The 55,775-nt window shown below is 68.6% G+C and carries 57 protein-coding genes and 1 other RNA gene (1 of these 58 running past the window's edge); 30 read left to right on the top strand and 28 right to left on the bottom strand.

Annotated features, from left to right (window positions below):
• A protein-coding gene (locus tag AB0E94_RS39650; RefSeq protein WP_360337191.1) for a zinc-binding dehydrogenase crosses the window boundary here: on the top strand, positions 1-108 show its end. 816 nt of this gene lie to the left of the window's left edge; only the last 108 of its 924 coding nucleotides appear in the window; its start codon lies off the left edge, out of view; it ends in the stop codon at positions 106-108.
• Here the strand turns inward: AB0E94_RS39650 and AB0E94_RS39645 are convergent.
• Positions 105-542, bottom strand: coding sequence for a GNAT family N-acetyltransferase (locus AB0E94_RS39645; RefSeq protein ID WP_360337189.1), 438 nt, complete (start codon positions 540-542; stop codon positions 105-107). The genes AB0E94_RS39650 and AB0E94_RS39645 overlap by 4 nt on opposite strands.
• Positions 543-634: 92 nt before the next feature.
• Between AB0E94_RS39645 and AB0E94_RS39640 the strand changes: the two genes are divergently transcribed.
• Positions 635-994: a VOC family protein gene (locus tag AB0E94_RS39640; protein WP_360337187.1), complete on the top strand. Its 360-nt coding sequence runs from the start codon at positions 635-637 to the stop codon at positions 992-994.
• 4 nt (positions 995-998) lie between these two features.
• Here the strand turns inward: AB0E94_RS39640 and AB0E94_RS39635 are convergent, their stop codons facing one another.
• Positions 999-1,691, bottom strand: a complete 693-nt coding sequence (locus tag AB0E94_RS39635; RefSeq protein ID WP_360337185.1) for a WYL domain-containing protein — start codon at positions 1,689-1,691, stop codon at positions 999-1,001.
• A 56-nt stretch (positions 1,692-1,747) separates the two neighbouring features.
• On the opposite strand from AB0E94_RS39635, the gene AB0E94_RS39630 reads away from it, so the two are divergent.
• Positions 1,748-2,896: a low temperature requirement protein A gene (locus tag AB0E94_RS39630; protein WP_360337183.1), complete on the top strand. Its 1,149-nt coding sequence runs from the start codon at positions 1,748-1,750 to the stop codon at positions 2,894-2,896.
• Positions 2,897-2,905: 9 nt separating this feature from the next.
• Here the strand turns inward: AB0E94_RS39630 and AB0E94_RS39625 are convergent, their stop codons facing one another.
• Positions 2,906-3,331, bottom strand: a complete 426-nt coding sequence (locus AB0E94_RS39625) for a DUF350 domain-containing protein (protein ID WP_360337181.1) — start codon at positions 3,329-3,331, stop codon at positions 2,906-2,908.
• Positions 3,332-3,496: 165 nt separating this feature from the next.
• Between AB0E94_RS39625 and AB0E94_RS39620 the strand changes: the two genes are divergently transcribed.
• Both AB0E94_RS39620 and AB0E94_RS39615 read left to right on the top strand, forming a co-directional pair.
• Positions 3,497-4,132, top strand: a complete 636-nt coding sequence (locus AB0E94_RS39620) for an RNA polymerase sigma factor (RefSeq protein WP_360337179.1) — start codon at positions 3,497-3,499, stop codon at positions 4,130-4,132.
• Entirely contained in the window at positions 4,129-4,923 is a 795-nt protein-coding gene (locus AB0E94_RS39615; RefSeq protein ID WP_360337177.1) for a hypothetical protein, read from the top strand. The genes AB0E94_RS39620 and AB0E94_RS39615 overlap by 4 nt, the downstream gene beginning before the upstream one ends.
• A gap of 202 nt (positions 4,924-5,125) precedes the next feature.
• On the opposite strand, the gene glnA is transcribed toward AB0E94_RS39615, so the two are convergent.
• On the bottom strand, positions 5,126-6,478 hold the full coding sequence (glnA, locus tag AB0E94_RS39610) for a type I glutamate--ammonia ligase (protein ID WP_360337175.1): 1,353 nt from the start codon (positions 6,476-6,478) through the stop codon (positions 5,126-5,128).
• Between the two features lie 113 nt (positions 6,479-6,591).
• On the opposite strand from glnA, the gene AB0E94_RS39605 reads away from it, so the two are divergent.
• Together AB0E94_RS39605 and panB are read left to right on the top strand one after the other, a co-directional pair.
• Entirely contained in the window at positions 6,592-8,322 is a 1,731-nt protein-coding gene (locus tag AB0E94_RS39605) for an NAD+ synthase (protein WP_360337173.1), read from the top strand.
• Between the two features lie 74 nt (positions 8,323-8,396).
• Positions 8,397-9,227 (top strand): 3-methyl-2-oxobutanoate hydroxymethyltransferase, encoded by an 831-nt coding sequence (gene panB / locus AB0E94_RS39600; RefSeq protein WP_360337171.1) that lies wholly within the window; start codon positions 8,397-8,399, stop codon positions 9,225-9,227.
• A 125-nt stretch (positions 9,228-9,352) separates the two neighbouring features.
• On the opposite strand, the gene AB0E94_RS39595 is transcribed toward panB, so the two are convergent.
• A complete protein-coding gene (locus AB0E94_RS39595; protein WP_360337169.1) occupies positions 9,353-10,864 on the bottom strand; it encodes an RNB domain-containing ribonuclease in 1,512 nt (503 codons plus the stop codon).
• A 343-nt stretch (positions 10,865-11,207) separates the two neighbouring features.
• On the bottom strand, positions 11,208-15,209 hold the full coding sequence (locus tag AB0E94_RS39590) for a hypothetical protein (RefSeq protein ID WP_360337167.1): 4,002 nt from the start codon (positions 15,207-15,209) through the stop codon (positions 11,208-11,210).
• On the opposite strand from AB0E94_RS39590, the gene AB0E94_RS39585 reads away from it, so the two are divergent.
• Both AB0E94_RS39585 and AB0E94_RS39580 read left to right on the top strand, forming a co-directional pair.
• The gene (locus AB0E94_RS39585) at positions 15,202-15,393 is read left to right on the top strand and encodes a hypothetical protein (protein ID WP_360337165.1); all 192 of its coding nucleotides are present in this window, start codon (positions 15,202-15,204) and stop codon (positions 15,391-15,393) included. The genes AB0E94_RS39590 and AB0E94_RS39585 overlap by 8 nt on opposite strands.
• Before the next feature lie 453 nt (positions 15,394-15,846).
• Complete coding sequence (locus tag AB0E94_RS39580; RefSeq protein WP_360337163.1) at positions 15,847-17,190, top strand: hypothetical protein; 1,344 nt, start codon at positions 15,847-15,849, stop codon at positions 17,188-17,190.
• A gap of 152 nt (positions 17,191-17,342) precedes the next feature.
• On the opposite strand, the gene AB0E94_RS39575 is transcribed toward AB0E94_RS39580, so the two are convergent.
• Positions 17,343-17,549: a hypothetical protein gene (locus AB0E94_RS39575; protein WP_317787870.1), complete on the bottom strand. Its 207-nt coding sequence runs from the start codon at positions 17,547-17,549 to the stop codon at positions 17,343-17,345.
• Between the two features lie 297 nt (positions 17,550-17,846).
• Positions 17,847-18,872, bottom strand: coding sequence for an aspartate-semialdehyde dehydrogenase (locus AB0E94_RS39570; RefSeq protein WP_360337161.1), 1,026 nt, complete (start codon positions 18,870-18,872; stop codon positions 17,847-17,849).
• Positions 18,873-18,974: 102 nt separating this feature from the next.
• Here AB0E94_RS39570 and AB0E94_RS39565 point away from each other — a divergent pair, with 102 nt between their 5' ends.
• Positions 18,975-19,772 carry a class I SAM-dependent methyltransferase gene (locus AB0E94_RS39565; RefSeq protein ID WP_360337159.1) on the top strand — a complete coding sequence of 266 codons (798 nt, stop codon included), beginning with the start codon at positions 18,975-18,977 and terminating at the stop codon, positions 19,770-19,772.
• A gap of 3 nt (positions 19,773-19,775) precedes the next feature.
• Here AB0E94_RS39565 and AB0E94_RS39560 read toward each other — a convergent pair whose 3' ends face one another.
• From AB0E94_RS39560 to AB0E94_RS39545, 4 genes are all read right to left on the bottom strand, one after another.
• A complete protein-coding gene (locus tag AB0E94_RS39560; RefSeq protein WP_360337157.1) occupies positions 19,776-20,360 on the bottom strand; it encodes a M15 family metallopeptidase in 585 nt (194 codons plus the stop codon).
• Between the two features lie 52 nt (positions 20,361-20,412).
• Entirely contained in the window at positions 20,413-21,021 is a 609-nt protein-coding gene (gene ribA, locus AB0E94_RS39555) for a GTP cyclohydrolase II (protein WP_360337155.1), read from the bottom strand.
• A gap of 119 nt (positions 21,022-21,140) precedes the next feature.
• A complete protein-coding gene (locus AB0E94_RS39550) occupies positions 21,141-22,049 on the bottom strand; it encodes a threonine/serine dehydratase (RefSeq protein ID WP_360337153.1) in 909 nt (302 codons plus the stop codon).
• Between the two features lie 9 nt (positions 22,050-22,058).
• Positions 22,059-23,117: a type I glyceraldehyde-3-phosphate dehydrogenase gene (locus AB0E94_RS39545; protein WP_360337151.1), complete on the bottom strand. Its 1,059-nt coding sequence runs from the start codon at positions 23,115-23,117 to the stop codon at positions 22,059-22,061.
• A 207-nt stretch (positions 23,118-23,324) separates the two neighbouring features.
• Between AB0E94_RS39545 and AB0E94_RS39540 the strand changes: the two genes are divergently transcribed.
• Positions 23,325-23,741 (top strand): toll/interleukin-1 receptor domain-containing protein, encoded by a 417-nt coding sequence (locus tag AB0E94_RS39540; protein ID WP_360337149.1) that lies wholly within the window; start codon positions 23,325-23,327, stop codon positions 23,739-23,741.
• A gap of 146 nt (positions 23,742-23,887) precedes the next feature.
• Here the strand turns inward: AB0E94_RS39540 and AB0E94_RS39535 are convergent, their stop codons facing one another.
• A complete protein-coding gene (locus AB0E94_RS39535; protein ID WP_360337147.1) occupies positions 23,888-24,655 on the bottom strand; it encodes a sulfite exporter TauE/SafE family protein in 768 nt (255 codons plus the stop codon).
• 352 nt (positions 24,656-25,007) lie between these two features.
• Here AB0E94_RS39535 and rnpB point away from each other — a divergent pair.
• An RNA gene (rnpB, locus tag AB0E94_RS39530) (RNase P RNA component class A) lies at positions 25,008-25,418 on the top strand.
• A 450-nt stretch (positions 25,419-25,868) separates the two neighbouring features.
• On the top strand, positions 25,869-26,687 hold the full coding sequence (locus AB0E94_RS39525) for a hypothetical protein (protein ID WP_360337145.1): 819 nt from the start codon (positions 25,869-25,871) through the stop codon (positions 26,685-26,687).
• Between the two features lie 258 nt (positions 26,688-26,945).
• Here the strand turns inward: AB0E94_RS39525 and AB0E94_RS39520 are convergent, their stop codons facing one another.
• The 3 genes from AB0E94_RS39520 to AB0E94_RS39510 form a co-directional block, all read right to left on the bottom strand.
• Positions 26,946-28,163, bottom strand: a complete 1,218-nt coding sequence (locus tag AB0E94_RS39520; protein WP_360337144.1) for a hypothetical protein — start codon at positions 28,161-28,163, stop codon at positions 26,946-26,948.
• Between the two features lie 223 nt (positions 28,164-28,386).
• A complete protein-coding gene (locus tag AB0E94_RS39515) occupies positions 28,387-28,950 on the bottom strand; it encodes a GNAT family protein (RefSeq protein WP_360337142.1) in 564 nt (187 codons plus the stop codon).
• Positions 28,951-28,965: 15 nt separating this feature from the next.
• Complete coding sequence (locus tag AB0E94_RS39510) at positions 28,966-30,246, bottom strand: hypothetical protein (RefSeq protein ID WP_360337140.1); 1,281 nt, start codon at positions 30,244-30,246, stop codon at positions 28,966-28,968.
• Between the two features lie 241 nt (positions 30,247-30,487).
• On the opposite strand from AB0E94_RS39510, the gene AB0E94_RS39505 reads away from it, so the two are divergent.
• From AB0E94_RS39505 to AB0E94_RS39435, 15 genes are all read left to right on the top strand, one after another.
• Positions 30,488-30,646, top strand: coding sequence for a hypothetical protein (locus AB0E94_RS39505; RefSeq protein ID WP_360337138.1), 159 nt, complete (start codon positions 30,488-30,490; stop codon positions 30,644-30,646).
• A gap of 396 nt (positions 30,647-31,042) precedes the next feature.
• Positions 31,043-31,429, top strand: coding sequence for a hypothetical protein (locus AB0E94_RS39500; RefSeq protein WP_360337136.1), 387 nt, complete (start codon positions 31,043-31,045; stop codon positions 31,427-31,429).
• A 129-nt stretch (positions 31,430-31,558) separates the two neighbouring features.
• Positions 31,559-32,485: a hypothetical protein gene (locus tag AB0E94_RS39495; protein WP_360337134.1), complete on the top strand. Its 927-nt coding sequence runs from the start codon at positions 31,559-31,561 to the stop codon at positions 32,483-32,485.
• Positions 32,486-32,646: 161 nt separating this feature from the next.
• Positions 32,647-33,450, top strand: coding sequence for an FtsK/SpoIIIE domain-containing protein (locus tag AB0E94_RS39490; protein WP_360337132.1), 804 nt, complete (start codon positions 32,647-32,649; stop codon positions 33,448-33,450).
• Complete coding sequence (locus AB0E94_RS39485) at positions 33,447-33,638, top strand: hypothetical protein (RefSeq protein ID WP_360337130.1); 192 nt, start codon at positions 33,447-33,449, stop codon at positions 33,636-33,638. The genes AB0E94_RS39490 and AB0E94_RS39485 overlap by 4 nt, the downstream gene beginning before the upstream one ends.
• A 114-nt stretch (positions 33,639-33,752) precedes the next feature.
• Complete coding sequence (locus AB0E94_RS39480; RefSeq protein ID WP_360337128.1) at positions 33,753-34,271, top strand: hypothetical protein; 519 nt, start codon at positions 33,753-33,755, stop codon at positions 34,269-34,271.
• Between the two features lie 955 nt (positions 34,272-35,226).
• On the top strand, positions 35,227-35,577 hold the full coding sequence (locus AB0E94_RS39475; RefSeq protein ID WP_360337219.1) for an RRQRL motif-containing zinc-binding protein: 351 nt from the start codon (positions 35,227-35,229) through the stop codon (positions 35,575-35,577).
• A 175-nt stretch (positions 35,578-35,752) separates the two neighbouring features.
• The gene (locus tag AB0E94_RS39470) at positions 35,753-36,187 is read left to right on the top strand and encodes a hypothetical protein (protein WP_360337126.1); all 435 of its coding nucleotides are present in this window, start codon (positions 35,753-35,755) and stop codon (positions 36,185-36,187) included.
• Entirely contained in the window at positions 36,184-36,759 is a 576-nt protein-coding gene (locus AB0E94_RS39465; RefSeq protein ID WP_360337124.1) for a hypothetical protein, read from the top strand. Before AB0E94_RS39470 ends, AB0E94_RS39465 begins: the two co-directional genes overlap by 4 nt.
• The gene (locus tag AB0E94_RS39460; protein ID WP_360337122.1) at positions 36,756-37,073 is read left to right on the top strand and encodes a hypothetical protein; all 318 of its coding nucleotides are present in this window, start codon (positions 36,756-36,758) and stop codon (positions 37,071-37,073) included. The genes AB0E94_RS39465 and AB0E94_RS39460 overlap by 4 nt, the downstream gene beginning before the upstream one ends.
• A 119-nt stretch (positions 37,074-37,192) precedes the next feature.
• Positions 37,193-38,038 (top strand): hypothetical protein, encoded by an 846-nt coding sequence (locus AB0E94_RS39455; RefSeq protein WP_360337120.1) that lies wholly within the window; start codon positions 37,193-37,195, stop codon positions 38,036-38,038.
• Positions 38,035-39,612, top strand: a complete 1,578-nt coding sequence (locus AB0E94_RS39450) for a replication initiator (RefSeq protein WP_360337118.1) — start codon at positions 38,035-38,037, stop codon at positions 39,610-39,612. Before AB0E94_RS39455 ends, AB0E94_RS39450 begins: the two co-directional genes overlap by 4 nt.
• Before the next feature lie 67 nt (positions 39,613-39,679).
• Positions 39,680-39,928: a hypothetical protein gene (locus AB0E94_RS39445; protein ID WP_360337116.1), complete on the top strand. Its 249-nt coding sequence runs from the start codon at positions 39,680-39,682 to the stop codon at positions 39,926-39,928.
• Positions 39,876-40,070 (top strand): helix-turn-helix domain-containing protein, encoded by a 195-nt coding sequence (locus tag AB0E94_RS39440; protein WP_360337114.1) that lies wholly within the window; start codon positions 39,876-39,878, stop codon positions 40,068-40,070. The genes AB0E94_RS39445 and AB0E94_RS39440 overlap by 53 nt, the downstream gene beginning before the upstream one ends.
• Positions 40,070-41,347 carry a site-specific integrase gene (locus AB0E94_RS39435; protein ID WP_360337112.1) on the top strand — a complete coding sequence of 426 codons (1,278 nt, stop codon included), beginning with the start codon at positions 40,070-40,072 and terminating at the stop codon, positions 41,345-41,347. Before AB0E94_RS39440 ends, AB0E94_RS39435 begins: the two co-directional genes overlap by 1 nt.
• A gap of 43 nt (positions 41,348-41,390) precedes the next feature.
• On the opposite strand, the gene AB0E94_RS39430 is transcribed toward AB0E94_RS39435, so the two are convergent.
• Positions 41,391-42,053, bottom strand: coding sequence for a hypothetical protein (locus tag AB0E94_RS39430; protein ID WP_360337217.1), 663 nt, complete (start codon positions 42,051-42,053; stop codon positions 41,391-41,393).
• A gap of 410 nt (positions 42,054-42,463) precedes the next feature.
• Between AB0E94_RS39430 and AB0E94_RS39425 the strand changes: the two genes are divergently transcribed.
• On the top strand, positions 42,464-43,297 hold the full coding sequence (locus tag AB0E94_RS39425; protein WP_360337110.1) for a DUF6301 family protein: 834 nt from the start codon (positions 42,464-42,466) through the stop codon (positions 43,295-43,297).
• A 15-nt stretch (positions 43,298-43,312) separates the two neighbouring features.
• Here the strand turns inward: AB0E94_RS39425 and mctP are convergent, their stop codons facing one another.
• From mctP to AB0E94_RS39385, 8 genes are all read right to left on the bottom strand, one after another.
• A complete protein-coding gene (gene mctP, locus AB0E94_RS39420) occupies positions 43,313-44,959 on the bottom strand; it encodes a monocarboxylate uptake permease MctP (RefSeq protein WP_360337108.1) in 1,647 nt (548 codons plus the stop codon).
• Complete coding sequence (locus AB0E94_RS39415) at positions 44,956-45,171, bottom strand: DUF3311 domain-containing protein (RefSeq protein ID WP_360337106.1); 216 nt, start codon at positions 45,169-45,171, stop codon at positions 44,956-44,958. The genes mctP and AB0E94_RS39415 overlap by 4 nt, the downstream gene beginning before the upstream one ends.
• 136 nt (positions 45,172-45,307) lie before the next feature.
• Positions 45,308-46,594 (bottom strand): glycoside hydrolase family 18 protein, encoded by a 1,287-nt coding sequence (locus tag AB0E94_RS39410; protein ID WP_360337104.1) that lies wholly within the window; start codon positions 46,592-46,594, stop codon positions 45,308-45,310.
• Between the two features lie 79 nt (positions 46,595-46,673).
• A complete protein-coding gene (locus AB0E94_RS39405) occupies positions 46,674-47,762 on the bottom strand; it encodes a bifunctional RNase H/acid phosphatase (protein ID WP_360337102.1) in 1,089 nt (362 codons plus the stop codon).
• The gene (locus AB0E94_RS39400) at positions 47,759-48,493 is read right to left on the bottom strand and encodes a C4-type zinc ribbon domain-containing protein (protein WP_360337100.1); all 735 of its coding nucleotides are present in this window, start codon (positions 48,491-48,493) and stop codon (positions 47,759-47,761) included. Before AB0E94_RS39400 ends, AB0E94_RS39405 begins: the two co-directional genes overlap by 4 nt.
• Positions 48,490-49,338, bottom strand: a complete 849-nt coding sequence (locus AB0E94_RS39395; protein ID WP_360337098.1) for a Nif3-like dinuclear metal center hexameric protein — start codon at positions 49,336-49,338, stop codon at positions 48,490-48,492. Before AB0E94_RS39395 ends, AB0E94_RS39400 begins: the two co-directional genes overlap by 4 nt.
• 10 nt (positions 49,339-49,348) lie before the next feature.
• Positions 49,349-49,933 (bottom strand): flavoprotein, encoded by a 585-nt coding sequence (locus tag AB0E94_RS39390; RefSeq protein WP_317787889.1) that lies wholly within the window; start codon positions 49,931-49,933, stop codon positions 49,349-49,351.
• A 16-nt stretch (positions 49,934-49,949) separates the two neighbouring features.
• Complete coding sequence (locus tag AB0E94_RS39385; protein ID WP_360337095.1) at positions 49,950-51,176, bottom strand: helix-turn-helix domain-containing protein; 1,227 nt, start codon at positions 51,174-51,176, stop codon at positions 49,950-49,952.
• 225 nt (positions 51,177-51,401) lie between these two features.
• Between AB0E94_RS39385 and AB0E94_RS39380 the strand changes: the two genes are divergently transcribed.
• Positions 51,402-52,034 carry a bifunctional DNA primase/polymerase gene (locus AB0E94_RS39380; protein WP_360337093.1) on the top strand — a complete coding sequence of 211 codons (633 nt, stop codon included), beginning with the start codon at positions 51,402-51,404 and terminating at the stop codon, positions 52,032-52,034.
• Positions 52,035-52,290: 256 nt separating this feature from the next.
• On the opposite strand, the gene AB0E94_RS39375 is transcribed toward AB0E94_RS39380, so the two are convergent.
• The 3 genes from AB0E94_RS39375 to AB0E94_RS39365 form a co-directional block, all read right to left on the bottom strand.
• Positions 52,291-53,136 (bottom strand): hypothetical protein, encoded by an 846-nt coding sequence (locus AB0E94_RS39375; protein ID WP_360337091.1) that lies wholly within the window; start codon positions 53,134-53,136, stop codon positions 52,291-52,293.
• 545 nt (positions 53,137-53,681) lie between these two features.
• The gene (locus tag AB0E94_RS39370) at positions 53,682-54,926 is read right to left on the bottom strand and encodes a type II toxin-antitoxin system HipA family toxin (RefSeq protein WP_360337089.1); all 1,245 of its coding nucleotides are present in this window, start codon (positions 54,924-54,926) and stop codon (positions 53,682-53,684) included.
• A complete protein-coding gene (locus AB0E94_RS39365; RefSeq protein ID WP_360337215.1) occupies positions 54,923-55,222 on the bottom strand; it encodes a helix-turn-helix transcriptional regulator in 300 nt (99 codons plus the stop codon). Before AB0E94_RS39365 ends, AB0E94_RS39370 begins: the two co-directional genes overlap by 4 nt.
• Between the last annotated feature and the right edge of the window lie 553 nt (positions 55,223-55,775).

The raw sequence follows: 55,775 nt of genomic DNA, 5'->3' as shown, positions 1-55,775 counted from the left end.
CGGATCGGTGGACGGTACCCACTGTCGGCGGTCGGGCGGGCGCACGCCGATCTGGAGAGCCGGACCACCTCGGGCAAGCTCGTGATCGACGTACACCGCCTGGTCTAGGGTCTCCACCTCGCGACGACCTCGTCGTCCTCGGTCTCGCCGGTCTCGGCGAAGCCCATCGAGAGGTAGAGGTCGCGGGCCGCGGTGTTGGCCGGCTGGTAGCTGAGCGCCACGTTCGGGGTGCCCGGCTCGGCGATCAGCCGCTCACGGAGCTGCCGGACCGTCTCGCGGCCGATGCCCCGCCGCTGCTGTCTCGCGTCCACCACGAGGCCGCCGATCCACCGGCTGCCGTCGTCGTCGACGCCCCAGATCACGAACCCGACCACGATGCCGCCGCGGACCACGGCGAGCGGGTTCCAGGTGTCGCCGTAATGGCACATGCAGAGGTAGTAGGTGACCTCCGCGACGAATCGCTCCTGGTCCGGGTGGACGGTGAGCGCGGCGCAGTCCCGCCAGTTGTCCGGGGTGACCGGTTCGAGGCTGATGTCTTCCATTCGGGTGATCTTGCCAAAGCCGGGAAACACCGACAGGACGGTGTCGGGCCGGGGCTCCAGAGTGAGGGAGTTCCGAACGAAGGAGAGAGATCATGTCCGCAGTGAACGGAATCGCCTGGTTCCAGATCGGCACCGACCAGCCGGAGGAGGCCGAGCAGTTCTACGGCGGCCTGTTCGGGTGGACGTTCGACCGGGCCGTGCCCGGGTACCGGATCATCACCACACCGGCCGAGGACGGCATCCAGGGCGGTCTCGCCGACACCGGTGGCCAGGGGCCGAACCACGCCGTCTTCTCGGTGCAGGTCACCGACACCGACGCCACCTGCCGGGCAGCCGAGGCGGCCGGCGGCAAGGTGCTGGTCCGGCGCCGGTCGGCGGCCGGGATCGAGATCGCCCACCTGCTCGACCCGTCGGGCAACCAGTTCCAGGTGTTCCAGCCGCCGGCTGAATAGCGGGTCAGGTCAGGCTCAGCGGGCGCAGCCGGTGGGGGATGTCCACGCCGGCCTCGCTGAGCGACCGTGGTGGCGCCGACTCGCGGGTCGGCGTCACCGAACTGATCCGGTCGGCCCGGAAGACCCGCACCCCGTCGCGCAGCCGGCAGAAGGCGATCAGATACCACCGCTCGTTGACGCCGACATAACCGAGCGGCTCGATGTCGCGCAGGGTCACCGCGCCGAACCGGTCGGCATAACCGATCCGGAGCACGCAGCCCACCGGCAGCGGGCCGCCGGCCAGGCGCGGCAGGCTGATCGGGGTCGTGTCACCGGCCAGCTGGATCCGCCCGGCCAGGTCGTGGGCGGCGGCCACATCCTCCGGGCGCATCGCGGCGAGCACCTTGCGCAGCGCGGTGGCGGCCGGTTGCCGGAACGGGGTGCCGGCCATGCTGCGCAGGGCCAGCGCCATGGCGACCGCCTCCTCCGGCGTCAGGTTGACCGGTGGCAGGGTGTGCGCGCGATCCAGGCAGTAGCCGCCGGTGCGGCCCGGCTCGGCCCAGATCGGGGTGCCCGACTGCTGTAGCGCCGAGATGTCCCGCTCGACCGTGCGCACGCTCACCTCGAACCGCTCGGACAGCCAGCGGGCGCTGCGTGGCCGCGGGGCGACCGCCCGCAACTCCTCGACGAGCGCATACAGCCGATCGGTTCGATTCACCCCACGACCCTAAATCGGGGGTACGACAGAACGCGCGCTGTCCTAAGCTGCGCGCCATGACGCAGCAGCAGTCCGCGGCGATCCGGGTCTCCACACTGGAGCTCTTCTTCGACCTGGTATTCGTCTTCACCGTCACCCAGCTGGCCGACGCGCTCACCCATGACCTGTCCCTGGCCGGCCTGCTCGACGTGACGCTGATCCTGTTCGTGATCTGGTGGATGTACTCGGGATACGCGTGGCTGACGAACGCGGTGGCCCCGACCACGACGACCCGGCGGACGCTGCTGCTCGGTGGGATGGCCGGCTTCCTGGTGATGGCGCTGGCCGTGCCGGAGGCGTTCGGCGCGTACGGCTGGATCTTCGGCGCCAGCTACGTGGTGGTGAACGTCGTGCACCTGGTGCTGTTCCTCCAGGCCGGCCCGGCCGCCCGCCGGATGATGCGCACTCTCGGCCCGCTCAACCTGCTGGCCGCGGCGCTGGTGGTGGCCGGTGGCCTCCTGCCCGAGCCGTGGCGTCACCTGTGCTGGGCGGCGGCGCCGCTGGTGCAGATCGTCGCCGGTTATCTGAACCCGGCCGAGATGCACTCGATCACCGCGGGTCACTTCGTCGAACGGCACGGCCTCGTCATGATCATCGCGATCGGTGAGTCGATCATCGCGATCGGCCTGGGCTTCCGCGACGTGCACCTGGACGGCGGGGCGATCCTGGTCGCCGTCCTCGCCCTGGCCATCGCCTACTACCTGTGGTGGTACTACTTCGCCGGCGACGACAAGCGGGCCGAGCACGTGCTGGCCGGGACGTCCGATCCGGCCCGGCGCGCCCGGCTCGCGCTGAACGCCTGGTACTACGCGCACCTGCCGATGCTGCTCGGCATCGTGGTCGCGGCGGTCGGTATCAAGAAGACGGTCGGGCATGCCTTCGAGCCGCTGCACTGGGGGCCGGCGATCGCCCTCTCCGGCGGCGTGGCGATCTACCTGATCGGGCACGCCGCCTTCGTCCGGCTGCTCGGCATCCCCGGAGCCGGGTACCGGCTGGCAGCGGCCGCGCTGGTGCTCGCGACCGTGCCGCTGGGGCACCTGGTCGCGGTGGCCCAGCTCGCAGCGGTCCCGCTGATTCTGGCGGGCGGGGCGATCGCCGAGGATCTGCCCCGCATCCGCCGTCTCGGGCCGGCCGCCGCGATCGGTGACTTCGGCCGCGGCGAGTGAACAGGTGGGTCAGGCGATGCAGGCGCAGACGATCAGCGCAGCCCCGAAGTGGGAGGCGGCACTGACCAGGGCGCCCGGGTGCCGGTCCGGGGTGCAGATGACCTCGCCCAGCTTGCCCGGGGTCAGCCAGTCCAGCACCAGGAAGGCCAGGCCCATGATGCCGATGCCGATCACGCCGAACAGCGCGGTCGAGGCCAGCCCCTGGCCGAACGAATCGTATGTGGTGAAGATCGAGGTGAAGACGATGGCGGCGATGCCCAGCTGGTTCGACGCCAGCAGCAGCGCCGCGTTCGGGTTGCGCTCCACCCAGATCAGATCGCGCAGCTTGCCCGGGGTGAGCACGTCGATCAGAACGAAGCCGACAGCCATCAACATGATGCCGACGCCGCCGAACACTATGCTGCGCCCGGCACCCTCAAGCAGATCTTCGAGCACGACTTCTCCCTAGTCAGATGTGGTCCGCACAAGACCGTATCGGAGCGGATCTACCGAGTCGATCGGACGCCGGACGCCACGGTGACGTTTTTTCATCAGTCGGCGCTGTACCAGGGGAGCCCGCATGCGGTGTGCGGGGCCGAAGTGAGGCGCGGAGGTCGTTGGATGGTGGCACCGGAGGGCCTCGACGCGGTCGTGCAGGCGGCACAGCGGGGTGACGAGGAGGCGTTCCGCCTGCTCTACCGCACCCAGCAGCCGGCCCTGCTGCGCTACCTGCGGGTCCTGGTCGCCGAGGACGCCGAGGACGCCGCCTCCGAGGCCTGGCTCCAGATCGCCCGCGACCTGCGAAATTTCTCCGGCGACTGGGACGGCTTCCGGGGCTGGACCGCCACCATCGCCAGGCACCGCGCCATGGACCTGCTCCGCGCCCAGCGCCGCCGGCCACAGGCGAGCGCCCCGGTCGAGTTTCTGACCGAGCTGAGCGCCTCCGACGACACCGCCGACCGGGCCATGGAACTGGTCACCACCGACGCCGCGCTGGCGCTGATCGCGACGCTGCCGCCGGAACAGGCGGAGGCGGTGATGCTTCGGGTGGTGGTCGGGCTGGACGCCACCACCACCGGCAAGATCCTCGGGCGGCGGGCCGGCGCGGTCCGTACCGCCGCCTACCGGGGGCTCAAACAGCTCGCCGCCCGGCTCCCTCCGCCGGCGCCCCAGCGCCCACCGGAACAACGCCGGACATCCGCCTGGACCAACCCGGTGACAACTTCGGCGGCCGCGGCGCTGAAGGAGATGAGATGACCAGCCCCGAGGAGTGGAGCGAGATGGACCGGAGGACCGCGGACCGCCTGTTGCGCGGCGACCGTTCCGGGCACCCGCTCGACCAGGTGCTGGCCGCCGCCACGGCGCCCGCGACCGCACACGAGCTGGCCGGTGAGGCCGACGCGATGGCCGCGTTCCGGGCCGCCGCGCACGCGCCCGCCCCACGCCGGCGTTCCTCGATGCTGCGGTCGGCGGTGGCCCGGCTGCTCACTCTCAAGGTCGCGGTGGTCGCCCTCGGCACCTCGGCGACCATAGGGGGTGTGGCCCTGGCCGCCAACACGGGTGCCCTGCCGGGACCGCTCGGCGAGGACTCGCTCACCGTGTCCGCCCCGGCCAGCCAGGCGGGCCCGCAGACGCCGAGACAGGCCGTGTCCACGATGCCGCAGCCCGCCGCCACCCCCACGATGTACCCGGACCGGGTGGCCGAGCTCTGCCAGGAGTTCACCCTCCACGACCGGGACACCCGGACGCGGGCCCTCAACGACGGCCGCTTCGGCGAGCTGGTGAAACGAGCCGGGGAGAAGGACCGCGAGCGGGTCGAGCAGTTCTGTGGCAGCCGGCCCCGCAACAGCACCTTCGGCGGCACGTCCAGCCCCCGCCCGGACTACCCCAACCAGTCGAGCTACCCGGCCTATCCCGATCAGCCGGGTGGCTACGACGACAAGGACGACGAACAGCGCCCGGACGACCAGGGCGGCGGCCAGTGGTCGCCGAAACCACGGCCGAGCGCCAGCGCGAGCCCCAGCACCAGTCCGGGGCCGCGCAGATGAAGCCGGCACCCGGCGGACCGGATCTGGGGAACGGGCGGTCCGCCGGGTGCCTTTAACGGTCGGTTGTCGGTAAGGGTCGCCCCCACCCAGCGACCGGCAACCGCACCAGCCAGGCGGTGACGGCTCGGACACCGTCGCCGCCTGGCGCCTCATACAGAAAGGGCCTTCCCGATCCGGGAAGGCCCTTTCTGGTACGCCTGACTTACAGGGCGCCGAGGTAGCGCTGCCGCTCGTACGGCGTCACCTCGCGGCGGAACTGCTCCCACTCCTGGCGCTTGTTACGCAGGAAGAAGTCGAAGACGTGCTCGCCGAGCACCTCGGCGATCAGCTCGGAGCCGGACATCACGTCGATCGCCTCGGACAGGTTCTCCGGGAGCGCCTCGTAGCCGGCGGCCTTGCGCTCGGCCGGGGAGAGCGACCACACGTCGTCCTCGGCGCCGGGGGGCAACTCGTACCCCTCCTCGATGCCTTTCAGGCCGGCGCCGAGCATGACCGCGAAGGCCAGGTACGGGTTGGCCGCCGAGTCGATCGAGCGGACCTCGACGCGCGCCGAGTTGGGCTTGCCGAACGCCGGGACGCGGACCAGCGCCGACCGGTTGAGGTGGCCCCAGCTGACGAACGCCGGGGACTCGGTGATCCGGTCCGGCAGTTGAAGCGGGAACAGCCGCTTGTACGAGTTGACCCACTGGTTGGTGACGGCCGTGTACTCCCGGGCGTGCACGAGCAGACCGGCGATGAACGACCGTGCCGTCTTCGACAGCTTCTGCGGGTCCTCGCTGTCGTAGAAGACGTTGCGCTCGCCCTCGAACAGCGACAGGTGGGTGTGCATGCCCGAACCGGGCTGGTCGGTGTACGGCTTCGGCATGAAGGTGGCCTTGACGCCCTGCGAGAGCGCCACCTCCTTGACCACGTGCCGGAACGTCATGATGTTGTCGGCCGTGGTGAGCGCGTCCGCGTAGCGCAGGTCGATCTCCTGCTGGCCGGGCGCGACCTCGTGGTGGCTGAACTCGACCGAGATGCCGATCCGCTCCAGGGCCAGCACGGCCTGCCGGCGGAAGTCGCGGGCCACCGCGTGGGTGGTGTGGTCGAAGTAGCCGCCGGTGTCGACCGGGACCGGCACCGAGCCGTCGTTGGCCCCGTCCTGGATCAGGAAGAACTCGACCTCGGGGTGGGTGTAGAAGGTGAAGCCCTTCTCCGCGGCCTTGGCCAGGGCGCGCCGCAGCACGTGGCGCGGGTCGGCCCAGGCGGCGCTGCCGTCGGGCAGCAGGATGTCGCAGAACATCCGGGCGCTCTCGCCGGAGACGCCGCCCTCGAACGGGAAGACCTGGAACGTGGTGGGGTCGGGCATGGCCACCATGTCCGACTCGTAGACCCGGGCGAAGCCCTCGATCGCGGAGCCGTCGATGCCGATGCCCTCCTCGAAGGCGGACTCCAGCTCGGCCGGGGCGACCGACACGCTCTTCAGCGTGCCGAGCACGTCGGTGAACCAGAGCCGGACAAAACGGATGTCGCGCTCCTCGAGCGTGCGAAGCACGAACTCCTGCTGTCGGTCCACTGCCACCCCTCGTTCGGAGGTCTACCTATCGAGCCGAGAGTACGCTGACCTCCTCCTGTGACGTCCGCCCGGGTCGGGATCAGGAGGCCCCGACAGGGGGAAGAATGTGGGGCATGCCCACGTTGCGCATCGCTCTCGCTCAGGTGAACTCGACAGTCGGTGACATTCGCGGCAACGCGGAGTCGGTCCGGCGCTGGTCCCGGGAGGCGGCGGACGCCGGAGCACACCTGGTGGCCTTCCCGGAGATGATGCTGACCGGTTATCCCATCGAGGACCTGGTCTTCCGTAACTCGTTCGTCGAGGCGTCCCGTGCGGCGCTCCAGGCCCTCGCCGCCGACCTGGCCGCCGACGGTCTGGGCGAGCTCGCCGTCGTGGTCGGTTACGTGGACGCCGACGGCCCACCGGCGATCAGCTCCGACGCCGTCCCCGGCAGCGGCCGGCGTGACGCGTCCGCCCTGCTGCACCGGGGCGAGGTCGTGGCCACCTACTTCAAGCACCACCTGCCCAACTACGGCGTCTTCGACGAGGACCGGTATTTCGAGCCCGGCGACACGCTGACCGTGGCCCGGCTCGGTGGGGTCGACGTGGCGCTGACCGTCTGCGAGGACATCTGGCAGGCCGGTGGCCCGTTCACCGCCGCCCGGCAGGCCGGGGTTGGGCTGGTGGTCAACATCAACGCGTCGCCGTACGAGATGAACAAGGACGACGTGCGGCTCGCTCTCGTGCAGCGGCGGGCCGTCGAGGCGAGGGCGGCGGTCGCGTTCGTCAACATGGTCGGCGGGCAGGACGAGCTGGTCTTCGACGGCGATTCGATGATCGTTTCGGAAACCGGGGAACTGCTGGCCCGCACCGGGCAGTTCAGCGAGGAGCTGCTCGTACACGACCTGGATCTTGATCGTAAGGAACCGGAGCCCGGGCCCCCTGCGCTCAAGATCGACCGGGTGGCGACCGACGTCGTCCTGACCCCGCCGGCCGACACCAGGCAGGGCGGCATCGCCGAGCGGGTCGAAGACGCGGCCGAGATCTGGTCCGCCCTGGTCCTGGGCCTGCGCGACTACGTGAACAAGAACCGGTTCCGCTCGGTGATCTTCGGCCTGTCCGGTGGCATCGACTCGGCCGTGGTCGCCGCGATCGCCGTCGACGCGCTCGGCCCGGACCGGGTGACCGGCGTCTCGCTGCCCAGCGGCTTCTCCTCCGACCACTCCCGGGACGACGCCGCCGACCTGGCCAAACGCACCGGCCTCGACTACCGCACCGAGCCGATCCAGCCGATGGTCGACGCGTTCCTGGCGAACATGTCGCTGTCCGGCCTCGCCGTGGAGAACCTCCAGGCCCGGGTCCGCGGCGTGATCCTGATGGCGCTCTCCAACCAGGAGGGGCACCTGGTCCTGACCACCGGCAACAAGAGCGAGCTGGCGGTCGGCTACTCGACGCTCTACGGCGATTCGGTCGGCGGGTTCAACCCGCTCAAGGACGTGCCGAAAACCATGGTGTGGCAGCTCGCACGGTGGCGGAACACACAGCCCGGCACGCCCCCGATCCCGGAGAACTCGATCACCAAGGCGCCCAGCGCCGAGCTGCGCCCGGACCAGAAGGACTCGGACTCGCTGCCCGACTACGAGATCCTCGACCCGATCATCAAGGGCTACGTCGACCAGGACCTGGGCCGCGACGAGCTGATCGCGGCCGGCAACGATCCGGCCCTGGTGGACCGGACACTGCGCATGATCGACCTGGCCGAGTACAAGCGGCGGCAGTCGGCGCCCGGCACCAAGATCTCCGGCAAGGCGTTCGGCCGTGATCGTCGTCTCCCTATTACCAACCTGTTTCGTGAGGGTGTTTAAAACCCCGGATAACGGTGCGACGATGTGCGGACCCGGGGACCGCACACGCGCGGCCTCGAGGGAGGAGAAGCACCATGTCTGAGATCCCCACCCTGTACGGTGGCCCGCCGACCCGCCGGGTCCGCACCCGTGACCTGCTCAACGCCAAGGTCCGGGGCGACCGCTGGCCGATGCTGACGTCCTACGACATGTACACCGCGCAGATCTTCGACCAGTCCGGCGTGCCGGTGCTCCTGGTCGGCGACTCGGCCGCCAACAACGTCTACGGCTACGAGACCACCGTCCCGGTCACCGTCGACGAGTTGTTGCCGCTGGTCCGCGCGGTGGTGCGGGCCACCAAGACCGCGCTGATCGTCGGCGACCTGCCGTTCGGCAGCTACGAGGAGGGCCCCACCCAGGCGCTGCGCACCGCCGTCCGGTTCATGAAGGAGGGCGGCTGCCACGCGGTCAAGCTCGAGGGCGGCCGCCGGATGGCCCCGCAGATCGAGGCGATCACCGGCGCCGGCATCCCGGTGATGGGGCACGTCGGGTTCACCCCGCAGCGCGAGCACGCCATCGGCGGCTACCGGGTCCAGGGCCGGGAGAACGAGGGCGCCGAGGTCATCTCGGACGCCCGGGCGGTCGCTGACGCGGGCGCCTTCGCGGTGGTCCTGGAGATGGTTCCGGGCGACGTCTCCAAGCAGATCACCAAGGAACTGCCGATCCCCACCGTCGGCATCGGCGCCGGCCCCGACACCGACGCGCAGGTGCTGGTCTGGCAGGACATGGCCGGGCTGCGCACCGGCAAGGCGCCGCGCTTCGTGAAGCGTTACGCCGACCTCGCCGGCGCGCTCACCGAGGCGACGCGACAATTCGCGGACGAGGTCCGAAACGGCGAGTTCCCCGCCGCAGAACACACATTCTGATTCGGTACGGGGTCCGCCGCCCACAACCGCAGCGGACCCCGTCCCGCCCGGCCAGGCCCGTCACGAGCGGCCACGACCCTCGCCCGGACAGCCGTGCCCATCCGGCCCGTCCGCCACCGACGGGCTCAGGCGCGTTCGAATCGGACCGTCCGGCTGACCGGATCAGCTGCCGTCAGGCGCACCTGGACCCGCTCGCCGAGCGGCAGGTCCCCGAGACATTTGGCCCGCACGGCCGGCTCGTCCAGCGCGATCGTCCCGCCGGCCGGCCGTTTCCCGTTGGCCTCGTCCCGGTCCAGCACCGCCGCCTCGAACACCTCCCCGACCCGGCCCTGCAACAGCACCGCCTCGGCGAGGTCGATGGCGCCACGGTCGGCCGCACCGGCCACCCGATCGGTCGACGACATCGTCTTCGGCAGCCGGGGCAGCGCACCCAGCACCCACTCGGGAACCTGGCGCCCCTCGTACATCGAAAGACAGACTTCCGTCGCATATCGATCCGCAAGCCGCCTCAGCGGCGCCGTGACGTGCGCATATGGCGCCCCGACCCCACCATGCCCGGCATCCGCCGGCACGCCCAGCATCCCGGCCGAACCCTCCGAGACGGCCTCGCCGCCCTTCACCGAGCCGCTGCCCTGGCCGCTCTCGGCCGGCCTGTCCGCCGGAGCCGCCACGCCGAAGGCCGTGTAGGCAGCGCCGCGCAGCAGTTCAGCGGCCTGGCCGAGGAACGCGGCGCCCCGCGGATCGGCCGGGTCGACGGCCGCGATGACCGCGCCGACCTGCGCCCCGTCCGGCCACCTGATGCCGAGCGGCCCGGCGGCGGCCCGCAGCTTCTCGACGGCCTCCGATTTCGGCCTGGGCATGGTCCGCAGCAGCCCGATCCCGCCGTCCAGCATGATCCGCGCCGCCGCCATGCCGGTGAGCAGCGAGATCTGGGCGTTGTGCTCCTCGATCGCCAGGGGCGCCCGCAGCACCAGCCGCCACCCGTCGCTGTCCCGCTCGACCTCCTGCGAAGGCAGCGGAAGATTCACCGCACCCCGGTCCGCGGCCCGCCGGGCGAGCAGCCCACCGATCTCCGGCAGCAACGTCAGCATCTCCGGCGCGGTCCCCGAACCGATCTGCCCCTGCACCCCGGCATAGTCGAGTTTCGCCCGGCTACAAACCCGGGCCCGCTCCACACGAACGGCAACAGTCTCGCCGTCCCCGTCGAGATCGATCGTCCACACGACGGCGGCCCGATCCCCACCGGGCAGCAGACTGGCCGCCTCCTCGCTGAGCACCGGCGGATGCAACGGAACCCGCCCATCCGGCAGATAAACCGTCTGCCCCCGAGCCCAGCTCTCCGCTTCGAGCGGCCCACCCGGCCGCACATAGGAGGCGACATCGGCGATCGCATAGTGAACCCGATATCCACCTCCGGCCCGCCGGCTCAGATGCATGGCCTGATCGAGATCCCGGGACGTGGCCGGATCGATCGTCACGAACTCGATCGCGGTCCGATCCGTCTCCGGCATCCCCGTGTCCCGGGCAGCAGCGCCGGCCTCAGCCAGCACCACCTCCGGAAACACCTCCGGCAATCCAAGCTCCCGCCGCAGCCCCGAGAAGTCGATCTGAGGCGCCACCACCCGTTTGATCGGCACAGCTAGTTCCTACCAGCCCCACCACCCACGCCGACACACGGCCAAGCCCGCCAGCCGTCGCCCACCACGGAAAACAGCCCCCCAAAACCACGCTGACGTACGGCCGAGCCCGCCAGCCGTCGCCCACCACGGAAAACAGCCCCCCAAAACCACGCTGAACGACGGCTGGCGGGCTCGGCTCGGCCTCAACGCGACGATCTGAGCGCCGGCGGGCGCCTCGCCGACGCCGGGAACCGGCCTTTGACGCTTCAACGGCACTCGGCTGGTCGTGGCGGGAACCTCGGACAGACGGAAGCGCGCCGCCCGGGTGGGATCACCCTCGGCGGCGCGCTTCGTGTTCGGATCAGCGGCGGCGCGCCACCGCCCGGGACGCCTGAACCGGCTCGGACCTGGGCGTGTTCCGAGTGGTCCGGGTGCTTCCCGGTGTGCGACCGGAAGCCCCCGCGTTCGCCCCCGAGCTCCGGGACGCCCGGGTCGTCTTGGCCGCGTTCCCGGTGGTCTTCGCAGTTCCACCAGTCGCCCGGCCTGCTGCGGCCTTGGTCGGCGCGGCTTTCGCGTTCGCTGCCCGGCCAGCGGTGCCCTTCGCCGCGTCGGACCGGCTCCCAGCAGCCTTGCCGGCGGTGGCCTTGGCCACCTTGGCAGTAGTCGCCCGGCCTCCGCCCGCCTTGGCCGCAGTCGCGTCGGCCTTGCTACCGGTGGCCTTCGCCGCGGTTGCCTTGTTGCCGATCGCCTTCGGCGTAGCGGTCCTTGCCCCTGTCGCCTTCGCCGCAGCGGTCCCTGCTCCTGTCGCCTTGGCCGCCGACCTTGAACCGGTCGCCTTGGAGGCCGCGGCTCGGGCATTGGTCGCCTTGGCCGCGGTCGCCTTAGAGGCAGTGGCCTTGGCTGGTGCCGCCTTGGTACCGGTAGTCCTGGCGACAGCCGATTTCGCAGGCGTCGCCTTGGCCGCGGTCGCCCTGCTCCGACCGGCCTTTACCGGGGTTGCCCCAGCCGCCGCCTTGGCGCTGGTGGTCGCGGCCGTCCGGCCTCCGCCAGCCTTGGCCGGAGCTGCCTTAGCCCCTGCGGCCTTGGCACCGGTCGCCTTGGCCGTAGTCGCACTGCCCGCGCCGACCTTGGCCGGAGTCGCTTTAGCCCCCGCGCCCCTGACAGCGGTCGCCTTGGTAGCGGTGACTCTGCCTCCGCCGGTCGTCGCCTTGGCCGCTGCGGTCTTGGTCCCAGTCGACTTAGCTGCCGTCTTGGCGGGCGTTGCCTTGGTGGCGGCCGCCCGTCCTCCGCCAGCCTTAGCCGGAGTCGCCTTGGTCCCGACAGCCCTGGTACCGGTCATCTTGGTGCCCGTGGCCTTGGTACCCGTCGTCTTGGTGCCCGTCGTCTTGGTGCCCGTGGCCTTGGTACCCGTCGCCTTGGTACCCGTCGCCTTGGCGGGTTTAGCTTTGGCGGCCCCGGCTTTCACGGCCTTGCTCGGTGCGGCCGTCTTCATAGCCGTCTTGGCCGCGGTCGACTTTGCCGGCGTCGCCTTCGCTGCCGTCTTCTTGGGCGTCACCGCCTTCTGCGCGGTACCGGTAGCCCCCTGGCCTGCAGCCTTCCGGGCAGTGGCCGCCTTTGTCGTGGCAGCTCCCGTCGTCTTGGCCGGAGCCTTCTTCGCAACTGTCGCCTTGGCAGCGGTACTCGCCGCAGCCTTGGCCGGTGCCTTCTTCGGAGCCGTCGCCTTGGCCGCAGACTTCTTCGCAGGCGCTGCCTGAGCCGCAACCTTCTTCGCAGGCGCCGCCTTCTTCACAAGCGCTGCCTTTGCCGCTTTCGAGCCGGTCGTCTTCGCTCCAGAAACCCTCGTCCCGGGCGTTTTCGCTCCGGTAGTTCCCGCACCGGCCGCCTTCGCGGCGGCCTTCTTCGACGCCGCAGCCCTGGTCACAGATGTTTCCGCTTCGAGCGCAGCAGCGGTCGACCTCGCCGGCGTCGTTCTGCCACCAGCCGCCTTGGTCGCGGTCGCCTTGATTCCCGGCGCCTTGGCGGCAGCCTTCGTCGCACCGGCACCGGCACCGGTCGCCTTCGCCCTACCAGTTTTGGCCCCAGCAGCCTTCGTCGCCGTTGCCTTGGCTCCCGCCGTCGTTGCCTTGACCTCCGTCGCCGTAACCCCTGCCGCTGCCGCCTTGGTCCCCGCCGTCGCCTTCGTCCCCGCTGTCGCCTTGGCCCCCGCTGTCGCCTTGGCCCCCGCTGTCGCCTTGGTCCCCGCCGTTGCCTTGGCCCGCGCAGTCGGCTTGGCCCCCGCAGTCGGCTTGACTCCCGCCGCCTTCGCCCCCGACATCCCGGACCCCGTCGTCTTGGTCGCGGTGCCCGTGGCTCCGGTAGCCTTTCCGGCTGCGGTTCGGCCTCCCCCGCTCGCGATCGACTTGACCGCTGCTGTCCGGGGTCCGCCTGTTCCGGATGCCGCCGTTCCGGTGGCCTTCGTCGCGGTGGTCCTGGCCGTCGCGCCCCGAGTCGTCGCGGATTTCGCCGCGCTACGGCCCTTCGGAACTCCGGTTGCGACGGTATTGGCGGAGCTTCCGTCGGTCAGGGCTGCCCCGCCGACGGTTTCCGCGTTCCTGACCGCGGTTGCCGCGGCTCCAGCAGCCTTGGCAGCCGTCCTAGCAGCGCCCGCCGCCTTGGTCGCCGTGCTCTTCACCGGCACCGCCTTGCCGGACGCCGCCTTACGGGCCGGAGACTTACCGACCGGAGACTTACCGACCGGAGACTTACCGACCGGAGACTTGCTGGCTTCGGCCCTCTTCGTGGCCGCCTTGGTGGCTCGGGTTCCGAACGTCCGGGAGGTTCCCATTCCGGGATCTGTGAGCTCGCCGAGGTCAACCGACTCGCTGTCTTCGAACTCGTCGTCACCGTGTTCGGCGATCACCGGCGCGACGGTGCCTGTCTTGGGCCGGGCAGTCCTGGACGCGGACGAACGCCGCCCGGACGGAACCGGCACGACGATCGCTGTGTCCGCAACGTCGTCCTCCGCCTCAGCGTCCTGATCGTTTTCGGTCGCGAGTTCGTCCTCCTCCTCGTCGTCCTCGTCGAACTCGGAGTCGTCGTCATCGTCGAACTCGGAGTCGTCGTCATCGTCTTCGTCGAACCCGGCGTCGTCGTCCTCGTCTTCGTCGAGCTCGGCGTCGATGTCGTCGGACGGCTGGAAGGTCGCGTCGGCCGAAATCGCTTCCGTGTCCGCCGGGGTCTCCGGCTGGAACTCCTCGTCGTCCGTGGGCAGGTCCAGTTCTCGCCCGTCCGCACTGGACACCCGTGCGAGCGTGGACACCCAGCCGGATTCGACCGCATCGGCGGGACCGGTGTACTCGGGAGCGTCGCCGTCCACAGCGGGTTCCTCGGCGCCGGACTCGAGAGCTTCCAGGTCGGGCCGATCCGCTCCCCACTGGTCGGAGCCCTCGCCCGGCTGCACCGGACCTCGATGCGGCGGGAACCAGCCACCCACGAACGAAACGTCCGGCAGGGACCCGGCGTCGACCTCGTCCTCGTCGTCGTTCGACTCGGATACGTCCTGGCCAGGGTTCATCCGCCCGCCGAAGTACCCGGGTGCCCGGTCCTCGGTGTCGTCGTCCCAGTCGTCTCCGGTGGAGACCGTCACCTGATTCTTCGGCAGATTGCTCATCGCGGCGGCAACCCGCCGCGACCCACCGGCACGGCGTCCCGGGGTGGCCTTCGACATGATCGGTACGGTCATCCCGCCACCTGTGGTTCGACCGGAGGCTTTCCCGGCCGCACCCCGCCCGGACGAGACCACAGCCGTGGAGCCACCGGCGGTCGCGCGGCCGGCCTTCCGACCTGCGGCACGTTCGAGCGCCACCACGTTCCCGACGGTTTTGCCGCCCCTGGCACCGGCCGCGCCGAGCCCAGCGGCCTTCTTCCCGGCCACAGCCGCTCCGGCCGCGCCCTTTGCTGCCGGGATCGCGACGCTCCTACCTGTCTTGGCTCCGGCCAGGCTCCGAGCCGCCGCGCTACTGGACCCGGCACCCTTGGCCGCATTCGCCTTGGCAACATTCGCCTTGACCGCAGTGGCGTTGGCCGCACCCGCCCTAACCGCAGTGGCGTTGACGGCACTCGTCCGGGCCGCTGTCGTCTTGCCCGCTGGGGTCTTACCTGCTGTCGTCTTGCCCGCTGGAGTCTTGCCCACAGGGGTCTTGGTCGCAGGGGTCTTGGCTGCTGAGGTCTTGGTCGCTGTGGTCTTGGCTGCTGAGGTCTTGGTTGCTGGAGTCTTGGCCGCTGAAGTCTTGGCCAGTGCCACCTTTGCTGAGAGAGCGCGGGCCGCCCCAGTCGTCACGTTCTTGCCCGGCGCGGTCTTGGCAGCCGCTGGACCGGTGGCCACCCTCGCGGATCCCTTGGCCTGTGCGGATCTTGTCGTTCCGGCGGCCGACAGTGCCTTTGGCGTCGTTCCAGCAGTCAGGGCTTTGGGTGAGCTCGCCGATTTACCGGCCGGCTTCGAGGTCGTCCTCGTGCCGGCGGATGATGTTGCGCCGCGCTTACCGAATGTCGCCGGTTCCGTCGGCTGACCGCCAACGGTCTTGCTCTTGGCGGCCGTGGCGGCTCGCCCCTTTACTGCTGCGCCGCGGCCCTCGGCACTGGTGGCCGCTCGGGCCGATATGACCCGAGCCGGTTTGCTGGCCGCGAGTACCCGCCCGGCGGGCTTCGTCCCGGCCGGAACTCCAATGGTGGCCTTGCCTCCAGCGCGTGGAGCGGCGACTTTTCCGGAACCGGCCTTCGGGGCGGCGGACTTCGCGGCCCGGACCGACGGCACGGCCACGGACTTCGCGGCCCGGACCGACGGCACGGCCACGGTCTTCGCGGCAACCCGAGCCGACGGGGTGATGGGGGACTTTGCAGCCACCTGAGCCGACGACACAGCAGCAGCTTTCGCAGCGGCCCGACCTGACGGTGCGGCGGCAGACTTCACGGCGGCCCGGACCGAAGGCACGGCGGCAGACTTCGCGGCGGTTCGAGCCGATGTGGCGGCAGACTTCGCGGCGGTTCGAGGCGGCAAGGCGGCGGACTTCGCGGCGGTTCGCGGCATTGAGGCGGCGGACTTCGCGGCGGCCCGGGGCAGCGGGGTGGCAATGGCCTTCGTGGCGGTTCGCGACGAACCTGAGTTCCGCGGTTTGACGATGGCGGCTTCGGCGGCCGGTGCCTTTCGGCTCGTGGCAGCGGTTGTGCCGCGAGCTGCGGGTTTTCCGGCAACTGCGGCAGCTTTTGCCATCGGCTGGACCGGGGACTTCCGGCCGGCTGCAGGGGAAGTCGCATTGACCTGCCTGGCCGCCTGCTTGCCGACGATCTGCTTTCCAGCAGCCTGCTTGCCCAGTGGTGCCTTGATCGCGGGCTGCTCCGTCGGGCTCTGCTTGCCGGACACCGCTTTAGCCCCAGGCTGCTTCACCATGGCCGGCTTGCCCGAGGCCGCCTTCACCGCAGGCTGCTTCACCACGGCCTGCTTGCCGGAGGCCGCCTTCACCGCAGGCTGCTTCACCACGGCCTGCTTGCCGGAGGCCGCCTTGACCCCAGGCTGCTTCACCACGGCCTGCTTGCCGGAGGCCGCCTTGACCCCAGGCTGCTTCACCACGGTCGGCTCGCCGGAGGCTGCCTTGGCTGGGGGCTGCTTCAACGCGGGCTGCTTTGCGGCGGTTGTCTTCAGCGCGGGCGGTTTCGGCTGGGACTTCCTGGCTGCCGGCAGTTTCGAGGGCTGGGCCTGCTTGCCGACTGCAGCATCGACCGGCGTGCGCTTGGTGGCTCGATCGCTCACGGCGCCCTTGGCTGTCGGCGCGGGCGGCTTCCGAGCGGTTGTGATCTTGGTGGTGGCGGCATTCGGCTTGGCCGGCGTGTTGCTGCTCTTCGTCGCAGCGTTCTTGGCCGCGGCGTTCTTGGCCGCGGGAACCTTCGCCGCAGCGATCGCCGTTCCCGGACGGGAGGCGGCAGTGCCCGAGCGCGAAGCGGCGCCCTTGGCCGCGGAGACCGCTGTGCCCGAACGCGAGGCAGCGGCACCCTTACCCGCCGGAGCAGCCGCGACCGAACGCGGGCTTGCCGCGACCGAACGCGGAGTTGCCACAGCCGAACGAGAGTTGGCCGGCGCGGCTGAACGTGGCGTGGCCGTCGAGCGCGGGCCGGCTGAGGCGGCCGAGCGTGAAACGGCGGCAGCCGGGCGTGGGGTGGCTGGGGCTGGGCGGGGCTGGGGGGCGGCGGTGGTGCGGGTGCCCGTACCGGATGGGGTGGTTTTGGGTCGGTGGCCCGTGCCGGAGGCAGCGGGCCTGGTCGGGGCCTTTTTGGCAGCGGGCATCGAGGTGTTCCTCCTTGCGAATGACTGAACGTTCGCCGACGTGGCCGACCGGTTCCGGAACAAGCCGGGGCTCAGCGCGCCGTCAGGTCGGCGAAGTTCATTGCGGGCATGTCTGCGCCGGGAGACTCGCGGCTCCGGCGCGGGGGTGACGGTGAGGGGTCGCCGGAGCGGCGGATTACGTCAGCTGGCTTCCCCTGTCCAGCGGGCGTCCTCGGCATCCCACTCGGCATTGCGCTTCTCGACGGTTTCGAGTGCCCGCGTCGCTTCGTCAGCCGTGGCGTAGGGACCGAGCCGGTATTGAGCGGGGCACACGTCGTCGCCGCTCTCCACCCGTTGGTCGCGGAGGCACCAGAAGTAGCCCGCTCCGCCCAGCCCACTGTCGTTCATTCCATCACTGTGCCGCTAAAATCGGCCAAGCGCTACCGATTCGGGCAAAAAGTCCCAAATTCCCATTGTTAAGCTGAACAAAAGCGCGCCGAAACCGCCACTGCTGGACATATCGGGCACGGCAACACCCGTGAGGCGCACGGATACACCCGTGAGGCGCCTTGGCGCCTCGACGCCGGACCGCGTCGCGCTGGAGTTACGAGACGGGGAAGTTGCGTTCGGGGTACGGGTGGCCGTACCCGAAAAAGAAGAATGCCGCCCGGACCTCGACAGCCGGGCGGCATTTTCGGAGAAGGGTCAGCCGAGTTCGGCGGCGACCAGTTCGGCGATCTGGACCGCGTTGAGGGCCGCGCCCTTGCGGAGGTTGTCGTTGGAGATGAAGAACGACAGACCGTTCTCAGCGGTGGGGTCGACCCGGAAACGGCCCACGTAGGACGGGTCGCGGCCGGCCGCCTGGAGCGGGGTGGGCACGTCGGAGAGCTCGACACCAGGTGCCGAGGCGAGGATCTCGCGGGCTCGCGAAACGCTGACCGGGCGGCTGAAACGGGCGTTGACCTGGATCGAGTGGCCGGTGAAGACCGGCACGCGGACGCAGGTGCCGGAGACCAGCAGGCCGGGCAGGTCGAGGATCTTGCGGCTCTCGTTGCGGAGCTTCTGCTCCTCGTCGGTCTCGTAGCTGCCGTCGTCGACGAACGAGCCGGCCTGCGGGATCACGTTGAACGCGATCGGCTTCGGGAAGACCTTCGACTCGGGGAACTCGACCGCCGAGCCGTCGTGGGTGAGCTCGGTGGCGCGATCGGCGACCTTCTTGATCTGCTCGTCGAGCTCGGCCACACCGGCGAGGCCGGCGCCGCCGACCGCCTGGTACGTGGTGGCGATGAAGGAGACCAGGCCGGCCTCGTCGTGCAGCGGGCGCAGCACCGGCATCGCGGCCATGGTCGTGCAGTTCGGGTTGGCGATGATGCCCTTCGGGCGCACCCGGGCCGCGTCGGGGTTGACCTCGGCGACGACGAGCGGGACGTCCGGGTCCATCCGGTACGCCGACGAGTTGTCGACGATGACCGCGCCGGCCTCGGCGAAGCGTGGCGCGAACTCCTTCGAGCCACCCTTGCCGGCCGAGAAGAGCACGATGTCGAGGCCTGAATAGTCGGCCGTAGCGGTGTCCTCGACGGTCACGTCGCCATCGCCCCACGAGATCGTGCGGCCCGCGCTGCGCGCGGAGGCGAAGAGCCGGAGCTGGGTCACAGGGAACTGGCGCTCGGCCAGGATGCGGCGCATGACGCCGCCCACCTGTCCCGTTGCACCGACGATACCGATCCTCATGACCACCAAACTACGTCCTGAACAGCTGAGCAAGAAATCGCGTTATCCATATAGTGGGAAGACTGTCCCACATTTGAGGAAGATGGTCCTAGCGTCAGACCCATGGCGACCTACACCCATGGACACCACGAGTCGGTCTTGCGCTCACACCGGTGGCGCACCGCAGAGAATTCGGCGGCGTACCTGCTGCCGCATCTTTCCTCCGGATTTTCCCTGCTGGACGTCGGATGCGGCCCCGGCACGATCACGGCCGAGCTGGCCGGACTGGTTGCACCCGGGCGGGTGACCGCCCTGGAGCAGACCGCCGAGGCCCTCGACCTGGCCCGCGCCGAGATCGCGCGGCGCGGCCTGACCGGCGTCGACTTCGCGGTCGGTGACGTGCACGCCCTCGACTTCCCGGACGGCACGTTCGACGTGGTGCACGCCCACCAGGTGCTGCAACACGTGGCCGACCCGGTGGCGGCGCTGCGCGAGATGCGCCGGGTGACGAAGCCCGGTGGGCTGGTCGCGGCGCGGGACAGCGACTATGCGGCGTTCACCTGGTTCCCGGTGCTGCCCGAACTGGACGAGTGGCTGGATCTCTACCAGCGGGTGGCCCGGGGCAACGGCGGCGAGCCCGATGCCGGGCGGCGGCTGCTGTCGTGGGCGCGGGCGGCCGGGTTCACCGATGTCACCGCGACGGCGAGTGTGTGGTGCTTCGCCGATCCCGGGGACCGGGAGTGGTGGGGTGGGATGTGGGAGGAGCGGGTGCTCAACTCGGAGATGGCGGCGACCGCGCTGCACACCGGCGCCGCCGTTCGGGAGGACCTGGAGAGGATCTCGGCCGGCTGGCGTCGCTGGGCCGACGACTCCGACGGCTGGCTGATCATCCCGCACGGGGAGATCCTCTGTAGGGCCTGAAAATCAGGGCCGGAACGCCCAGTGCCACGACTCCCTGGGCACGTTCTCCACGAATCCGTAGTTCTTGGCGTTCTTCCGCATCCAGGAGAGCGCCTCGGAGTTGAGGTCCAGGTCGGTGGCCATGCCCCAGCCGTGTTCGCTGGTGCCGGGCTTGGCCGCCAGACCACCCTGTGAGTAGAGGCCCTTGCGCCGGGCCAGGTCGACCTGTTCGGCGTACGGCCGGTACGAGTCGGTGATGCCGATCTTGACGCCCTGGCTGCGAGCGTCCTCGATCATCCGGTTCAGCTTCTCGGCGGCCGGCGCCCACAGCCTGTGGTTGGTGTTGCCGACCTGGCCGAGCGCCTCCGGCGGGATCTTGCCGTTCCCGTACGCGGCAAGATCCTCCGGGATACCTTTGCTGTTGAGTTTGTAGGCTTTGTCCGAAGCCCCGGTGGATGCGACAGCGCTCTGCAGATGGCTGGCGAAGCTCGCCTGGGCGGGTGTCTCCGTCCGGGCGCGGCCCGTCGTGGTCGTGGCCTGCTGCCCCTGCAGCGCGAGGATCCGGCTCTGGATGTCCGCGATGCGTGAATTCACTCCCTCGATACCCACGCCTTCTCGTTCGGCGCGCCTCAGGGAATCTGAGGCGCAACCGAAGAGAAACTCAGGACGCCGGGGCCAGGTCGATCGTGTGCTGCGTGTGCGCGACCTTCGCCTGCAGGTAGCGGACGTTCGCCGGGGAGGCGTGCACCCCGGTCGGCCGGACCGCGCGCACGTCGACGCCCAGCTCGCGCAACTGCCGGGACTTGTCCGGGTTGTTGGTGAGCAGGTCGACCGACTCGACGCCGAGCGACTCCAGCATCTGGGCGGCGGCGGTGTAGTCACGCTCGTCGTCGGCGTGGCCGAGGGCACGGTTCGCCTCATACGTGTCCATGCCGAGGTCCTGGAGCGCGTAGGCGTCGAGCTTCGCGTACAGCCCGATGCCCCGGCCCTCCTGCCGCAGGTAGAGCAGGTAGCCCCCGGTCTCGGTGATCTGCTCGACGGCCTCGCGCAACTGCGGGCCGCAGTCGCAGCGCTGGGAGCCGAAGACATCGCCGGTCATGCACTCGGAGTGCAATCGGACCAGCGGGGCCTCGGCCTTCGCGACGTCCCCGAGGGCGAGCGCGAGGTGTTCCTTACCGTCGGACAGACCGGTGAAGGTGACGACCTCCGCGGTGGTGCGATACCCATCGGGGAACTCGAGCGGAACGGTGACGCGAGTACGAACCGGCATGCCCTCTCCCTGTGCACTTGATACTTCAAGTACGGATCGACCGTACGCGGCGGTTCATGAGGTGGCCACGGTTGCCGATGGGTCGCCGATCACATCCCGATTTGCCGGAATGCGCACGCTCAGGCCAGCGTGGCCGGATCGGTGTTGGCGCCGCAGAGCAGGACGACCACCCGTTCGCCGGGCGCCGGGCGATAAGCGCCGGTGAGCAGGGCGGCGTAGGCGGCGGCGGTGCCGTGCTCGACCGCGAGCCGGTATTCGTCCCACAACCGGCGGCGGGCCTCGATGATCGCGTTGTCGTCGACGAGGACGGAGTCGATCTTCGACTTTCTGGCCAGATCGAACCCGACATCTCCGATTCTTCGCGCTCCGAGTGAGTCGGCCGCCACGCCGGACACCGGGACGTCGACCGGCTCGCCGGCCTCCAGAGCTGCGAACAGAGCGCGGCAGCCCACCGGCTCGACACCAATTATTCGGACATCTCCGCCTAAGGATGCGATCACGCCGGCTATCAGGCCACCACCGCCCACCGCCACAAGAACGGTGTCGAACCCGCCCGGCAACTGGGACGACAGCTCGAGCCCGAGAGTCCCGTTCCCCGCCACCATCTCCGGATCGTCGTAGGCGTGGCAGAACAACGCCCCGGTCTCCTCAGCACGGACCACCGCGGCCGCGTACGCCTCCGCGTACTCCCGGCCCTCCTGGACCACCCGCGCGCCGAGCTTGCCGAGTTTCGCCACCTTGACCGCCGGCGCCGTGACCGGCACGAACACCTCGGCCGGATGACCCAGCTCACGGGCCGCGTAGGCGGCGGCCAGCCCGGCGTTACCCCCGGAGGCGGCGATCACACCGGCCCCGGACACCGGCCCGGCGAGGATCCGGTTCATCATGCCGCGGGTCTTGAACGAGCCCGCATGCTGCGTGAACTCGAGCTTGAACCACAGGTCCGGCCCGGCGGCGAGCACCGGGGTCCGCCGGACCCGCCCGTCGATACGCTTCGCCGCCGCCCGTACGTCCGCCAGGTCCACCACGTCGCCAGCCTAGGCGACGCTCCAGGAGACCCGGCTCGAGCCGACCGGTAAACGTTCGCCGACCAGGCGCGCCAGGTCCAGTAATCGGTTGGAGAAGCCCCACTCGTTGTCGAACCAGCCGCGCACCTTCACCCCGCCGTCCGCGGTGGTCTGCGTGCCGGACGGGTCGAACAGGCACGACGCCGAGTTGTTCTTGACGTCGATGGAGACCGTCGGGTCCGGGTCGTAGGCGAGGATGCCGCGCAGCGGGCCGGCGGCGGCCTCGGCCATCGCCCGGTTCACCTCCTCGGCGGTCACCGGGCGCCCGGCCTGCCCGGACAGCTCGGCGAGCGAACCGATCGGGGTCGGCACGCAGTAGTAGCTGTAGCGCATCTCGCCGATCTCCGGCAGCGCCACCCGTACCAGGTCACCGACCACGTAGTTGTGCGGGATGATGCTGTCCCCGCCGGCCCGGCCGAGGCGCGGATCGTCCCGGGAGTTGCCGACCGCTGAGTCCTGGACCCGCTGCCAGCCCTGGCTGGCCAGGATGACCGAGGTGTTGACCGCGCTCAGCCCGAACCGGTCGAGCAGCACCTTGGCCATCACGGTCAGCGCGTTCACCCCGCAGGAGGCGGGCGAGACCACGTCGTGGCCGACCGGGTCGTAGCTCTGGTGGTTGGCCCCGAAGACCAGGAACGCGTCCGGGTCGTCGGCGGAGGCGCTGATCACCACCTTGCGGGCGCCACCGTGGCTGATGTGCTTGCGGGCGGTGGTCCCGGCCCGGAACCGGCCGGTGGCCTCGATGACCACGTCGACCCCGTGGTCGGCCCAGGGAATGCGTTCCGGCCGCTCGTGGTGGAACACCCGGATGGCATGATCGTTCACCACCAGGTAGTCACCACGGGCGGTGACCGTGCCGGGGAACGACCCCCGGATGCTGTCGCGCCGGAGGCCGTAGGCCAGCTTCTCCGTCGACGCGATGTCGTTGACCGCGGCGATCTCCACACCAGGATTCGGCACGGAGGCCACGATCCGGGTCAAACTTCGGCCGATCCGACCAAGTCCATTGATCCCGATCGTGACAGTCATCGAGCGCTCCTCGATTTGTGATGCTTTGGCAGCATTCCCCCGCGACTTGGCCTCCCCCGTTCCCACAAGGGTCCACCCGGAGTCACGACACCGACACTATGAGTTGTGCAAGTTGCACGTCAACGGACGACATTCTCACACCACGCCATCGAAGGATTACCCAAACCCCATCGAGCACTGTGGAGCCCGGTCCGGCATGCTGGGATCGTGCCCGTGCTCGTCTCCCACTCCCCCGCCGACGAACCATGGGCACATTGGATCTCCGTCTCCCTCCGCGCGGCCGGCCACGAGGTGCGTCTCGACCCCGCCGACAGCGCCTTCGCGAGCCGCCTCGCCGAGGGCCGTTTCAGCAGCACCGGCCCGGTTCTGGTGCTGCTGTCGGCCGAGCATCGCGGCACGCCCGGCGACTGGGCTCTGCTCGCCGCGGCGTCCACACTCGTCGGTCGTCTCATCGCCCTGCGCCTCGACGGCGACGAGGCGCCACGCGCCCTCCGCGCCATCCCCTGCCGCAGCCTTCACGGCCTCGACGAGGAGGACGCCCTCGAACTCGTCCTGGCCGTCGCCGGCGGCATCCGCCGGGAAAAACTCCGGACGAGAGGTTTGCCCACCGGTTCCCGGTGGTAAGCGATCGGCCGTCCAAGCAGACCCCCGCAGCGGTACGCCGTAAGCACCCCCTTTCCCCTCAGGACGCCCCACCCGGCCGTGCCGACCTACGGTCCGAACCGCACCACACCCCGGCACACGTTCAGGGGAGGGCTGCGGATCGGAAGTCAGGCGGTAGAGGCGCGGTAGAAGAGGAGCAGGCCGATCGTGGTGCCGAACGTGACGATCACGTATCGGAGGACCCGCTGGGACAGGCGGCGGGCGAGACGCGCTCCGGCGTACCCTCCGATGATCGTGGCCGGTGCGAGCGTCGCCGCGGCAGCCCAATCGACCCGCGCGAACGTCGCGAAGACCAGCAGCGTCACCAGGCCGACCGTGGCCGACAGGACGTTCTTGAGCGCGTTGATCCGCCGCAGCGGTTCGTCGAGGATCAGCGCGAGAGCCGCCACGTACATCACCCCGAGCGCCGCACCGAAGTAGCCCCCGTAGATCGCCCCGGCGAACACCACACACCGCAACGTCACCGCGGCCCGGCGCGGCGACATGCTCCGCGGATGCCCGACCAGCGCACGCAGCCGCTCCTGGAAGGCCAGCGTCGCCGCCGCCCCCAGCACCAGAAACGGCACGATCACCTCGAACGCCCGGGCCGACGTGAGCAGGAGCAGCGCACACCCTGCCGCCGAGCCGGCCACCGCCGCCGGAACGGTCGCCCACACCCGCTGCCGTTGCCCGGCGAGATCGACCCGGCTACCGGCGACGCTCGACACATATCCGGGGAACACCGAGACCGAATTGGTGACGTTCGCATCGACCGACGGCAGTCCGATAACGATCAGGCTGGGAAACGTGATCAGCGATCCACCGCCGGCGATCGCGTTCATCGCCCCGGCCGCGAATCCGGCCACCACCAGCAGCAAGATCTCCGTGGCATCCATGGTGCAGCCGACCCTACGGCCATCCTCGCCCACCGGCCCGGTGATCTTCACCCCTCCTCACCGCGAGCCACCGAAGGTCCGCCGGCTCGGCGTCCCAGGCAAAACCGCCAGCCGTCGCTCAGCACCGGAATGCGGGCGGCTTTACCGTGCTGGGCGACGGCCGGTGGGCCGGGCGACGGCCGGTGAGCGGCGCGCGGGCCGGGCGACGGCTGGTGGGCAGCGCGGGCCGGACGGCGGCTGGTGGGCAGCGCGGGCCGGACGGCGGCTGGTGGGCAGCGCGGGCTGTTCGGCGGCGGTGGGACCGGGGGCGGGAGGCGGGATCGGGCGGCACGTAGGATTGCGGCGCGACGGACGAGTCGGCTGGGCGGCCGCGTCGGCACCCGCGAGGGTGTCGCCGAGGAACGTCCGGACTCCGCAGAGCAGGGTGGTTGTTAACGGCAACCCGGGGCGACCCGCGGGAAAGTGCCACAGAAAACAGACCGCCGGCGGCGTACCACGTACGGCGTCGGTAAGGGTGAAACGGTGAGGTAAGAGCTCACCAGCACCCCGGGTGACCGGGGTGGCTCGGTAAACCCCACCCGGAGCAAGGCCAAGCAAGGCCCGAGCCGCAAGGCGAGGGCCGGCGCAGGCGTCTGAGGGCTGCTCGCCCGAGCCTGCGGGTAGGCTGCTCGAGCCTGCCGGCAACGGCAGGCCTAGATGGATGGCCGCCACCGGAGACCACGGTCCCCGGAAACAGAATCCGGCGTACAGGCCGACTCGTCCGCCGCCCTCAAGGTCACGATCACCGGGGCGGCGCTGACCTCTCCTTATATATAGGCGTTGCTGGGCAACATCAGTCAGCGTTGGTTGCCGTCGGACGCCCTGGCCACGCCCTGACGCCCTGACGACGCCCTCAGTAACCCTCCCGAGGGGGTCATCCCGGTCGCCTGGGCTCCGCCATGCCGGGCCGTCGGCCGGACGTCAAATAGCCCCACCGTTTGACGTCCGGCCGACGGGCTGGCATCCCTTCGGGCAGGCGACTGGGATGGCACCCGACCCACCGCAACCAACACTCTCCGTCAGCAGCCGCGTTTCCGTCATCCCGGGAGCCAGCCCGTCCGGCGAGGACCCCGTGCCCGCACACCCAGAAAGTGTCAGCCTCTGGGGCCAACTACGGGGTGCCCTCTCCAGGGAGGTCCTTGACCGCCGCTCGGTTCCACAAGAACCTGTATCGATGGAAGATAATTCAGCGGTAGGGACGCACGTCGTGGTGATCCCGGCCGCGAGGCTCGACCTGGCGGTTGAACGGCTCCTCTCCCTCGGCACCGACGCGCTTCGTCACCTTAAAGTCAAAAGTGGTGAGCCTCTAGCCGCGATTCTGCTGACGGCATTCCTGGGAGTGCCGCCACTTAAGATCGACGAAGCCGGAGGAGTCGATTTCGCATTTAGTATCAACATTGACGACCAAGGTAAGCGGATCTTCTCACGATGGCCTTCCGTGGCCTTTGAGGCAAAATCTCTGGCGGGCGGCTTCCGTCGCCAGTTCGCTCAGATGGAGAAGCTTGAGCGCGACGGGGGCAGCTCGATCGGCACGGAGACCTCCGTGATCATCCGAACAGCCAGTGACATCCTCACAGAGGGCTTTCCGCAGATCAGGGAGGCGGCTAGACAGCTAGACCTTAAGATCAGCGAAGAATGTTCGCGTAACGCATTTCTGATCATTCACCCGTTTGAGCATTTCGCAGTTGAGACAGTCAGTTCCCATGTAATGGCGCCGCATCTGCCAGCCATACCTTCCGACATCAACTTGGATAGCGTTTGGGTACTCTGGTTTCCCGACCACCTAACCATGTGGTCGAAGGAGCGGCAGGAATGGATCGAGCTTATTTTCACCGCCTTCAATCCAGAGGACCCGGACTCTGACGAATACCGCGATCCAGATCTGACTGCTCTTCAGATCGCCAGTTCACGGATGCTTTCGGTCCTGACACACAGGCATGGCGACCCCTATAACTTCAGCCTGACGGCTGGCCCCAGAAATGACAATCCGTGAGCCCTCAACTTGCCTCGCTTGGCAAGTCGAGGGCTTTCTCGCGTTCCGCGCCTGGCGCCGGGCTGGAACCGTCGGCGCCGCCGCGCAGCAGAGGCGTCCGGCGGCGGGCCTTCGGCCCGGCCCTGCTAGGCGGCGCGAGCGGCTCGCGAAGCGGGCCGCCTTGAACTCGTATAGAAAGTTCTCACAAGCAACCTGACGGAGTAACAACCTGTCAGGATCTGCACCTGCCGTAGGCTGAAGTGCGTTACAGGATCACGCTCAAGGTATTTGCCAGGTTTTCAGGATGGATGCGTCATTCGCTTCTTTGCCGTCCCAGTTTTCGAAGCTAGGATATTTAAGCGCCATCCTTATCCATTCGTACCGCTCAGACTCGCTAGGATCAAGCCTCTCTTGCTGCGGCAGGTACCATCCGTCGAATGCTAGGACGATTCCGTCATGGTCGACCAGCACCCATGCAGCCCTTTCCGAGGCACCCCCTTGCAGAACTGCCATGCAGGCACCGATTTGCTTTTCCCGCAAAGAACGGAATACGTATCGAGGGTATCCCGGCATTCGGGTAGCGTTCCAGGAACCAATACGACTAACTCGAATCACCTCTTTGATACACCTCAACCCATCATCGGGACTTGCCGTGAGTGCCTCACTTCGGATTGGCGAGCCATCCGGACCAAGAGCCACCCACCATCCGGCCTGAATTGAATCAAGACCGGATATCAAACCTGCGGCGCCGTCGTCCTGCGTCGATATCACCACCGGCACGAAGTTTTCCCTCACCAGGTCCCGAACTCCGGAGTACTCAAGGAATCGACTAACAGAATCAGCAAAGCGCTGACGCTCCGATGGCTCGTCACCATATAGCAAAACCAACGTAAGTAGTCCACGATCACTCGCTTCAGCTAGCGCAGAATGCAGCGTGAGGTGCGGACTTCGCATAAAGTATTGATCGGAAATCACCTCGCCAAATTCGCTCGAACGCGGGACACCGTAAGGTACGCCTGCTCGCTGGCGCCACATCGCAGCAGAGTTGGGCATAAACCGCAGGGCCAGCATGAAACCACCGGCGCTCGGGAGCAGTTCGCGCTCAATAGACGCCGAATCGTAGATAACAACATGATCCTGCGCACTCAATATATCACTAAGTCCACTAGTGCAAATTGTTGAGTAGAATCCCATAAATCCATTACAATTGTGAACCTTTAAGCGCTCCCCAATGTTTATCTCATGATTCGGACCGACCGACTTGCCGGAAGGCGCGAAATGTTTGCAACTAACTAGCCAGCGAAGGCGCGTCTCTCCGCCCGGACCTAAGCGAACCTCCTCGACGATGAGGTCCCGGCCTCCGTCAGCACCTCGGTCGGGACCAGAAATAATTTGAAAGCCCTTCCATTTCAGAAACTCACGGGCAAAAAGCTCCCAGTCATCTCGTCTGGGACCGGCGTTCGCCGCCGGAATCTCGCTGAAATCGAGGGCACCCACTAGCGTCGATCCTCTCCTAGACAGGAAACCTGGAATTACCGTACAGCCGCCAGAACAAACCGCGCTAGGCTAGCCAACCAAGACTAGAATTACCCGCAACGCCAGAGGTTATACTGACTGCGACATACTGGATTCTGTCCGCAATTTCGCAACCCAGTTCGGCCGAGTAAACTGGCCTGGACGAAATCTAGGAGCCCTCACCCAAAGTGCGATCGGCAGCTTGTCACAGTTTGCCTGAAGGCAAAGACGCGGACCGCTGCTTCCATTCGTCAGCCAAGACGGAGTAAAGGAGGGAGTCTCGCCAAGCTCCGTTGGTGAAAACGTGATGCCGTATATGACCCTCGTACTGCATGCCCAGCTTGAGTGCCACTGCGATAGATGACTCGTTGTCGGGAGCGATAGCGGCTGAGATGCGGTGAAGACCAAGCGTTGTGAGTCCGAAGTTCGTGAGCGTTTCAGCCGCATCAGTTGCGTATCCATGCCCCCAGTGGTCTGCCGCGATGGCATATCCCAGCTTCGCTGCTTTGACCCCGTTGAACCCAAGTCGGCAGAATCCGACGAACTGGTCGTCCGCTGTCACAGCAAGGTAATACTCGTTGCGGGGTTGGAGCTTGGCTCGCTCCATGGCACCGCTGATCATGGCCTCCGCTTCGGCCTCGCTGCGGTTGTCGTAGGAGAGCCACCGCGTGACTCGGTCGTCGCCTACGACGCACAAAGAAGCGGCCGCGTCCTCCTTCCGGAATTCCCGGAGCTGGACGACACGGCCGCTGAGTTCTACGGGGTACATGCCCCCGATCTTGCCCTATCTCGGCAGGGACCTCAGAGGGGTAGCGGTGAAGTCTTCGATGTGCTCGATCATGTCGGTGGCCTCGGCAGCGAGGCCCGCCCGGCTCACGGCCTGGTGGACTCGCTGAACCGAGTTGATGATGCCGTTGATGCGCTGGCTCGGCTCCAGGTCGAGCACCGGGGACACCGCCTCATAGGCTCCCTCGATCTCACCAGCGGCGATCCGTGCAATGGCGAGATCAGCCTGCGAGCCGGCCTGGTCGCCGAACGCCCACGCGGGATCACGACGATCGACGTAGGCAGCGACCGCCCGCTCGGCGTAGGTGAGAGCCTGCTCATGGCCGGGCAGCCAGGCCAAGGCGTCAGCGGCGTAGTACACGGTCCTCGGCTGGTTAAAGGTGCAGATCCCGCCCAGCTCGTCCATCTCGTCAGGCTCGACGTGATTCCACGCTTCCTCTGCCGCCTGGATTGCCGTCATCGCCTTCTCGCTGTTACCGAGAGCGGCGTACGCACGAGCGGCACTGACCGGTAGCCAGACGGACGCGGTTCCGTTACTGCGTGACGCGAACACGGTTCCCATCTCGGCGTAGCGCACCGATTCCGCGTACCGCCCGGCCCAGTAGGCGACGAGCGACTGAAGGCCGCGAAGCCAAGCCCGAAGGCCGTTGTGATCGGCCTGGTCGGCGCACAGGATCGCGGTACGAGCCTGCAACATCGCCGCGTGAGGATCAGCCAGGTCATGCGATGCCTTCGCCAGGAGACCGCTGGTCACGCTGGCGAGGAAGTGGAGCTGACGGGCCTGCTGAGGCGTCTGACGCCGCTCCAGCAGGGTGAACAGAGTGTCTTGCGTCTCCGCGAGGTCGCCCAGAATCTCGGGCAAAGCTCGCTGCGGGTACGCCAGCGCCAGACGCTGAACGTCGTCCCGCAACTGGTCGACGGCCTCCGGGGTAGTGCTCTCGGAGGTGAGTAGCGCGAATCGACGGGCTCGGTCGGCTGCCATGGCGAGGATGCTCCTTTCGTTGCCGGGAGACGGCAGCACCAATGAGCTGTCATTCGCCGGCGGCGTGGTGACTTCGAGAGCCGGATGGCAGGGACGGAGCAGTTCCTCCAGTGACATCCCGAACATCGCCTGAAGCGCACGCCGCGTTGCGGGTGTCGCTCCGGTCGATCCCCTCTCACCGCGGGCCAGTCGGCCGAGGTGCCGGGCGCTGATCGTGGCGCGCTCGTCCAGGCGTGAGAACTCGACGACCATCTCTTCGTAGGTCCGGTTCCGCTGCTGGATGAGGTGCTCGAGCACGGTGCGAGGTTCGGGACGCGATCTGGACACGCTGTCTATCCCCTCCCTGTCTCTTCCGGTTCTTTCCTCGACGGTGACTCATGCCGACAGGCCCATTCAACCGATGTCCGTCAGAGGTCCGCGAGAGGTCCGGCATTGGTCCGCGCCAGACCCTCGATAGGTCCTCGTCGATCACCGCATTCTTCGATTGTGCCCGCTGCCACTCCCGGCAGCGACCCGATACCGGAGAGGTGGTGGCGTGATGAACGTCCCCGGAATGGTTCCCGTCCTGGTCTTCGTCGGTGGATGCGTGCTGATTGGCCTGGAGATCTGCTTCATCATGCTGGTCAACCACGGCCGCACCCCGCGTAACCGCCGGCACCCCAGACGGCAGACACGCGTACGCGAACGTGTGGGCTAGCTAGTCGATCAATGTCGTCAACTGACGTAATCTGGGAGGGATGCCCACGCCTGTAGACGCCGACCAGCTGCCCACCGACTGGTGGACGGCCACTGATTGCGCGGCCTTCCTCGGTATCACTCGGAGCACCTGGGCGGCGTACGTGGCCCGTGAGCAGGCACCCGCTTCCGAGCGGATGTTCGGACGCTCACCGGTATGGCGGCCGACGACCGTCAAGGCGTGGGCGTCCTCCCGGCCTCGCCGTTCCAAGTAGGCACACCCCACCTCAGCGCACCACTGGCGAATACAGCACTAGCGCTGTATCGTCGATTTACAGCACCGGCGCTGTACCGCGTCGATGCTCAACCCCGGACAGTCACCCACGGTGGGTGCGTCATACATACCGAGGAGTCACCCATGACCAACCAGTCCCGGATCAGCACCCAGCCGCGTCTGCTGCTGGACACCAGGGACGTCATCTTCGAGATGGCGGACGAGATCATGCCGAAGCTCGACGACAAGGGCGCTCAGAAGATCGACAGCCGAGACACCGGCCTGCCGATGTGGACCGCGCCGATGTTCGGCCGTGGCCGCACGCCCGGCAAGAAGTGGAGCGCGCAGTTCAACGTCACGATCGTCAGCGCCGAGCGGCCGAACGTTCAGGATGGCGACCAGGTCAACCCGGTCGACCTGGAGGCTCTGCCGTGGGTGTCCGAGCAGAACGGCAGGACCCGTTCCGGTACCGCCTTCAAGGCCTCCGGCCTGGAGGTCGTGTCCGGTCCCTCGGCCGTGAAGGCCGCCTGATCCACCGTCCGAGTGGCTCCTAAAGCCACCCTGATCACAGAGGCGGGGCCGCCAGAGATTGGCGTCCACGAGCGGCCCCGCACCTGCTCTTTCACCAACTCCTAGCCCTCCGGAGAGGGAGGAATCGTCATGCAGAAGTCTAGCCGCCGCAAGGTGATCGGCGGCAGCGGCAAGGGGCAGACCGTCACGGTCATTGAGGCCCCGGTCCTGCACAACCAGCGCCGTAAAGCGCTGATCATGTTCTGGGTCACCCTGGTGGTGACCGGTCTACTCGGCGGCACAGTCGCGTCCCACTACATGCACCCGATCCTGGGCATCCTGACCGGGCTCGCTGCGGGCTTCTTCCTGGGCATCTTGCTCGGGTTCCTGGTCCTGGCGTGGCCGGTCATCCGCATGATCTGGTGGTGGCTGCCGGAGATCCTGACCGTCACCGCGCTGATCTACGGCTGGGTGCTGCTGATGACGTCCACCCCGCTGTGGGCGTCGCTCGTGGTCGTGGTCGCGCTCGCCGCTTCCGCCCTGTTCCGGGTGGTCCGGTTCGGGGTGCTGTCGGTGTTCTGGTGCCTGACGGTCCGGCATCGGCTGCGGATGTGTTTCGCGGCGTTCATCGCCAAGAACAGGCAGGGCACGCTGCCGCTCATCCTGCTCGCCCGGCCTACCCCGGCCGGTGAACGGGTGTGGGTCTGGCTTCGGCCGGGTCTCGCCCTGCACGACCTGGAGCAGGAAGGCCAACTGCAACGGCTGGCGGTCGGCTGCTGGGCCAACGAGGTCCGTGTCACCCGTGCGTCGCGCAAGTACGCGGCGCTGATCCGCATCGACATCACCCGCCGCGACACGCTCGCGGACACGGTGCTGTCGGGCCTGCCGGACTTCGTGCCCGACGACATGCCGGCCACCGCGCCGGTCTCCCCGGCGGTCCCGCCGGTCGGCGTGAACCTCAACGACGTCCCGGTACGCCCCCGGCGTTCCCCGGACACCAACGAATCCCGGCCGCGTCGCGCACGCCAGCCGGAACCGTCGCCCTCGGACGACATCGACCCGAACGACTACGCCTAACCCCTCCTGACACGTACGTGTCAACAACCTTCACCGGCTCCGGCGTGGCCATCGACCCACGGTCACCAGCGCCACGCCGGACCAACCTTCCGCTATCCGATCGGAGCCACGGCGCTATGACATCGCCATTCGCCCGGCCGAATATCCCGGTCGGTCCTCCCATGTCCATCTTCGATCCGCTGTTTCTCGGCATCGACGAGTTCGGCCAGCCGGTCTACCTGCCCCTGATCTACCGCAACCTGCTCATCGGCGGAGAACCCGGCGCCGGAAAATCGTCGCTACTCAACACGATCATCGGCATCGCCGCCCTGTGCACCGATGTCAGCCTGTGCCTGCTCGACGGCAAACTCGTCGAACTCGGCCTCTGGAAGAACTGCGCTGACGTGTTCGTCGGCCCTGACCTCGACCTGGCGATCCTCACTCTGGAACGCCTGCAAACGGTCATGGACAACCGGTACGCGTTCCTCGACTCGGTGCGCCGGCAGAAGTTCATCCCGGCCGACGTGTTCGACGCGATCCTGCCGGTGATCGATGAGATCGCCTGTTTCTCGGCCACCATGGGCGACAAGAAGGACCAGGAACGGTTCATGGTCCTGCTCCGCGACCTGGTCGCGCGTGGCCGCGCCGTCGGCATCATCGTCGTCGCCGCTACTCAGCGGCCGTCGTCGGACATCATCCTGCCGTCGCTGCGGGACCTGTTCGCCTGGCGGTTCGCCGGTCGGTGCACCAACGACGTGTCCTCCGACATCGTCCTCGGGCACGGATGGGCCGCGAAGGGCTACTCGTCCAACACCGTCGATCCCCAGAACCAGGGATGCGGCTTCCTCATCGGTGAGGGCGGGATCCCCGGCTTGGTCAAGGCCGCCTACCTCACCAACAACGACATCATCCGCGTCGCGGACTACGCCGCCTGGGTGCGGCGCAAGCGCGCGGCCAACTCCACCGGATTGAGGGCTGTCGCATGACCACTGTCACCGCTCTGATCCCGCGTGTCCGCCGCGACCATCACGGGCGGGCACAGGCGATCCGCTGCACGACTTGCGGCACCTGGCGCAAGCCGTACCGCTTCTCCCGTAACTCCGTGACCTGCCGCCGCTGCCCGTACGGGGCTGTCGGTCGGCACACCGCCACCTACGCGGCGCGCCGCCGCTGACCTTCCGGCACCACGGCAACAACCACATAGGAACAGCCGACGAACCGGTCTCAGCCCTGGAAAGCATGTCCGGCCCGTCGGCCACCACCACCGCCCACGAAAGGACGTGGCGTCATGAACCGTACCCAAAACCCGACCGGCACCGCAGCCGACACCACCACCGACCTTGTGGTGACCCCGGCACTCATCCTGCGCGGAGCCGCCAACTACCTCGAACTGCACGGCTGGATCCGTGGCGACTACTACGGCACGGTCCGCCCCTTCCCGCCCGCCGACGCCGGCGGCGCACTCGGCATGGCTGCCCACGGCGCTGTCACCACCTGCCCGTTCCTCGATGGCCCGCACGTGCGCGACTGCAACCGCGCCTACCGCTACCTGTGCGACTACCTGACCCTCCGGGACGAGCTGCCGGTTACGGGACCCGTTGTCGAGGGCTTGACGCTGAGCTTCTGGAACGACGACCCGTGGCAGACCGTCGACAACGTCATTGCCAGCCTCCGAGCGGCGGCAGACGAATACGACTGGACGCACGCGTCCGAGGACGATCTCGAGACCTTTGCCGAGAACGAGCTCGACAACGACCGGATCCCGACCCGTGCGGGTTTCCTCGCCTGGCTGGCAGGCCGCAGATGAGGACCGCGACCCGCTCTCGCTGGCACCGCCGCTGTCGGCGTCACCACATCACCACCACCGCCGCTCCCGCCGACCTGGGCTTCGGCTACTCCCGCGAACCCGACCCTGTCACCGCCAAGCCGGTGCCGGTCCCTGCGGGCATCGAAATGCACTTCTTCACCGGCCGCACCCCTCGGAGGGCCGCCGCATGACCACTCCCATCACCCCCGACCTGACACGTACGTGTCAACCATTCACCTCCGCCGAACTGCTGTCCGCTCTGGAAGCGGCCTGGGCCGCGATTCGTGCCCGTCACCCGGAAGTTCCCGAGGTCGTCCTGATCGTCGGCTCCGGCTCGCCGGCCAAACCCAACGCCGACATCAAGTACGGGCACTTCGCCTCGCTGCGCTGGCAGCACGGCGACCGTCAGCTCCCCGAGGTGCTGATCTCCGGCGAGGGCCTCAAGCGCTCCCCCGCCGAAGTCCTCGTCACCCTGCTGCACGAGGCCACCCACGGCCTCGCCGACGCCCGCGGAATCCAGGACACCTCCCGTCAGGGCCGCTGGCACAACAAGAAGTTCGCCACGCTCGCTGCCGAGCTGGGCCTCAAGGCCGAAAAGGACGACAAGCTCGGCTACGCCCCGTGCACCCTGTCCGACCAGGCCGCCGCCGACTACGGCGACGTCATCACCGGCCTGAGCCGGGTCCTGCACGTCTACCGGCACCCCGAGGTCTTCGGTCCCGGTAAGGAGCGCACGAACAACAACAACGGCGTCTCCTGCGAGTGCGCCTGCCCCCGCAAGATCCGGCTGTCGATCACTGCCTTCGAGGAAGGCTCGATCGTCTGCGGCGTCTGTGCGGCCGCGTTCCTGCCCGAGGACATCGACCGGGACACCTACGAACACCCGGCCTTCGGCCAGCCGTGCACCCACGGCGACGACCAGGCCGCCACCGCGCCGGCCGACCTGGAGGACGAGATGCGCTTCTACGACCCCACCGGTGAGCGGCACGGCGGCACACCGACCTACCCGTTCCGGATGGCCCCTACCGACCTCGCCACCCGCCGCCAGCTGCGGCAACAGGGCCTTCGCCCCGGCGGTCAGCAGATCGCCGCTCAGATCCTGTGGCGTCGCGGAGATCGCGTCGCCTACCTCTATCGCATCGACCTGGCCAAACCGAAACGCGAGGCCACCCCGGCCCAGCACGCGGCCATCAGCAAGGCCCTCGCCGCTCGGCGCACCTGCCCCAAATGCGACGACCTCAAGGACTACTACATCCCGACCCGGCACGGCATGTGCTCGGACTGCCTCACCGGCGGTGCCGCATGACTCAGCCGATTCCCCCCACCGGGCAACGGCCGTGCCCGTGTGGCGACTGCTACTGCGCGGACCTGATGCCGAAAGGCCAGGACCGTTCCGACTGCTGCCAGTACTGCGGCTACTACGACTGCGATGTCTGCGGCTGGACCGACCCGAACCGTCCCACCACCCGGTGGTGGATGCGATGAGTCTGCTCAGCCAGCAACGCGTCCGTGTCTTCCGTAACTCACAGGGCTTCTTTGCCCCTCAGCGTCCTTGGGAAGGCTTCTGCCCGTCCTGCGAGATCACTGATCACGCGACCTGCATGGGCATCTTCGCCACCTGGTCTGAGGCCATGGCGTGGGCCGAGTCCCACCTGCGGCGTAGTCACTGCCGCTTCTGCATCGACCGCAGCATGCCCGCCGGACGCGATGACGTCCTGGGCGAACTCTTCGAACGCTGCCCCGTCTGCACGCCCCCGTGCGGCGACTGCGACGGCCTCGCCGTCTACCCCGCCGTTCACGCCAGCGACACCGCCCTGGTCAACGACCTGGCGGCCATCGATCTCGCCCCCGTCTTCTGCGACGGCTGCCACGGCGTCATCGCCGTCATCCCACTCGACCCGGAGGTCTACGCATGACCACCCCCACCACACCCACTCCCGCTGACACCAGCGGACAACTCGACGTCCTTCGCGACGAACTCAAGACCCTCAAGGACGAACAGCGTGACCGGATCCGGGCACGCGACAACCTCGTCTACTCGCTCATCGTGGCGATCGCCGCCGTCGCCGGTGGTACCAAACTCGCAGGCCCTGCCGTGGCCCTGCTCCTGCCGCCCGTCGCTCTCGCCCTGGGCTGGACTCATCTGATCAACGACCAGAAGGTCTCCGCGATCGGCCGCTACCTGCGCACCGATCTCGCACCCCGCCTCAGCGCCCTCACCGGCGCTGACGTCCTGCGCTGGGAGACCGCGCACCGCAGCGACCGTCTGCGTCGCCAACGCAAAGGCATCCAACTCGGCGTCGACCTGACGGTCTTCGTCCTGCCGGCGGCCATCGCTACCGGCTGGTACTGGGCCAGCCAGCCCACCAACCCCGCCCTGATCGCCGCTTCCGTCCTGGAAGCGATCACCGTGCTCATCGCCGCCTGGCAGGTCGTCGCCTACGCCGACATCACGACCAGCCACACGATCACCGGAGGTAACCAATGAACCTCGCCCCGATCTTCACCGTCCTGCTGGCCATGCTCGGCCTGTTCTCCTTCCTCGTCGTCCTTCACCTGCCGATCAACACGGTGACTCGCCGTCCCGCCACCCGCCGCCGCAGCGGCAACCGCCCCGACACCAGGGCTCGTTCCCGGCGCCGCACGCCGGTCAAGTTCCTGCCGGGAGCCTTCCCGGAACTGGTCCGCCCGGACCGCAACACCTCCTGCACCCGCTGTCGCGGAACCATCCTGCGCGGCGAAGACTGCCGCCCCACCCGAAACCGTCGCGGTCTCATCTGCCCCGGCTGCGGGATCTGGTGATGGAAACCAACTTGATGAACACCACGCCCGTGTCCGCCAAGGACACCCCTGCGCCCACCGGAATCGGCGATCGCTATCGCCGCCCGCCCAAGCCGCGTCGACGAATCACCGTCGACGGCGTGCAATTCCTCGTCCTGATCGTCATCGTTCTCCTTGTCGGCCTGATGGCCGGTGCGGCCTCGTTCACGCACGTCAAGGAATGGACTCTCGACAACAGCCCGCAAGGCACGGACCAGTGGTTCGGCTGGGCTAACGCGGTCATCTCGGAGCTGATCCCGACCGCAGCCCTCATCGAGATCGGCCGTCGTCGCCGCCGTGACGCTCACGCGTCGGTGCGGTACCCGATGGTCCTGTTGTTCGGCGCTGTCGGCTTCTCGCTGACCGCACAGCTCGCCGTCGCCAAGCCCGGCGTCTCCGGCTGGGTGGTCTCCGCCCTGCCCGCGCTGGCCTTCCTCGGCCTGTCCAAGCTCGTCTTCTCCGCCACCAGCAAACGGCCCACCACCAACCCGGTCACGGCTGACACGCCGGCCACCTCACCCGCAACGTCATCCGACACCACGCGCGTAGAGGTCCGCCCGGCCGCCGCAACAAAGACCAGGGCCACCACCCCCGCCAAGAAAGCAGTACCGGCGAAGAAGACACCAGCAAAACGGACCCCGGCCCGGAAGACCACCGCACCGGCAGCAGCGGAACCCGCCCCTGCCCCGGAGATCACCGAGCCTCCGGCACCGGCATCGGTTGTCGCGGAACCCGGCTACCCGGAAGCACTGCTGAACAACGCCCGGACCGTCGTCGCCTCACACCGCGAGACCAACGGCAACGACATCAACGCAGGCCAACTCGCCGTACGGCTGCGCGTCTCCAGCGCCATCGCCCGCGACCTGCTCACCAAACTCGAATCCCACCCGACCCTGCCGGACAACACCCGGCCTCACAACGGCACCCCCATCGGGGCCGCCCGATGAGCAGCTCGACGCTGCCTCTCACACCCACCACCACTGCGGTGGTGGGTGCGGGGGAGAACGCCGAGACCTACTGGCCCTGGGCCACCCCCACCCAGAAGCCGGCCCCCACCAACCGCGACGCCCGGCTCGGCTTCGACCCCGCCGAAGTCGCCACCGCCCGCCGCCGTGCCCGCTCCAGCGACTTCCCCGAGTGGCTCGACCACGTCAGCGGGGTCGCCGCCTGCACCCGACCGATCCGGCTCTCCGGGCAGATCGACGTCAAGAACCGCGACGGCTCCCTGATGCACACCATCGACACAGCCTCGATGCCCGACGGGGTCATCTACACCCCGTGCGGCAACCGCCGCGCCAGCGTCTGCCCGTCCTGCGCCGAGGTCTACCGCCGCGACACCTTCCAGATCATCAGAGCCGGGCTGGAAGGCAACCGCTACGGCCTGCCACCACTCGACCAGCACATCGCGATCTTCCTCACCGCGACCGCACCGTCGTTCGGCCACGTGCACCACCGCGTCGTCAAGACCCACGCCGCCGACTGCCGCTCCCGCGACCGGTGCACCTGCCGGGCCTCGATCTGCCGGCCGTTCGGCAAGACATGCCCGCACGGTGTCGAGATCCGCTGCACGGCACGGCACAAGACCACCGACCCGATCCTGGGTGCCCCGTTCTGTCTGGACTGCTACGACTACGCCGGCCATGTCGCCTGGAACCACGAGGCACCCGAGCTGTGGCGACGGACTGTCCAGGAAGCCGACCGCGAATTGGCCCGGCTCGGCAAACGGCTCGGGGTCACGCTGCGCCGCCGCTACGTCAAGGTCTACGAATTCCAAGCCCGCGGACTGATCCACTACCACGCGATCTTCCGGCTTGACGGCTACCACCCGGACTGTCCCACCGCGATCGTCCCCGCCGACCAGGCCGTCTCCCGGGAGATGTTCGCCAGCGTGCTGGAAGACGCGTTCCGCAGGACCTCCTACACCAGCGCGCCGCATCCGGCCAACGGCGGCAAGGGCTGGCACATCGGCTGGGGACCCAAGGGCCTGGATCTCAAGCACATCAACGCCCCCGGCGGCGACACCAACATGGTCAAGCTGACCGGCTACCTCGCCAAGTACGTCACCAAGAGCACCGAAGCCACCGGCGCGACGCACCGACGGCTCGACGACCTCGCCGTCGAGCTGCACGCCGACCCGAACACCCACGTCGGCCGGATGATCCGCACCTGCTGGGACCTCGGCGACACCGACGGCTGGCACCGGCTACGCCGCTACGCCCACCAGTACGGCCACGGCGGCCACATCACCACCAAGAGCCGGGGCTTCTCGGTCACCTACGGCTTCAAGCGCATGGAGCGCACCATCTGGCGGCGCACCCAGGGCTACCCCCACCTGTGGGACGACCAGGAAGCCGACCTCGTCGTCTACCGCCTCGGCTACGAAGCCACCGGCTGGATCAGCACCGGCGACGCCCTGCTCGCCAACTCCGCCGCCGACGCCGCACGCCGCCGAGCCCACGCCCTGGACCTGGCCGACCTCGACCAGCCCGCCCCGGCCATCGCCCACCCTCGCGCCGTCTGACACGTACGTGTCAACCGTTCCTTGAAAACTCCACAGCGTCACACCACAACCCCGAAAGGACACACCCATGCCCGGCACCACCCGGCCCCTGCTGGCCGTCCGGCTCATCGGCCCCACCGACACCGTCACCACCCAAAAGGCCTATCTGACCGCCTACCTCAGCGAACTGTTCGGCGACCAGGCGGCGGTTCGCGCCAGCACCCACTCCGCACGCCGCGCCGGAGAGATCCGCGCGTACCTCACCGTCGCACCCAAGGAGACCCATGACAGCACCGACACCAACCGAGACGATGTGGGAGATAGATCAGGTCGCTGACTATCTCCGCGTCCCGAAGGGAACCCTCTACACCTGGCGCAAACGCCACTACGGCCCACCCGCCAGCCGCGTCGGCCGATACTTGCGCTACGACCCCGAAGACGTCCGGCAGTGGTTCCGGGCGCAACGGCAGGTGGCCTGATGGGACACATCGAGGACCGCTGGTACAACACCGTGAAAGGGCAGGACGGAAAACCACTCCAGGTCAAGACCAAGCTGTACGGCGTCGGCATGCGCTATCGGGTTCGGTACGTGGATCCGAACACCGGGCGGGAGCGCAAGAAGTCCTTCCCGGACCGGGCCAAGCGTGCGGCACAGGACTTCCTGATCTCCGTTGAGTCGGACAAGCGCCGGGGTACTTACATCGACCCTGCCGCAGGTCAGATCCTGTTCCGTGACTACGCCGAAATGTGGCTCCGGACTCGGCGCTTCGACCCGTCCACGCGCGAAAGCATGGAGAGCCGGATCCGGAAGCATCTCTACCCGTTCTTCGGGCACCGGCAGCTGTCAGCCATCAAGCCGGGCCAGATCCGGGAATGGGATACCGAGCTTGTCGACGTCCTAGGTGCCGCTACCCGCGCGGTCACCTTCGCTCATCTGCGATCGATTCTCGGCGCGGCCGTGGATGACGAACGCATCGGCAAGAACCCGTGCTCGGCGAAATCGGTCGACCCTCCGCGCCCGGATGAACGCAAAGTCATCCCGTGGACCTTGGAGCAGGTCCACGCCGCACGGGCCGCGATTCCATCCCGCTATCGCCCGATGGTCGATCTCGGCAGCGGCTGCGGTCTCCGGCAAGGCGAGATCTTCGGACTGGCCGCCGAGGACATCGATTTCGTCGGTGGCTGGGTCCACGTCCGGCGACAGGTCAAGCGGGTCCGGTCCCGGCTCGTCTTCGGGCTGCCGAAGAACAACAAAGATCGGCGCATTCCGCTGGCCGATGCCCTCAGCGAAATCCTCACTCAGCACATCACCGATGTGCCACCGCTGGCGGTGACTCTGCCCTGGGAGGACCCCGACAGCACCCGGCGGGAAACCGTGGTGTTGCTGTTCACCACCACCCGCAAGAACGCGATCAACCGGAGCGACTTCAACACGGACTTCTGGCATCCGGCCGTGGCGGCGGCCGGACTGGACCGGAGCCGGGCCAACGGCATGCATGCGCTGCGTCACTTCTACGCCTCGGCGCTGCTGGACGCCGGGGAGACCGTCAAGGCCCTCGCCGCCTACCTCGGCCACGCCGACCCTGGGTTCACCCTCCGGACCTACACCCACCTGATGCCGGCCAGCGAGGAACGCACCCGAGCGGCGATCGACGCGCTGTTCGGAAGGCCGAAGAAGCCGGATACGCCCTGGAGACGCCCTGCACGGGCTTGGCGGCATCGGGTTCGCAGGTCACGGCCGGTTCGGCGCACATAGTCCGGCGTACAGGCCGACTCGTCCGTCGCCCTCGCCTTGCCGGTCAGGACGCTCGGTGGGCGCCTACCGGCTCTTCCAGGGCGGCTCGGCCGCCTCTCAGGAAGCGGTCCAGTTCGGCCTGATCCAGGGCCTCGCGGTCGGCTCGGGCCTTGGCTCGTTCGGCTGCCCGGGCGGCTCGGGCTCGGGCTGTCTCCTCGGCCGCTCTGGCCGCTGCGGTTGCCGCCTCCTGTTTTGCGCGGCGGGTGGCGGCGGCCTTCGCGGCGCGGGCCTTGGCGACCTCGGGGTCCAGTTTGCGGTTCGGGTTGACCTCGGTGATCACGGCCACCTCGCGGGCCTCGATGGCGGCGAAGTCGGGGCGGATCTTGGCGGCTACCCATTCGACGCCGGCTACCAGGCCTACCACCAGGGCGAAGATTATCCGGAGGCCGAGTGGGCCGGGGGCGGCGAAGTTGACCGCGGCCGAGATGATCACGACGACGGCGAGGATCTTCATGGCGGCGCGTTTGGCGTCGGCGGCCATGCCCGCGGTGTGGGCGATGGTCAGCATGGAGAGCATCGCCAGGTCGAACACCGCGGGGACGATCCAGGCGAACATTCCGGCACCCAGCGTGGCCAGGTAGTGGGCCTGGTGCAGGTAGCTGGCGGCCAGTGCGCCGACCAGGATCAGGTTGTTGGCGCGTTTGATGGTCCGGATGGCGCGGAGCATGCCGGGCACGGCGCCCTTGGCGTACTCGGTGGCGAACTGCTGCGTCAGGGTGGTCGGGGTGGCCAACGCTGAACTCCTCCGCGGGGTCACGAAGCGAAGCGGTCACGAAGCGAAGCGGGTCGCGAAGCGAAGCGGGTCGCGAAGCGAAGCAGGGCGGTCACGAAGCAGGGCGGTCACGAAGCAGGGCGGTCACGAAGCAGGGCGGATCGCAGAACGAGCGGATCGCGAAGCGGGGCAACGCCAGACCCGACGCTACCGGAGCACACGCCTCATCTGTGGCGAGTCGGACGAATACCTAAATTCGTCTCGCGTATGTCGTAACCATCGCGGATCCCCTTGCGGGCAAGATCCCGGCGTTGTGACTTTTGTGAGCAAGAATGACCGCCGGACAAGGGTGAACGGGGGTCTCGGTGTACGCGCTGGCTCGTACCGTCGCTGCGGTCGCCGGGATCGGCTGGGCCTGGACGGCCGATGAGCTCGAAGGGCTCGTGACCGCCGCGGGCTGGATCTACCGGGCACCCTCGGAAGGCACCGTGAGCTGCACGTTCGACGCCGCGCCGGGACGGGCCGGGGCATTCCTGTTCGGCGCCGAGGTGACCGCCGTCTTTCTGAACCTGCACGAATGGGACGACGACCTGCACGAGCGGGACGACCTGCGCGTGCCCGTGCGCCGGGACGGGTTCGTGGCCGCGATCGCCGAGGTGGGCGCGCAGCTGGGGCCGCCGGTGATGCGGTGCCCGGGGCCGGATCCGAGCGTCGGGTGGCGGGTCGCCGCCGGGGTGCTGGAGATCGTCGACCGGCCGGGAGTGCTCGACCTGTGGCTGCGGCCCGCTCCGCGCCGTGTCCCCCATCCCCCGGTCCAGCCTGTGGAGGAGGCGGTGGACTGGGCGACGCTGGAGGCAGGCCTCGCGGCGGCGGCCGCATCCCTGCCCGCGGGGGCGAGAGTGCGGCTGGCAGCGAGCACGCGGAAGGATGCGGACAGCGAACCGCGCCCGAGGGGAGACGCGGGAGAGGGAACCAGGGCGCTCGTCGAGCTTTCGCAGACCGAGGACGGCCTGACGGTACGCGTGGGCGACGGCACGGAGACGATTCGCTGGCCGGCGACCGGTGAGACGTACCGCAAGATTGCCGAAGGCCTGGTCACCGCCTTGCGTGCGGGCGTCGCGAACCCTGCCGCCCTGGTCTGTCGCGCCGATCTGCCGGTGCCGTATCTCCCGCTGAGGCGGGAGATACGGCGCACCTGAACCAAGGAACCGACGTCAGGTCGACGAGACGTTGTCGACAGGTGTGGTGCGCTGCTGCGAGATCCGCGCGTCACCCTCGTCGGCGAAGTAGTCGTCCGCCTCGGTCCCGTCGGCGCCTTCGGGTGTCTTGGCGGCCCGCAGGATCAGCGTGAAGATCACCGCGACGAGCGCGTTGACGAGCACCGCCACGAACCCCACGTAGATCGTCTTCGTGCTGTCGAGACCGAATTCGGACAGCGGGAAGGCCGATCCGCCGAAGTGCTTGCGACCGGTTGCGGCGTTCGGGATCTGCCACAGCATCCAGAATCCGAGGGCCATGCCGGCCGCCCATCCGGCGATCAGCGCGCCTCGGTGCAACCATCTGGTGTAGAGCCCGATCACCACGGCCGGCGCCGTCTGGAGAATGATCACGCCGCCGATCAGCTGGAGGTCGATGGAGAACTGCGGGTCGAGGAAGACGATGCAGGCGACCGCGCCGATCTTCACCACCAGTGAAGTGATCTTGGCGACGTTGGCCTCCTGCGCGTGGGTGGCGTCCTTGCGCAGGTACTCCTTGTAGATGTTGCGGGTGAACAGGTTGGCCGCGGCGATCGACATGATCGCGGCCGGGACCAGGGCGCCGATGCCGATGGCGGCGAAGGCGATGCCGGTGAACCAGGCCGGGAACTGCTGGTCGAAGAGGACCGGCACGACCGTGTTGCTGTCGACGGTGCCGGGCTTCGCGCCGGGCAGCGGCTTCACCCCGGACGCGATGGCCATGTAACCGAGCAGCGCGATCAGGCCGAGCAGCAGGCTGTACGCCGGAAGCGCGGACATGTTGCGCTTGATGACGTCCCGGTTCTTGCTGGCCAGCACCCCGGTGATGCTGTGCGGGTAGAGGAACAGGGCGAGCGCCGAGCCGAGGGCCAGGGTGAAGTACTGGACCTGGTTGTTGGCGTTGAGGGTGATGCCGTCGTTGGGCGCCGGGGACGCCTGGAACTTGGCGTCCGCGGCGTCGAAGATGGCGTTCCAGCCGCCGAGCTTGTAGGGCAGCCAGATGATCGCCACCAGGATCACGATGTAGATCAGGGTGTCCTTGACGAAGGCGATCAGGGCGGGCGCGCGCAGCCCGGACTGGTAGGTGTAGGCGGCCAGGATCGCGAACGCCACGATGATCGGCAGATGTCTCGCGAGCGTGCTCTCGCCGGTGACGCCCATGGTCTTCAGAACGGCTTCAATACCGATCAACTGCAGGGCGATGTACGGCATGGTCGCCACGATCCCGGTGATCGCGATGACGAGCGCGAGGGTCGGCGAATCGAACCGGGTGCGGACGAAGTCGGCCGGCGTGACGAACCCGTGCCGGTGTGACACCGACCAGAGCCGGATCAGGATCAGGAAGAACAGCGGGTAGATGATCACGGTGTAGGGCACCGCGAAGAACCCGGCCGCTCCGGCGCCGAAGATCAGGGCGGGCACGGCGACGAAGGTGTACGCCGTGTACAGGTCACCGCCGACCAGGAACCAGGTGATCCAGCCACCGAAGCTGCGCCCGCCCAGTCCCCATTCGTCGAGGTGGGCCATGTCCTTCGGCTGCCGCCACCGGGAGGCGACGAACCCCATCCCGCTGACCAGCAGGAACAGAGCGGTGAAGACGATGATCTCAGTGAGATGTTCGCTCATGACCGGCCCCGCTTCGTCATCTGGTAGACGAGCGTGGTGGTGCCGACGCCGAGCAGGATGAAGGCGAACTGGAGCCAGTAGAAGAGCGGGAAGCCCGCGATCCGCGGCTCGTCGTGGTTGTACAGAAAGGTCAGCAGCGGCACCACGATCGGCACCAGGAGCAGCCAGTTCCAGGGGCTTCTATCGGTTCTCCGACGTTCGGGCTCAGCCATGAGTCTCCTCCGTCCACATTGCGTGCGTGTGGTTCACGTCACGCTAACGAAACATCGGACGAACGAGCGATCCCCTGTGCGCCGAACGGGTGCGGCGGTGCGCCGAATGGGCACACCGCCGCATCGATGAAAATGATTACCGCAGGCCCGCGGAGATGGCCTTGGTGAGCGACGCGTTCTCGTCGTCACCGTCGAGCGACCACATCATCGCGCCGCCGAGACCCTTGGCCCGGATGTAGAGCGACTTCTGGAAGACGACAGCCGGGTCGTCGTACGTCCAGAAGGTGTTGCCGTCGAAGAGCCACGCGTGACCGTTCCGGATGTCCCGGTAGACCTTGAAGCCCTGTGTCGTCAGCTTCTGCAGGGTCTTGAAGTCCTCGGAGCCGTTGGCGAAGACGCCGGGCGCCGGGCCGGTGGCCGGTCCGAAGAGGCCGTTGCGGCCACCGGTGACACCGGTCCAGCCCTGCCCGTAGTAGGGCACACCGAGGATCAGCTCCTTGCGGGGCGCCCCGCCCGCGATCCAGGCGTTGATGGTGCTGTCCGCCGAGAAGTCCGGGTTGTCCGGCGCGCCGGCCGGTACCCGCAGCGCCGACTGCTGGTTGGCACGAAGCTCCCAGCTGCCGTGGAAGTCGTAGCCCTGCACCGTACCGAAGTCGAGGTATTTGAAGATCTTCTTGACCTCGAAGCCTGCTTCGATCTTCGCCGGCGCGGCCGGCAGGAAGGCGGTGAGCAGGTACTTCTTCTTGGTCTTGGCGCCGAGCTGGTCGAGCTGCTTACGGAACTCGGCGAGCAGCAGGGTGAAGTTCTGCTTGTCCTCGGGGCGGATGACGTTGCCGTCGTTGCCGGCCGAGCCGGGCCACTCCCAGTCGAGGTCGATGCCGTCGATGATCCCGGCCGCGATGCCCTCGGGCAGGCCGGTCAGGTTGCCCTTGATCCACAGGTCGATGCAGGAGCCGACCAGCTTCTTACGGGACGCGTCGGTGAGGACGGCGTCCGAGAAGTACGCCGAGCCGGTCCAGCCACCGAGCGAGATCAGCGCCTTGAGCTTGGGGTTCTTCTTCTTGAGCTCGGCGATCTGGTTGAGGTTGCCGGAGATCGGCTGGCCCGCGACGTCGGCCACACCGTCCACACTGTTCTCCGCGGAGAACGGCGTCTGCCAGTCGGCCCATGGGTCGGCCGAGGCGCACACGCCGTCGGCGGTGACCGGGCCGAAGGCGTAGTTGAGGTGGGTCAGCTTGGCCGCCGCGCCGGAGTTCTGCACGTCGGCGAGCTGGAAGTCGCGACCGTAGATGCCCCACTGGGTGAAGTAGGCGACCTTTTTGTATCCGTCGTTCCCGTGTGCCTGTGCGGGAGCCGGTGCGGCCGCCACGACACAGGTGGCGGCGGCCGCCGCGGCGACGAAGCGGCGGGTGAAACCGCGCATGAGCCCTCCAGGGCGAAACGTTGAAGAAAGTTTCCTAATCGAGGAAGCTAAACGTCCGCCCTGCGAGGGTCAATCCCTGTTACCTGAGGTGGGCCGTCTCGTTGACCGATCTGACCGCGATGTTCCCATCCGGCCACACGTCCATCGTCGACACACCCGCCGCGTCGAGGAACAGCCGGTGCAGGAAGGCGTCACCGGCGGCCAGCGCGTCACGCAGAATCAACTTGATCGGCGACACATGAGAAACCAGGACCACAACCTTGCCCGGGTACGCGCTGAGCACGGTCGCCAGAGCACCCCGCACCCGTTTCGCCACCGCCTGGAACGACTCCCCACCCGGCGGGGCGACACTCGTCGACGCCAGCCACGCCGCCATCTCGTCCGGCCAGCGCTCCTGCACCTCAGCGAAGGTCTTCGCCTCCCACTGGCCGAAGTCACACTCGATCAGGTCGTCCATGATGGTCACCGGCAGCCCGCCCGCCTCATCGGCGATCAGCTGCGCGGTCCTCGTACACCTGGAAAGGGGTGAGGAGAGGACCGCCGCGATGTCGCGGGAAATGCCGGCCACCCGGCCCGCCGCGGCCATGGCCTGTGCCTCGCCCTCGTCGGTCAGCGGCACGTCGCCCCGCCCGGAGTAACGCCCCTGCGAGGTCAGCGGCGTCTCGCCGTGCCGGACCAGGATGATCCGGGTCGCGTCGGTCAGCGACGCGGGCGGCGCCCACGACTTCGGGGTCTCCTCGTCTTTCTTTTGGACGACGCCTGCCTCCTCGTCCATCGCCCGGTTCGCCAGCGCGTCAGCTGCCTTGTTGCGCTCCCGCGGGATCCACTCGAACGTCACCCCGGCGAACCTGCCGACCAGGGCGGCCGCCTCGGCGGCGAGCGGGCGCAGACCCGCGTTCTTGATCTGCCAGCGGCCGGACATCTGCTCGATGACCAGCTTCGAGTCCATCTTCACGGCGACCCGCTCGGCGTTCAGCTCGGCCGCCGCCCGCAGACCCGCGATCAGGCCGGAATACTCGGCCACGTTGTTGGTGGCCACCCCGAGCGAGGCGAACCGTTCGGCCAGGACCTCGCCGGAGTCGGCGTCCCGGACCACAGCGCCGTAACCGGCCGGGCCCGGGTTGCCCCGCGACCCGCCGTCCGCCTCGATGACGACCTTCAGGCTCACAGGCCCGACTCCGCGGTACGGACCATGATCCGGCGGCACTCCTCGCAGCGGACCACGTCGTCCTTCGGGGCCGTCTTCACCCGGTTCAGGTCGGCGCCGTACAGCTCGATCCGGCAGGCGCCGCAACGGCCCGCGTAGAACAACGCCGCGCCCATCCCGGTCTCCGAGCGGATCTTCTCGTAGAGCGTGACCAGGTCGGCCGGCAGGTCACCGGCGAGCGGCGCCCGGGCCTGGGTCTTGAACTCCAGCTCCTTGGCGATCTCGGCGAGGGCCTCGTCACGGCGGCGCTCGGCGTCGGTGCGCCGCCCGACCGCGCCCGAGAGCCGCCCCTGCACCTCGGTCAGCGCAGCCGCCGCCGTCTCGTTCTGCTCCATCAGCTCCAGCTCGGCGTCCTCGAGCTCGGACTGCCGCCGGTTCAGCGTGGCCAGCTCGTGCTGGAGACCCTCGACCTCACGCAGCGAGCCACCCGCGTTCAGGCGCTTCTCGTCCTTCTCCTTGCGCTGCCGGACCTGGTCGATGTCCTTCTCCAGGCGGGCGATGTCCCGATCCAGGTCGTCGACGACCACCTGGGCGCGGACCCGCTCGTCCTCGAGCGCGGAGATCTCCCGCGCGGCGCCGTCGATCTCGGCCAGCTCGGGCAGCGACTTACGCCGGTGCGCGAGCTGCGCGAGGGTGGTGTCGACGGCCTGCAGGTCGAGCAGACGGCGCTGGGCTTCCGGGGCGGCCTTCACGGGCGGATCTCCAAATCATCGCGATTCGCATGGACGGTCCAGGGGTCGGTGTCCAGGTCGGACACCAGCACTTCGACTCCGAACGCCTCGCGCAGCCAGGCCGCCACGTCGTCGAGCCAGGGACGCTCGCTCGCCCAGTGCGCGACGTCGAGCAGGGCCGGACCACCCGCGGCGAGATGCTCGCTCACCGGGTGATGCCGCAGATCAGCACAGAGGTACGCGTCGGCGCCCGACCGGGCCGCGACGGACAGGAAGGAGTCACCGGCGCCACCGCAGACCGCGACCGTACGGATCAGGGCGCCCGGATCACCGGCGGCACGCACCCCGGCCGCGGTGACCGGCAGGCGCTCCGCCGCGAGACGGGTGAGCGCGGCCAGCGTCAGCGGCTCCGGCAGCTCCCCGATCCGGCCCAGCCCACGGCCCTCGCCGGCGGCCGCGCCCTCGGCCGGCGCCAGCGGGCGCAGCCCGGTCAGGCCGAGCCGGGCGGCCAGCGCGTCGGACACCCCGGGATTGGCCACGTCGGCGTTGGTGTGCGCGGTGTAGAGCGCCACCCCGGCCCGGATCAGCCGGTGCACGAGGGCGCCCTTGAACGTGTCCGGGGCGATCGACGACACCGGTTTCAGGAACAGCGGGTGGTGCGCCAGGATCAGGTCGGCGCCCAGCTCGATGGCCTGGTCGACGGTCTCCGGGACGCAGTCGACCACGCAGAGGACACGGGTGACCGGGTGCTCGAACTCGCCGAGCACCAGTCCGACCCGGTCCCACGACTCCGCCCAGGCCCTGGGGAAACGCGCGTCGAGGGAATCCACGAGAGCGCGGACGGTCAAGTCGGTCACGAGGGCCAACCCTATACCGCTAGGAAAGCGCCCCCGGCTCGACTCGGCTGCCCGCCGCGATCGGGTTGCTGACCGCCTGCAGGGCCCGCCGCCAGGGGAACTGGCCGCGGAAACGATCGGTCTGCCCCGGGCCGCCGAGACGGCACACGTCCTCGCCGTAGAGCACGTGCACACCCCAGTCCCGCAGCTTCGCGAGACTCTCGTGCAGCGACGGGTGCAGGGCCATGACCTTGTTGGTGTACGGCACCACCGCGGTGGGGACGCCGTAGCCGTACCCCTCCACGAGCAGGCCGAGCACCAGCGTGTCGGTGATGCCGGCGGCCCATTTGTTGACCGTGTTGACGGTGGCCGGCGCGACGATCATCGCGTCGGCCGCCGGCAGCACGTCCGGGTCGCCGGGACTCTTGTAGTCGGAACGGACCGGATGCCCGGTCTGCGCCTGCAAGGCCGCCACGTCGACGAACTTGCGGCCGTCCGGGGTGGTGACCACGCAGACGTCCCAGCCATCACTCTGGGCGAGGCTGACCAGGATCCCGACGTCCCGGGCCATCGGTGAGCCGCACACCAGCACGTACAGCACACCGGGTGAGGGGTTACCCGTCATCACTCGCGGACCCACCTCATACACCGACTCCCATCTGTTCGGCCAGCTCCGCGATCGGAGCCGGCGGCGTGCCCCGGGTACGCCGGAGCACGTCGGAAAGGACTTCGTGGGCGAGCGGCCGGCACCGGATCTCGGACGGGGCGAGGCGATCGCCCTCCAGCAGCATCTCGCCCGCCTTCTCGACGTCGCCGATCTGCGTGTAGCCACGGGCGATGTCGAGGTAGTGGTGCGCCCGGCGTTCCGGCAGCATCGCCTGGAAGCCGGCCTTGTCCATGCCTTCGTGCGTCTCGACGGCCAGCTTCCCGTCGCCGAGCTCGACCGCCGTCGCGCAGCGGTGCAGCTGCACGTTCGTCGGCCCGAAGCTGGTCCAGTAGTGGTTGAAGTCGCCACCCAGCTCCAGTGACGCCTGGTCGGCGCCGCAGAGCAGGTCCCGGACGGTCGCGCTGTCGCCGATCCGGGCGGCCGCCATGGCCCCGTTGAGCAGCAGCATCCCGTAGACCGAGAGCTGATCCGGCCGGGGCCGGTCCGGGCCGGGCGCCAGCCGGTTGGCGATGTTGACGTTCACTTCCAGCGACGGGCGGACCCGGCCGAGGGCGAGCAGCGCGCTGCCCACCCGGTAACTGGCCAGCCCGGCCAGCAACTGGTCGCCGGCACGCTGGGAGACCGCGATCGAACGGTCCGCCGCGAGCCAGGACAGCTCGTGCTCGCCGACCTTGCGCAGTGCCGACGAGGCGATCTGGTACACCTGCCCGAGCAGGTGCGCCGCGGTGGGCGCCTCGTCGCTGTTGGCGTGGGCGCTGTCCGCCGCCTGGGCGTCACGGAGCAGCTTGGGCAGTGCGCGGGCCAGCGCACCGTACTTCGCGTGCTGATATGTCAGCCAGGCGTGGCTGACCGCTTTGCGCATCTCGGTGAGCGGTGGGGAATGTGGCACCGCCTGGAAGAACGCGCTCATCTGGTCATACCGCTCCAGAGCCGCCCGAATCTCCTCGACCTCCACCTGGTCGATGCAGTTCTGCGTCTCCGGTTTGCGCTCCACCTCTTTGCCCAGCAGCAGCTGGACGTCGACCTGGAGCACGTCGGCGATGTCATAGACAACGGAGAATTTATCGAGTCGGCGGACCCCGCGTTCCACCTTGTCGACCCAGCTCTTCGATTTGCCCAGCCGGTCCGCGAACACCTGCTGGGACATCTTGCGTCGGCCCCGCCAATAGGCGACGCGGCGGCCGATCGGCAGCTCGTCCACGGTGCCTCCCCCACTCAACCGACGGTCCCTCCGCCGGTGAGCCATCCGGTGTCAGTCGCAGTGTGGACCTCGCACGTGCGCGCAGATCGCACAGCGTGTGTGATCGCCTGCTCACCGATGCTCGTAGTTTTTCATGCAAGTTGCAAAGGGTGGATCTGCCGGACCCAACGACGTCCGTCGTCGTAGGGATACGGCCTAGCCACTCGAATCCGGGGGTATCGAGCTATGCAGTGGACCAGCCGTCAGCCGTTCGTCCCACCGTCAATCCTCGACAGAGCCCTCCTGCGCCGGGCCGCTCTGCGGTATGCGGCGCACGGCTGGGCGGTGACGCCCGGTGCGTACCTCACCGGCCATCGTTTCGACTGCGGCCGCCCCGAATGCGACATCACCGGCTGCCATCCGGCCCTCGACTCGTGGGCCGCGACGGCCGGCGACGATCCGGCCCGCATCACCGCGTGGTGGCGACGGCGCCCGTACACCGTCCTACTGGCCACCGGCGGCGCCTTCGACGCTCTGGAGGTGCCCGCGTCGCTCGGCACGCACGGCCCGACGGCCGGCCCGGTCGCGGTGACCGCCGACGGGCGCTGGATGTTCCTGGTGCGGCCGGGCACCCCGCTGCGGCCCGAACTCGAACACCGCCTCGACGTGATCCGGCACGACGCCGGCTCGTGGATCCCCGCACCACCGAGCCGCCTGCCCGAAGGCCCGGTCCGCTGGGAGATCCCGCCGGCCCGCGTCCAGTGGCGGCTCCCGTCCTCGGACGAGGTGCAGGAACGCCTGGCCGCCACGGTCGCCGGATCGAGCCGGCCGGTGGGGCCGGCCCTGGTCCCCCGGCAGTTGTCCCGGCGAGCCGCCTGAACCCTTGGACACCTGTCATGGGTCAAGGTTCTCGCAGGGCGGCCCTCGATCACATCACCCCTCCGGGGGAAATGCGTGAGTGAATCTTCGGCGCCGCCGTTTTGTGTGTCCCGTTCTTACGTGCCCGGTGTTATGCGCGGGCTCGCGTCACGCATGGGCTTGCTCACGCGGGCTCGCGTCGCGCACGGGCTCGCTCACGCGGGCTCGCGTCGCGCACGGGCTCGCTCACGCGGGCTCGCGCTACGCATTGGCTTGCTTACGCGCGGGCCAGGTCGCGGTAGGCGTCGATCACCGCTTCGGTGCGGCCGGCCAGGTCCGGCCCGCTCTCCACAGCGGCCGGGACACCGGCGACGCGGGCGAGGGTCCGCTCGGCATGCCGGGCGGTGGCGGCGACCTGCCGTTCCCGGATGAAGCTCTCCCCCGCCCGGGCGGCCGCGTCGATGCTGCCGAGGATCCGGTTGGCGGCGTCCCCGGCCTCCCGCCAGACCTCGTCGGCACGGGCCCGCTGCAGTTCGGCGGCCATCCGGGCCGGGCTGTCGGCCGGAATGTCGGCATCCCACACGTCGGCCAGTTCCTCCCGCAGCCGCCGCAGCTCCTGCCGCCGCCCGAGAACCTCGGCCAGCTCACCGAGCGCACGCGTCAGCGACCGGTCGGCGAGAACCGGATCGACCATTCCGTCGAGAGCCGGCCAGGTCCGCCGAACCCGCTGCGACGCCTCCAGCGCCCCAGCGAACGCGGCCCGCTCCGGCACCGACCAGAGAACCCGTGACTCGTCATCCCGGGGCACCGCGAACGCGGCCTCCTGAGCAGCCTTGGCCTGCCGGCGCCAGACCACACCGACGAGGGCGGCGCTGCCACCGACGGCGAGCCACCAGCTGAACCCCGACGCCGCGAGCACCGCCGAAACGAACAGCAGCGGCAACGCGATCCGAGCGGCGAAGGTGACCCGTTCCTCCCGGCTGCGCCCGCTGGGCGCCCGCGGAACGAAGACATTCAGCGATCCGGCCCGCTCACGGCAGGCGACCCCACTACGCACTTTCAGCGGGTACGGGGAGACGACCACTTTCTCGAAGTCGATCCCGGCGTGCAGTTCCGTACCCACGTCGGCCTCCGTGTGTGTCGCCATCCGTCCGGGCGGGCCCAGACCGCCGAGGGGAAACCGGCCGGGACCCGCCCACCGCGATACCCGCGGACCCCCTACGGATCGGTCCGGCCGCCCGCCGTTTGAGCCGCCGCCCGTTGCCTCTCGGTTGCGTTCGCACACCTGCGCTCGGTCGCGAATGCGCTGGGCCGGCCTCGGCCAGGCCTCCGCCCCGATCACTCCAGAACGATCGCGGCCGCACTACAGGCATAGCGGTGACATCTAGCCTTACAAGCGAGGCGTGGTCAACGCATCGATCAGCAGCCCACTTCGCAGCTGGTCAAGATGGTGGGCGCGGTTGGTTTCGAACCTACGACCCCTCGCTTGTAAAGTCTGCGCCCCACCGTCCGCCTTCGCCCGCGAACGTCCGCGACCTGCACCGAAGCCCTTCGCCGCAGATGGCCGGACCTCGCCGGACGAGACCAAAATTGAGACGCGCCAGCCATGGCGTGCCGCAGGTCGCAGAACCGGTCGCACTCCGGAGCCGGACGCCGTCGGCAACTTGGCTAACCCCCAGCGGCCGACGCTCTGACGACTTCGATCGTCCGAGTCATCGTCGGGTCGAACCTGGCGATCTCCGCCTCGGCGACCCCGTTGCGCCGGGCAACCGTGGCCCAGTTGCGGGCCGCGTCGGCCACCTCACGCAATACAACGCGCGCCTGGGCATCCGTCAGAGCGAAGCTTTCGGAGTAAACGAGAAGCGCCTCGACCTCACCGGCCGGATCAGATGCGCCCCCGATACTGGTGACCCGGCTCGCCGCCAGGTCCGGATTGGGATTCACATCGAAGGCGGGCGCCAAGGTCCAGCCCGGCCCGCGGCGCAGAAATCCATGATTCCGAAGATGGTCGTCGGTGTTGTGTACGGCGACGGAAAAGGCGATCCGACGCCACAGTTGACGTAGATCGGCAACGGTCATCGAGCCATGATCCGGAATCGCCTCGGCTATTTCGAGGTAATCCCGGGGCTGGCCGTCACGTGCTTCCAGGAGAGTCATCGCGCTCACGTACCCGACCCGCTGCTGGCCCTCCCTGTCGAATCGGTCCAGCAGCAGCACCGAGCTCCCCTCGACGCCGACCAGGCTCCGGCCGGGGACCACGATGCCTGCCTCCGCCGCCAGGTCGAGTGCCGACTTCTCCCAGGCGATCACGTTCCAGTCGTCCGCATGATGAGCGAACTTGGCGATCAGAAGACGATCGCCATCGCGGACCGACGCCTTCGGGCGTGCCCCACCGAGCGAGCCCGTACCCGCATCCAGCAGAGTCTTGATCGCCTCCAGGTTGCCCGGCTCGTCACGTGCGACCGCGGCAGCCGCATGCATCAACGCGGGCAAGGCGATCAGCTTCGGAACCTCCGGAGCCGGATGCTGGAACTCGTCGGCGGACTCGGTCTTGAACCGCAGCGCGCCTTGCCTGGTCTCGTCACTCACCCCAAGCAGAAAGTCCCGGTCATCGAGTGTCGGCATCGGCCGTCGCTCGGCCGTCGCCTGCGCACGAAGGCGCTTGGCGATGAGATTCCGCCCCCACCGATCGGGCGCGGCGTCGCTGAACGCCCCGGGAAGCCCGTTCGGCAACGGCCACGAGCCGACCGAGAGACCGAGAGCCGGATCGATCGCGTACGCACCACGAAGGCCAAGGTAGTCGCGGGCATACGAGAAGGTCGCTGTAAGCCGGCCCCGTCGAAAGTTGAAGAACGCATCGCCGACTTCACGAGACACACCAGCGATCTCGACATAGGTGCGAACGCGGCTCAAGGACGGACCCTTCGCGGGAGAATCTCGTCGGCGCGAGCCCGTCCGAGGTCTGTCTCATACGGATCGAGTGCCGTCACCAGCGACTCCAACACTCCCAGCGCCCGGGCCACGCTGAGGAACGCCTGAAGGCTCACCCCCGCGTCCCCCACCTCGACACGCCGCAACGTGCCGCGGGAGATTCCCGCACGCTCAGCCACCTGAGCCGCGGTAAGCCCATGGAGTTTGCGCCACACCACGAGCTGCTCGCCGATGCTCACGGCACCGGCCTGAACCCGCGAAGACACTGGACGAGGCATCATCACCACCTGCTTTATGCTCAGCATCCTGAGCATAACACCGCTTAAGGATCATGATCCCGCCCACTAAGCCCGCCCTCGCCGCTGCTCGGAACCTCCGGAGCTCGGCCCGGGAACAGACAAACCGATAGCCCATCGGTCTGCTCCACACAAAGCGAGACTGCCGGCCAGCCAAGAGGACGGTGACGTCGGCGCACATCTCGATCGCACGGACGCCGAGGGCCTCGGCACGCACACTGATCTCCCACGACCCGGCAGCCGGCCCCGATCTGTCATCAGGACGTGCGATTGCCGGCCTACCGGAGATCACCGTCCAAACGCATAAGCGAGTGGTTTCCGCCCATCATTCTTCACTCGCCTACCGTTGCCAGGTGACGTTTCCGCAGGTGAATGCAGGTCTGGTGGGCACGGTAGGTTTCGAACCTACGACCCCTCGCTTGTAAGGTCTGCGCCCCACCTGTCAGCGCTTTCCGAAAACTGACCCTCTGCGGGTTCGGGAAAGTTAACCCCCTGACCTGCGGTTATGAGCGTTTGTTGCGGGTTTCCTTGGCGA

Source organism: Actinoplanes sp. NPDC026670, from assembly GCF_040638175.1.
GTDB lineage: Bacteria > Actinomycetota > Actinomycetes > Mycobacteriales > Micromonosporaceae > Actinoplanes.
The sequence above is the reverse complement of the archived record's forward strand: the minus strand, read 5'-3'. Positions and strand labels throughout refer to the sequence as shown.

Excerpts from the sequence above, each read along its gene's own strand:
- AB0E94_RS39645 (WP_360337189.1), bottom strand. The coding sequence starts at position 542 with ATGGAAGACATCAGCCTCGAACCGGTCACCCCGGACAACTGGCGGGAC.
- AB0E94_RS39640 (WP_360337187.1), top strand. The coding sequence starts at position 635 with ATGTCCGCAGTGAACGGAATCGCCTGGTTCCAGATCGGCACCGACCAG.
- AB0E94_RS39630 (WP_360337183.1), top strand. The coding sequence starts at position 1,748 with ATGACGCAGCAGCAGTCCGCGGCGATCCGGGTCTCCACACTGGAGCTC.
- AB0E94_RS39620 (WP_360337179.1), top strand. The coding sequence starts at position 3,497 with ATGGTGGCACCGGAGGGCCTCGACGCGGTCGTGCAGGCGGCACAGCGG.
- AB0E94_RS39615 (WP_360337177.1), top strand. The coding sequence starts at position 4,129 with ATGACCAGCCCCGAGGAGTGGAGCGAGATGGACCGGAGGACCGCGGAC.
- AB0E94_RS39605 (WP_360337173.1), top strand. The coding sequence starts at position 6,592 with ATGCCCACGTTGCGCATCGCTCTCGCTCAGGTGAACTCGACAGTCGGT.
- panB (WP_360337171.1), top strand. The coding sequence starts at position 8,397 with ATGTCTGAGATCCCCACCCTGTACGGTGGCCCGCCGACCCGCCGGGTC.
- AB0E94_RS39575 (WP_317787870.1), bottom strand. The coding sequence starts at position 17,549 with ATGAACGACAGTGGGCTGGGCGGAGCGGGCTACTTCTGGTGCCTCCGC.
- AB0E94_RS39570 (WP_360337161.1), bottom strand. The coding sequence starts at position 18,872 with ATGAGGATCGGTATCGTCGGTGCAACGGGACAGGTGGGCGGCGTCATG.
- AB0E94_RS39565 (WP_360337159.1), top strand. The coding sequence starts at position 18,975 with ATGGCGACCTACACCCATGGACACCACGAGTCGGTCTTGCGCTCACAC.
- ribA (WP_360337155.1), bottom strand. The coding sequence starts at position 21,021 with ATGCCGGTTCGTACTCGCGTCACCGTTCCGCTCGAGTTCCCCGATGGG.
- AB0E94_RS39545 (WP_360337151.1), bottom strand. The coding sequence starts at position 23,117 with ATGACTGTCACGATCGGGATCAATGGACTTGGTCGGATCGGCCGAAGT.
- AB0E94_RS39535 (WP_360337147.1), bottom strand. The coding sequence starts at position 24,655 with ATGGATGCCACGGAGATCTTGCTGCTGGTGGTGGCCGGATTCGCGGCC.
- AB0E94_RS39525 (WP_360337145.1), top strand. The coding sequence starts at position 25,869 with ATGGAAGATAATTCAGCGGTAGGGACGCACGTCGTGGTGATCCCGGCC.
- AB0E94_RS39515 (WP_360337142.1), bottom strand. The coding sequence starts at position 28,950 with ATGTACCCCGTAGAACTCAGCGGCCGTGTCGTCCAGCTCCGGGAATTC.
- AB0E94_RS39505 (WP_360337138.1), top strand. The coding sequence starts at position 30,488 with ATGAACGTCCCCGGAATGGTTCCCGTCCTGGTCTTCGTCGGTGGATGC.
- AB0E94_RS39500 (WP_360337136.1), top strand. The coding sequence starts at position 31,043 with ATGACCAACCAGTCCCGGATCAGCACCCAGCCGCGTCTGCTGCTGGAC.
- AB0E94_RS39495 (WP_360337134.1), top strand. The coding sequence starts at position 31,559 with ATGCAGAAGTCTAGCCGCCGCAAGGTGATCGGCGGCAGCGGCAAGGGG.
- AB0E94_RS39490 (WP_360337132.1), top strand. The coding sequence starts at position 32,647 with ATGTCCATCTTCGATCCGCTGTTTCTCGGCATCGACGAGTTCGGCCAG.
- AB0E94_RS39485 (WP_360337130.1), top strand. The coding sequence starts at position 33,447 with ATGACCACTGTCACCGCTCTGATCCCGCGTGTCCGCCGCGACCATCAC.
- AB0E94_RS39480 (WP_360337128.1), top strand. The coding sequence starts at position 33,753 with ATGAACCGTACCCAAAACCCGACCGGCACCGCAGCCGACACCACCACC.
- AB0E94_RS39475 (WP_360337219.1), top strand. The coding sequence starts at position 35,227 with ATGCGCTTCTACGACCCCACCGGTGAGCGGCACGGCGGCACACCGACC.
- AB0E94_RS39470 (WP_360337126.1), top strand. The coding sequence starts at position 35,753 with ATGAGTCTGCTCAGCCAGCAACGCGTCCGTGTCTTCCGTAACTCACAG.
- AB0E94_RS39465 (WP_360337124.1), top strand. The coding sequence starts at position 36,184 with ATGACCACCCCCACCACACCCACTCCCGCTGACACCAGCGGACAACTC.
- AB0E94_RS39460 (WP_360337122.1), top strand. The coding sequence starts at position 36,756 with ATGAACCTCGCCCCGATCTTCACCGTCCTGCTGGCCATGCTCGGCCTG.
- AB0E94_RS39450 (WP_360337118.1), top strand. The coding sequence starts at position 38,035 with ATGAGCAGCTCGACGCTGCCTCTCACACCCACCACCACTGCGGTGGTG.
- AB0E94_RS39445 (WP_360337116.1), top strand. The coding sequence starts at position 39,680 with ATGCCCGGCACCACCCGGCCCCTGCTGGCCGTCCGGCTCATCGGCCCC.
- AB0E94_RS39440 (WP_360337114.1), top strand. The coding sequence starts at position 39,876 with ATGACAGCACCGACACCAACCGAGACGATGTGGGAGATAGATCAGGTC.
- AB0E94_RS39435 (WP_360337112.1), top strand. The coding sequence starts at position 40,070 with ATGGGACACATCGAGGACCGCTGGTACAACACCGTGAAAGGGCAGGAC.
- AB0E94_RS39430 (WP_360337217.1), bottom strand. The coding sequence starts at position 42,053 with ATGCTCCGCGCCATCCGGACCATCAAACGCGCCAACAACCTGATCCTG.
- mctP (WP_360337108.1), bottom strand. The coding sequence starts at position 44,959 with ATGAGCGAACATCTCACTGAGATCATCGTCTTCACCGCTCTGTTCCTG.
- AB0E94_RS39415 (WP_360337106.1), bottom strand. The coding sequence starts at position 45,171 with ATGGCTGAGCCCGAACGTCGGAGAACCGATAGAAGCCCCTGGAACTGG.
- AB0E94_RS39410 (WP_360337104.1), bottom strand. The coding sequence starts at position 46,594 with ATGCGCGGTTTCACCCGCCGCTTCGTCGCCGCGGCGGCCGCCGCCACC.
- AB0E94_RS39390 (WP_317787889.1), bottom strand. The coding sequence starts at position 49,933 with ATGACGGGTAACCCCTCACCCGGTGTGCTGTACGTGCTGGTGTGCGGC.
- AB0E94_RS39380 (WP_360337093.1), top strand. The coding sequence starts at position 51,402 with ATGCAGTGGACCAGCCGTCAGCCGTTCGTCCCACCGTCAATCCTCGAC.
- AB0E94_RS39365 (WP_360337215.1), bottom strand. The coding sequence starts at position 55,222 with ATGCCTCGTCCAGTGTCTTCGCGGGTTCAGGCCGGTGCCGTGAGCATC.